Here is a 55337-nt window from a genome sequence, read left to right as displayed (position 1 = left end):
GAATGGTGCCACGATGGTCCGTAGGGAAGGCCCGGGGATCACCAGTTTCCTGCCTATCGCGGTGGGGCTTGCGGTATTCCTCGCGCCGGTGGTTGCGTTTCTTTTCGTACTGAGCGGGCAGCCGGTATTGGCCGGCGTCGCCGCCCTCGCCTTCTTCCTCTGCGCCTACTTGGGCTGCGCCTTCGTGGTGTTCCTGGGGTACGCGTTGGTGTATTCGCGGATGCGTTTCAGCCCCAACCCGGCAGCCGTGATCGTCCTCGGTTCCGGCTTGATCAATGGCAAGGTCCCGCCGTTGCTCGCCGCCCGCTTGAACAAGGCTTTGGAAATTTACGACGGCGGCACCCCGGCCAGGCCGGTCTTGGTGCCTTCCGGAGGCCAAGGGCCGGACGAACCCCGGCCCGAGTCCGCCGCCATGAAGGAGTACTTGGTGGCAAAGGGTGCGGTGGCCGCGGATGTGTTGGAAGAGAACCAGGCCACCACCACCCGCGAAAACCTGCGGTACTCCGTTGCCCTGCTGGCAGATAAGGGCATTCAGGGGCCGGTGCTGGTATGCACCAACAATTACCACGTGCTCCGCGCCGCGCTCCTGTCCCGGCGCCAGAAGATCAACGCCGAGGTTGTGGGTGCTCCCACGGCCAGATACTTTGTGCCCAGCGCCTTCCTTCGGGAGTTCGTGGCCGTGATGAGGGACAACCGCCGGACCAACATCATTCTTTGCCTGCCGATGTTCGGGATTGCCCTGCTCATCACGGTCGCACTGATGAACTCGACTGTGGTGTAACTTCCTAGGGCTTGGGGAGCCCAGTGGTGAAGGTGTGCGTCCACTGGGTGACAGAACCGTCGGTAAAGACGTACCCGGGCCGCCGTTCCGCTGTGACGGTCACAGTGCCGGAAGGCTTCCTGTAACTTCCGGCTGCCACTTCCTTGCCGTCAATCAGGTACGCCACACCCGGGACAGAGGGGATGGTGTAGCCGTCCTGCCCGTGACCCGGGCGGTCCGTGAAGGTGACAGGGGCCGGCGTCGCAGTTTGGTAACTCAGCCCGAAGCCCAACGGCAGGAGGACACCGCTGGCGTCGGCCTTGGGAACGTTGACCGGCAGCTTGCCGCTGGGGTTGACGGCACCAGAGATGGCGCGGACAGCACCGTGGAAGTTGACCTCCTTGACTCCATAACTGTTGAGCACGGCGTCGGCGCCGGGGAAGACGTTGATGTCATAGGGATTGCGGGTTGCCACAACGATCACCGGTGTGCCGGTGGCCGCGAGTTCTGCAACCATCTGTTTCTGTGCAGCATTGCCGGTTGCGTTGTAGGAAGCGAAGACCACGGCATCGACGTTGCCAGCGGCAGCCACCGCACGTGCACGGTAAGCCGCGGAGGGCGAGCCCCCATCCTCGTAGTCTTCAGTGACCGTGAATCCCTGATCCTTGAGCATCGGTCCCGCGAGCTCGGGCCACGCCGAACCGGCACCCACCATGAGCACCGAGCTGCCCGAAGCGAGCGGTAACACCCCGTTCTCATTGCGCACCAAGGTGACGGCGCGGTCCGAGATCAGCTTGGCCGTGGCCAGGTTCTCCGCGCTCCCCACGACGGTGTCCACCGCGGCGGGGTCTGCCATAGGCTGCTCGAAGACCCCACGCTTGGCCTTCCATTCGAGGATCCGTCGGACGGACTCATCCAGGCGGGTCTCGGTGATCTCGCCGGATTCGACGGCGGCGCGAACCCCGGCGAACGACGCGTCCACGTCCGGGGAGTTGAGGAGGATGTCAGAACCGGCCTGGATCGCCTTGACAGCGATTTCTTCCTGCGGCCACTCGGCGGCCATTGCGGCCATATCCAAGGCATCAGTTGTCACCAACCCCTTGAAGCCCATCTCATCGCGAAGCAAACCGGTGAGTACCTTGTGGGACAGGGTGCCGGGCATTTCCGCGTCGATGGCCTCAACAATGATGTGGGCCGTCATGACCATGTCCACGCCACCGTCGATTGCGGCCTTGAAGGGTTTCAGGTGCTCATTGAGTGTTGCGCGATCATAAGTGACGGTAGGCAGTCCGTAGTGGGAATCCACTGAGGTGTCGCCGTGGCCGGGGAAGTGCTTGGCGGCCGCGCCTACGTTGTGTGCTTGAATGCCTTCGATCTGGGCAACACCGAGGGCACTGACCAGCGCCGGGTCCTCGCCCATGGAGCGGATTCCGATGACCGGGTTGTCCGGGTTGGAGTTCAGGTCCAGGACCGGTGCGAAGTCAACGTTGATACCCATGGCACGCATTTCGGAGCCAAGGATTTCTCCTTGTGCCTTGGCAAGATTCGCATCAGCCGTGGCGCCGAGGGCCATGTTGCCCGGGAGCACCGTGGCGGGCGGTCCGATGCGGGCAACCAAACCGCCTTCCTGGTCGATGGTGACGGCTAGTGGAACGCCGGTCCCGTCCTCCCGCAAGGCCGTTTGCTGCAAGCCATTGGAGAGACCCGCAACCTGCTGGGGGTTGTTGGTGTTGCCGGACCACGCGAAGTAGAGGACGCCGCCCAAGTTGTACTTAGCCACTACCTCGGCCGGCGTATTGACGCCGTACCTCTCTTGGTTCTTCGCCGCCATGGAGGTGTCGTCCGCCGACGATCCGTAAACGTGAGTCCAGGTCATCTGGCCGATCTTTTCGTCCAGCGTCATGCCGGCAATCATCGCCTCGATGTCCGGCGAGGCGGAGGCCGTCGTCGTACTTCCAGTGGTGGTGGGCGGGGCTGCGACCGCCGTGCCCACGCCGGTCAACACCCCCGCTCCCGTCATCAACAGCGCAGTGGCGGCCGCCGTCATGAGTGAAGTTCGTTTTCTTTGCATGTGAATCCCAATCCCATCGTCCTTGTTGTGGTTGAGGTTTGCGTGTGCCATTAGCGCTTGCCGTTGTAGAGGAGGTACCCGCGGGTGTCGCGCACGAACTGGTCCAGTTCGGACCGCCAGCTGTCCATGATGGTCCTGGCGTCAGCACCGGCGTCGAGCTGTTGGGCAAAGCGGGCCGAGCCGCTCAGCAAGCCCATCCAGCGTCCGCCGTCGCCTCGCCAACCGAAGCCGGGGTACAGGCGCTTGGCTTCGACCAACATATGGGTGCCCACTTCCAGGGCTTCGACGCGGGTGGCGTCGGTGATGTGAACCTGTACGCCACCACAGATGACGCCCTGGTTTTTGGAAAGGGTTGGCTGGAAATACGCCTCACGGAACGTAACGCCCGCAAGGCCCTTGCTGTTCAGTGCCTCGGCCCAGCGGTAGTCCACGTAGGGCGCGCCGATGAGTTCGAAGGGCCTGGTTGTGCCGCGCCCCTCTGACATGTTGGTGGCCTCGAACAGTGCAGTGCCGGGGTACAGGGTGGCGGTTTCTGGTGTGGGCATGTTGGGGCTTGGCAGGATCCACGCTGCCCGGTTGTCCGGCCCGGTCATGTCGCGCCGCCATCCCTGGACCTCCACCACCTGAAGGTCTTGGATGGGTGTGAGGCCCGCGGCGGGAAGATGAACCGCGTTGAAGTATTTTGCGAGCTCGCCCACGGTCATCCCATGCTGGAGCGCAATGCCCAGCTGGCCAACGCCGGACTCGAACCCCTTCTGCAGCACCGGTCCGCGGGCCTGGCCGCCGATGGGGTTGGGGCGGTCCAGGACAACAAACGCGGCTCCGGTTTGGGACGCCGCCTGCATGGCACCCCACATGGTCCAGATGTAGGTGTAAAAGCGGGCGCCGACGTCTTGAATGTCGAAGCATATGGTGTCCACGCCGGAGGCTTTGAAGAAGCCCACATAAGCGGCAACGTTGGCGCCGTAGGAGTCGTAGACCGTGATGCCGGTCCGCGGGTCCACGGATGTTCCTTCGCTGGCGCCGTCCTGCGCGGTCCCCCGGAAGCCATGCTCGGGCCCGAAAACTGCCCTGACGTCCACGCCTTTGGCCGCCATGTCATCCACGATCGAGCGGAAGTTTGCCAAGACGCCGGTGGGATTGGTGATGATGCCTACCTTGCGCCCCGCGAAGATGCTCCAGTTATCGGCGGCGGCTACATCGGCACCGTTGACAAGTACTCCCGGTTTTCCCGGCCGGTTCTGTGCGTTGGGGTTGTTGGCGGCCGCACCAGGAGCAAAAGGTGCGACGACGGCGGCAGCTGCCGCCAGCCCCGATGCATGAAGCAGTTTTCTACGATCCAGTGCCATGAAAGAGCCTTTCGAGGGGAGCGAGTAGCATGACAAGTTTTGTGATTTTCCTTACACCGACCGTATTCGCTTGACCGCACTGCGTCAATGACTTACCTTCCTGGCGATGCTTGTGTAACTTAATGACAAGGCCCTGACGGACTTGGATTGGGTTTGAGGCGTCGAAAGGAAACCATGGTGGAAGCGCCGGGGACCGCGCAGTTGTCCCGCACCGTTTTGGTGCGAATACGTTCTGTCCTGCCGGCGTTGCGCCCCTCGGAACGGGCCGTGGCCGAGCTGGTTCTCTCGGACCCATCGCGGGCTGCCACCATGTCCATCGGGGATCTGGCCGAGGAATGCGGGACGTCCACTACGTCCGTGGTGCGTTTCTACAAAAAGGTGGGCTACGGCGGCTACTCCGATCTTCGCTTGGACCTTGCCCGTGAAACTGCTCGCGAGAGTGTGGCCCACGGCGTGCCTGCGGAGGTCTATGAGGACATCAACACCGCAGACTCTTTGCAGGACATCGTCTCCAAAATTGCGTTCAACGAAACAATGTCCATCGCCGATACCGCGCAAGTGTTGGACGTGGACCAGCTGGCCAAGGCGGTGAGTGCAGTGTCCGGTTCCCGAAAGGTAGACATCTTCGGCGTGGGGGCAGGCGGTTTGGTGGGCCAGGACATGCAGCAGAAATTGCACCGGATAGGACTCACCTCCTTCAGCTGGGGGGATCCGCATGCCGCCTTGGCTTCCGCAGCCCTCCTGGATGCCGACGGTGTTGCTGTAGCCATCTCCCACTCGGGAGCCACGCTGGACACCATTGATTTCCTGAAGGCAGGCAAAGCAGCGGGGGCCGTCACCATAGCCATCACCAACCATGCTGATTCGCCACTGGGCAGGGCGGCCGACGTTGTGCTGAGCACGGCCGCCCGCGAGACTCCTTTCCGCCCGGGGGCCATGGGTAGCCGGGTGGCGCAGATGATGATCGTTGACTGCCTCTTCGTGGGGGTCGCCCAGCACTCCTACGACGCATCAATTGCTGCACTCCAGAAGACGCACGCAGCTGTGCGGGGCAGGAAGCTGCCGCGAGTGAACCCTTCGGCCTAGCAGCCCGATGTGACAACCCGGGATAGTGCGCCTGGGATAGGGTCGGTCCATGTTTACCCTGGTCGCCCCTGATACGTCCTTTTACCACTCGTTCCTCGAGTCCCACCAAGAGTGGGCCGGGGCCCATCAGGACGGTGCCGCCGTCTTCATGGCGGACGATGTCACCACCCCCGGAGGATTTGAGGAATGGGTTGCCAGGCTGCTGGATGCTGAAAACACCCCGGAGAAGGACGGCATGGTTCCATGCACCTATCTCTGGATCACGGAGGACTCGCGCTACGTAGGCTCCATCGCGTTCCGTCATCACCTCACCCCGGCCCTCCTGAACTCCGGTGGGCACATTGGCTACGGAGTCCGGCCGTCCGATCGTGGACGGGGAGCGGCTTCCTGGGCTCTGCGTGAGATGTGCAGCCTTGTGGCTGCGCGGGGGGAGTTGGATCGCGTTCTCCTAACGTGCGATGACAACAACGCGGCCTCAGCCAAGACGATCGAGCGTTGCGGTGGGCTGCTCGAGGATGTGCGGATGGACGATGACGAGACCGCTTTCCGTCGCTACTGGATTGACGTCCGGACAGCCGCCCTCCGGGCAGCCCCGACAGATTAGTTTTGTCACCCTAGGGTTGACACTTCGGCCTGGTGCGGCGCACCATGGGATGCATGAGCAGTCAACCCCGGGGTGACACGCCCGTTGCGCGGGATTCACCATGGCACAAGATCCTTACTCACCGACCCCCTGGTGATGGCTCCAGGGAGGCGGCGGCCAAACGATTCACAGAACGCGGCATTACCCCGGAACAAGTCAGCGCGGTCATCGCTGATGGCGGGGATGCCCTCTATTCGGCTGCAGCCGAGGGCAAACCGGGCTGGGCAGAGCCGTTCGGCGGGCCTCTCGCCGTCGCTCTCCTCGCAGCCGAAGTCAGCATTTTCGCAGCGCATTTGAACTCCAGGGCGTCCGGAGTCAGATCGGCAGCAGTCGCCGAACTCCTGGACGAATACAGCGCGGTAACCGTAGCCGGTGAGCTCGGTGTGGCGCGCCAGAAGGTCTACGAAATCGCCAGAGCGGGTCTTCGCCCGCCATACATCTAGCAGGTCCCGTGGAGGGCGTCATGAATCCCATCGAAGAAAAGGTCCAACTACCGGACCCGAAAACGCAGTACCTTGTCCATCCCCTGGACCTCCCCGAAGCCCGCAATGAATATCTGACGGGCTGGTGGCTGGGAATTGTTGCCACTCCGCAGGTCTACACGGCACTTCTGGCCTTCTTTTGGGCGGTCAGCAACAACTACGTCACGCCCATCCTGGTCCCGCTGGTCCTGGTGGTGATCGCGGGGTGGATTAGTTCCAAGCTGACCCGTGGCGCTTGGGACTACATTCCCCGGAAACGCCATGACAAGGACCGGCGGATGACGGTGATGACCACCGCTGCCTCGCTCATCACTTCACTTGCACTTTTCGCAGGTCTGCTGACCTTCATGGTGTGGGCCGCATCCCAGGACTTCGTGCCGGGCTTCAGCGCCTACCCGTTGGGAATGGGTGTGGCAATCGTGGTGATCATGGCCGGAGGGCTGGCGGTCAAACTGATACGGCGCCGGTCAATTGACGTGGCTTCGGATGCCATCAGCTTGGTGGTTGTGGCGGGCGCTGTAGGGCTCGGGTTCGGTATTCTCCCCGCCGGGCGCGAAATCGCACCATTGGACTTGCTGCCCGGCGCGGCGATCCTTCTGGGCGTCTGGCTAAGCTGGCTGCTCTTCACGCAGGTGGAGGCCCGCCGCAACCACGGCTGACCGCTGCATAGCCTGTTCATGTTCCCGTCACCAAGCCTTGCTACGCTGCCGCTCAACCCGCAGGCCGGGCAGGCTTACAGACCAGGAGGACCGCATGACGGAGGCAACCCCACCATCCACATCGCTGGACGATTGGTGGGTCAGGGACAACCTGCGGGAAACCATCGACCATTTGGTGGAGTTGGGCTACACCATCAGCGGAGGGCAAGGGGAGGACCCGGACCTGATCGATCCCGGCGGATCGGCGGTGGAGACGTGGAACGAGGATTATCCCTATGAGCGGCGGATGACCCGCGATGAGTACGAGATTGAGAAGTATCGGCTGCAGATCGAGCTGTTGAAGTTCCAATACTGGGGTCAGGACCTCGGGCTCAAGCACGTGATTGTTTTCGAGGGACGCGACGCTGCCGGTAAAGGCGGCACCATCAAACGCTTCACCGAGCACTTGGACCCACGGTCCGCCCGCACCGTGGCGCTCGCCAAGCCCTCCGACCGCGAGCAAGGCCAGTGGTACTTCCAGCGCTACATCCAACACCTTCCCACCGCAGGCGAGATCGTCATGTTCGACCGCTCCTGGTACAACCGCGCCAACGTGGAACGCGTCATGGGCTTCTGCACCGACGACGAATACGACACCTTCATGGGCCAGGCCCCGGTGTTCGAAAAGATGCTGGTGGACGCCGGCATCCACGTCACCAAGTTCTGGTTCTCCGTGACCCGGCAGGAGCAGCGAACCCGCTTCGCCATCCGCCAGATCGACCCCGTCCGCCGTTGGAAGCTCTCGCCCATGGACCTGGCATCGCTGGATCGCTGGGACGAGTACACGGACGCCAAGGAGCGTACATTCCTGTACACGGACTCCGATCACGCGCCGTGGATCACCATCAAATCCAACGACAAGAAACGCGCCCGCATCAACGCCATGCGCTACTTCCTCAATCAGTTCGACTACGCGGACAAGGACACCTCGGTTGTCTACGACGCCGATCCGCTCATCCTTCGCCGCGGTCGCGACGCCGTGGGCGACTAACCCGCAGCGTTCAACCCTCAAGCCCGACGTCGGCACTCACCGCGAGTGCCGACGGCGGGCTTTCCGTGTCGTTCCTGAAAGTTGGGTTACATTTTCCTGACTGCCGGACATTAACTGGATATGAGGGTGCAAACGGAGCAGGGGGATCGCGTGGAGTCTGCCGGGCAGAAGCATTTTCTGGCGACGCATGCGGCGTGCCACGACAAGGTGTACCGGTACTTCCGGCGTCGAACGGAGGGGACGCCCGCAGCCGAAGACCTTACCGCCGACGTCTTCCGCATCGTGTGGGAAAAATGCCGTCAGGGCCAAGAATTGTCTGAGTTAGTGGTGTTCGGGATCGCCCGGAATGTCCTCCGCAACCATCACCGTTCGGCCGTTCGCTCCATCAATCTCACACAACAACTGGAACGTCAGAGAACGCGCGGGCTGGGCTCCGACGACGGCATGGTGGCCGACGCACTGGATCGGCTCAAGCCGGAGGAACGCGAGGTTCTCCTCCTGACGTACTGGGACGGGTTCACCTCCGCCGAGGTGTCAGGTCTGCTGGACATTTCCGCCACGGCCGTCAGAATGCGGCTGCACAGAGCACGGAAGCAACTCAGCAATCTGATTCGGGAGGATCAAGCCACAGAGGATGTGCAGCGATGAGTAGCAAGGAAAAATCCACCGTGGATCGCCTGACCGCAGCTGATCCAGCTTCCGCGGTTACCGAAGAAGAGTTGGCCCGGAGCCGTGAGAAGAGCCTGGCTGCCATGGACACTGACGCCGAGCACATCACCGTGGGTGGGTCTGTTACAGATTTCCATCAACAGCCTGCCGGACGCCGGGCGCGGTTGGCAGCAGGATTCGGGTTGGTGGCGGCGGCTGCAGCAGTTGTTGCCGGGGTAGTGGTGACGTCCTCCATGACGGCTCCACACACGGAGCAAGCTGCGCCGGCTGCTACCCAGCTGGATCCTGCGCCGGAAACAGGCTCCTCCAGTGGGCTGCCGCTACCCGAAATCACAGGCTCGCCGACGCCCACGGTGGAGGCCGACATCGTGGCGGGCGGTGCGGGTAAGCTGGCCGCTTCAACGACCGAAATTGACGGTGTCATTTCCGGGGGTATTTACATGCGCCCTGATGTTCTCCGGATACTGAAACTTGAAGCGGATAACAACGGTTGCATCGGCAACGGCTTCTTGTTCCCCACTGGCACGAAAGTCACAGACGGCGGGTTGGTGATGCCCGACGGAACAGTCTTCAGCACCGGAGATGTCATCTCCTTTGGGGGCCTGGAAGTGAATTCCAAGGACGTGGGAGCGTGCGCCGACGGCCGCCCGCTCGTCTATATGGAAGAGGTACGTGCTTACCCCGGAAAGGTTCCCAACGCAGGCGGATAACACCAAACCGCGACGTCGGCACTCACCGTAAGTGCCGACGTCGTGCGTTCTATTCGGTAGCCTCATCCTCTACTACCGGGTCCTTCAGCAGCAGTGCCGTGCCCTGGAAGGCGGGCAACTCGAGGAAGAAGCTGCACAGATCATCCACCTGGGCCACTTCTTCTTCACCGGAGAACAAATCATGGACTGTAGCTCCCGGAACAAGGTGCGGGGACTGGATGCTGCCGGCGATGTCCTGGTCAGAGAAGTTCAGCACCGTCACCTGCAATGCCCCGTCCGCGAGCTGATTGACCAACACCAGCAAGCCGCGGTTGGAAACGTCGGGCACATCAAGGAGCGTGCTGGTGGCGATCCCCGACTCTTCCCGCACCGTAAGGATCTGCTGGAGGCGCCGCGCATAGGAGTTCGGGTCCTTCAGCTGCTCAGGGAGGGAACCGTACAGGCTCCGGGCACGCGCCATACCGGCAAGGGAGGTCTTGGCGTCCGGGCTGGTCCCCATGAGGTCGTGCGCGCCACGGTTGATCCACCGGGTGTCACCCTGCGAGGTGAGTTCCTTGACGGTTTCGCGGTCCAGCGCTGTGATTCCCGTGAGGTCCCAACCGGAGAGCGCGAACACACCCGGCTGCAACGCGTTGTACATGGACAAGAGCACGTGGGCATCCAGGACCTGCGCTTCCTGCTCCTTGGTGATGGCATCCGGGTCCTTGATCCCGAGGGCGGCCATGATGAAGCTGACGGTGGTGCAGGCGATGCCGTTGGTGGTGAAGACCGCGTTGTAGGGCCCGTTCTCACCCGTGAGCCGTTCACGCATGGTGGTCTGGACCTTCTCGGCCACCTCGGCACCGGTGAGCTCCTCGCCGGCAAGTTCAAAGACTTCATCCCTGTGCCCGGCAGCGAAGTGGAGCAACTCATAGGTCAGTTCATCGTGGTTCTGGAGGGCGTGAACCAGCGATGCCTGGTCCACGCCGATCTCCATGGACAGCCGCAAGGTGAGGCGCAGGAACTCGGTATCTCCGATGACCAGGGCGTAGTGGTAGGCGGGCCTGGTGATGAAGTCGTAAGACAGGTCCGGGCCGGACTCGGACTGCGACTTGATGTCATCGATAGTGAGGTTGAGCTCTTGGAAGGAGAACCCGCCCACCTTGCGGATCATGGAACCAATCAACTGGTTGGCTGCCTCGGACAACGGGTGACCCTCGGACCAGCCCGGTTCTTCCTCGGCGCTCTTCTCCACACCCAGGAAACCGTTGGCATCCAGCCGGAGCGCTCCGGTCCCGAGGTCCAGCAAGGAGTGCAGGGCGTCGCCAACCACCAGGCGCATGCCGGCGAAGGTGGGGTCCAGCCAGTTAATGGAAGGCTGACCGGCCTTGAAGTAGTGGAGATAAACCCAGCGGCGTTTCTTGCCCGTGGTGTCGATGATGGGCTTGGTGGCGCTCCAGTTGGTTTCCTTGACGCCGGGCTCGTAGAAGATAACCCGCTGCAGTCGCCCGATGATGTAGCCGGCCTTTTGCAGCGCTTCCTCAGCCGCGGGGCTGATGTTCACCGAATCTTCGCCCTCGGGGACGTCCGGCAGCAAGTGCCAGTCCTCCTCCGGGATGTCCACCATGTGATAGATGCCGGGGTAATCCCGGAAGTTCATTTCGGCGAGGCGGAAGTCCGCTCCCTTGCCGGTGTGCCCCGGGACGATGTCGTCAATGACGGTGCCGCCGTGCTGGTTGGCTACCTCGCACATCTGCCGGAACTCTTCCTCCGTGCCGAAGGCGGGATCGATCGCCATGCTGATCCGGTCGAAGTGGCCGTCCACGCTGGGTGTTTGCGACCATCCGCGGATGCCGCCGGCCAGCTTCACCGGTCCCGTGTGCAGGCCCCTGATGCCGATCTGGCTGAACGCGTCCCAAAGCGCTGGGTCACCCAGCGCAGAAAGGAAGGACTGGCCGTCCTTGGTTATGAAAGACAGGGGATAGGCAGTGAACCACACAGGTGCACGCTCAACAGCTGCGCGTGGGTTGGGCCTGGCATACGAGTTCTGCCACATGCTGGCCTGCCCGGACAACTGCCGGGCCATGGTGTTGGCGTCACCCAGCATGGACTGGTTCCGGAGCCAATCCACGTACGTGGAGTTCAAGCCGTCGAATTCCAAGGAGGGCCGGGCGGCAAAGAACTGCCGACGCCGGGCAATGGGGCGCAGCGCTTTGGGACGGGCAGGGTAGAACTGCTCGTCAAACGTGATTTCCGCCGGTTCGCTTGCGGTTTCATCGGGCGTTTCCTGTGGCGTCTCCTCCGCATTTTCTTCCGGAGTTTCGCTGATTTCTGACACGCTCTCGCTGACTGCAGGCTCCCGCACAGTTGTCTCCTTTACGTGGTCGCCGCGTCAACGCCGACCTTCCGAGGGGGTCGTTCAAGAGGTCACGTACCCGGGCTTGCCCGGACTATTCATGCTAGTCGCGGGAGCCTGCCGTTTGTCTAACCAAGGAACAAGTAAGTCTCGTTATTATGTGCCGAGTTGACCTTGGGCGCGCGGGCCTATCGGTTACCCCCGCAAGCCAGTAGCGTGACTCGTGGAGATCGGAGCACCCATGAAAATCGTCGTGATCGGCGGCAGCGGCCATATCGGGTCCTTCCTGGTGCCCAGGCTTGTGCGTGCCGGGTACGAGGTCATCAACATCAGCCGCGGAAGCCGACCACCCCATGCCGACGTCCCCGAATGGCAGCAGGTCCGCCAGGTTACAGCGGACCGCGAGCACGAGGAACTTGAGGGCGTCTTTGGTGACCGGATAGCGGGACTGGGTGCCGACGTCGTGGTTGACCTCATTTGCTTCACGCTGGAGTCAGCCACTGCGCTGGTGAACCGGCTGCGCGGCGAGACAGCGCATCTGCTGCACTGCGGGTCGATCTGGCGCCACGGTGTCAGCTTGAAATTGCCCATCACCGAAGGATCGGATTCGACTGGCGAACCCTCGGCCGCAGAACCAACTGACGATTACGGAATCCGGAAACGCGACATCGCCCGAATGCTCAAAGAGGAGACCGCTTCAGGGGGTCTGGCCACAACATCCATCCACCCCGGCCACATCGTGGGACCCGGCTGGTTCCCGATCGGGCCACTGGGCAACCTGGATCCAGGCGTGTGGCCCGTGATTGCTTCCGGGCAGACACTCAAGGTCCCCGGAAGCGGTACCGAGCTGATGCATCACGTGCACGCCGACGACGTGGCGCAGGCCTTTGAGAAAGCCATCCTCAACCGCGACGCTGCAGCCGGGGAAGACTTCACCATTGTTGCTCCCGCAGCCCTGACGGTTCGTGGCTACGTGCGCATCGCCGCGTCCTGGTTCGGGCAGGATCCGCACATGGAGACCGTGAGCTGGGAAGAATTCCGACGAATCACCACTCCCGAATTTGCCGATTCCAGCTGGGCCCACCTTTCCCGCAACCACTGCATGAGTATCCACAAAGCCGCCTCCCTCATCGGGTACGCGCCCGGATACGAGCCCGAGCAGGCCATTCGCGAGTCCCTGCAATGGCTCATCAGCAACGGACAACTCCACGTGCCGAAGTTGCTCACGTAAGCCTGTACAAGCTGCATTCGAAGCCCGAAGCTTAAGGGGCCACAAGGGGGAGCTATATGTAAAAGGCAGCGGCCAAGGATGTGACCGATTCCCGGCTGGACCACGCCTTCTTCATCCTTGGTGGCGCCGCTGCGGTGTGGTTGGCGTTCCTGCTGGTGGGGGAGAGCTTCCATTTGGGGTGGGGCCAGGTGTGGTTCTACTTCTTCTTTTGGGCGTTCCTCGCGTATCTCCTCCTCCCTCGCCTGCACCGCATCCTCACCACCATCTACGTTCCCGGCTACTTCATCGGCCGCGCCCGGACCAGCGACGGATTACTGGGAGATCCCGTAAACGTCGCGTTGCTGGGCGACGAGCCGCAACTCCACGCCATCATGCGCGCGGCCGGCTGGACTCAAGCGGACCAAGTGACGCTCAAAAGCAGCCGCCGCATCATCAGCTCCACCATCTTCCGCCGGAGTTACTCCGAAGCCCCGGTCAGCCCGCTCTACCTCTTCGACCGGCAGCAGGACTTCGCCTATCAGCAGGAAGTGGACAACAACCCAGGCAAACGCCACCACGTCCGTTTCTGGCGATGCCCCGAAGGCTGGCTGCTGCCCGGCGGGCACAAAGTGGACTGGCTGGCTGCCGGCACCTACGACCGCAGCGTCGGGTTCTCACTCTTCACCCTGCAAATTACGCACAAGATCGAGCAGAACACCGACGTTGAGCGGGACCACATCATTTCCAGCGTTACCGCCGCTGATCCACGCGTCACGGTGCAGGTGATTGAGGACTTCTCCACCGGCTACCACTCCAGGAACGGAGGCGGGGATTCGATTTCCACCGACGGCGACCTCCCCATCGTGGACGCGCGACGCGTGCAGGTCCCGGCCCACCAGCCATCCCGCCCCACGGACAGCCGCGACAGACGGCCGGCGCCCACCATGGTGGGCGCCGCGTTGGTGGTGGCCAGGTCCATCGCGGCCTTTATCCTGGCGCTGACACTGGTGACCTCTTCCGATGTTTTCTCGGACATCACCACCGACGGCGACCCCCTTGACCCGCAAACCACGACGACGGTTGTCACCTTTGTTGCCGTGGTAGTGCTGATCTTCGGGCTGGGGGAAGTTTTCCTTGCCTGGCGGATTTTCCTGGGCAGCAACGGGGCAAGGGTGATCGCGATGGGCCTCAGTTCTGTCTCCGTGGTGGTCCAAGCCGTTGACTACTTCACCGGAAGCACCAACATCACCCTCGAAGCCGGACTTTTCGGTGTGGCCACTGACATCCTGGTGCTCCTGGCGTTGTCCAGCCAACGGGCCCGGGTATATGCCAAGAGGCAGCGCGTCCCGGCCGTCCCGGCTTCGGTGGTCACCCGTCGCGTGCCTTCCTGACCCTTTTTGGTGGCTTCTCGCCGGCGACTCGCCGTCGCTACGGGCGTGTCGCGGGGGTTTCGGATTCAAAGTGGGTAGTGGCGGTACGCGGCGCCGCCTAAAGATGGGGCCGCTTAAGATGGCGCCGCTTAAACAAAAGAGCTCCGGAGTGCGTTATTGGGGGATACGCACTCCGGAGCGGTCTTTGAGCAGGGGCTTTCGCCGTCCTGCAGTAATTACTCTACGTGCCGCGCGACGCCTTTGCCACCACCTCGAATAAGTACTTTCGCTTTAGTTTTTATGAGCAGCTTCGTGCCTCCTCTTTTGGGGCACAATCAGCACCGGACGCCGCTGGTGATGGCTCAGCCAAGCAGCCACCGAGCCATTCAAAGCCTCGGAAATACGGTGTCCCAAGCCAGGCTCAGGAGAGCCAACAATGATCATTGAGGCATCTATGTCAGAGGCCAGGCGTCCCAGCGCCCGGGCAGGATCGCCGGCAAGCAAGCGCAACGTCCAATCTGCCGTGCCGCCGTCCATGGCTTCCGCGATGGCCTTACCCAGATCATCCCGGATAACCGCCACGTCCTCGTCATCCTTTTCGGGGTGAAGGGACATCCGGTGAGTCTCACGCGAAGGATCCCACTCCACGAGGTAGCTGGCCTCATCCACATAAGCGCAAACCAGCGGCACGCCCAGTTGCTCGGCCAAGGTCCTGGCAGTTTGTAGTACTTCCACATGCTGGTCCGGCAGTACGCCCACAACTAAGGGAATCCGTCCGCTGAAACCTTCCGCAGCCATACCCCTATTGTTGCTCCGCGGCGTGTGCTTGAACAGCGTGTTTGGCGGATCCGGCTGCGATAAAGACGTCAGCCCTGAGCCCTTGTAGAGACATCCGCCCCGGCCTACGGTTAATCCGAAGAAAGGCGGTCCGTGATGGAAATCTTCATGTGGTGGCTCGATCTGCACCTGGACAGTAAAGAGTGGCTGCGCGAAAACCTGCGGGCCGATGAACTTCCGCTCCAGGTGCTGCAGCACATTGCAGAAGCCGGAGGGCCCCATCCGGACAAGGTCAGTGGTGTCCTGACCAGTGCGGATTGGGACTTCATCGAGACACAGTCGGAGTTTGTGGACTAACTGGCCCTGGTCAACCCGCTACTCCTGGTGAACCCGCTAGGCGCAGCTGGCTGCCGGGCGAGCAGCCGTGACAATGACCTGAGCGGCAGTGTCCGGGGCAAGTGGGTGACTTTCCTGAGCGTCGGAGGTGACCGAGGCCCGGTGCTGGGCCTTCATGCGCAGCAGTGCAATAGCTGAAATCAGGAACCACGCCACGTTGGTCACCACTGAGGGCCATGCTCCGTGAAGTGTGCCGTTGATGATGAAGGCGCAGGAACCAAAGAGATTTACGGTTTGGAAAGTGCTGCCCGCCTGCAGCCATCCCATGGAGACCGCCATGTAGCCGCCGAGCATTGCCACAGCGCCGGCCCAACCGGCAATTTCGAACAGCAGTTCCATGGGAGTCCTTTCAGATTTGGGCATCCGGAGAGAGCCGGCAGGCGGCGTAAGGTCCGGGATGGGGGCTTGATTCGGGGGTCGATGCTGCGTGACTGAATCGTGCTTGTGAGTCAATATTGAGGGACTTACCCCTTTAGTTCAATTGCATTATTCTGAATCCCATGTTTAGGAGTGCTTAACATGGAAATGGACCCCCGCAGGCTGCTGGTACTTCTCGCAGTTGCCCGCACCGGAGGCGTTCTTGCTGCCGCCGATGAACTGCGGATCACACCGTCCGCAGTGTCGCAGCAGCTCAGCAAACTCGAACACGAGGCGGGTCAGGCCTTACTCCTGCGGACCCCCAAAGGTTCAGTGCTCACCCCCGCGGGACTGGCCATGGCGGAGGCAGGGGAAGAGATAGAACGGGCCCTCAACGTTGCCCGCGCCCGCATGCAAAGCGAAGTCAACATTGCGGGAGTGGTGCGCGTGGGCGGCTTCACCAGCTTCATGCGCACAGTGGTGATCCCGCGACTTCCGGAATGGCGCAACCAGTACCCCCAGCTACAGATCCAGATTGTTGAAGACAGTTTCCCCGCGCTGATGCGGCTGCTACGTCAACGGCAGCTCGACGCCGTAGTGATTGAACAGGATTCGACGGCGGCAGAGCAGCGTCCGATGGCCGCCGGGATGGTCGAAGATCCCCTGCTGGACGAGCCCTGGAAGCTCGTGGTGCCGGCAGGAAGCCTGCTTGGCACGGACAACATAGACCTCAGTCGCCTGCCCTTGCCGTGGCTGGGAGTGGAACCGTCGGCAGCAAACACAGCAGTGCTCGGACGCCTCCGCCACTCAACGGGCAGCCGGATTGACACTGTTCACCAGTACCACGACACACTCACCGCACTGGCACTTGTAGCGGCCGGTGAGGGGGTGGCCATTGTGCCTACCCTGGCTCTGACGGGCGTGGTCCACGATCACGTGGACATCCTGGATGTTCCTGGCTTAGGGACCCGGCACATCGCACTGCGCCGTTTCGACCGGCGAAAGGCAGCGAGCCTGCCGGTGGACACAGTGGCCCGCCTGCTCCGGGAATCGGCGGCTGCGTTCGATACCCGCTCGGGCAGCTGACCGGTCCCGCCTTCTCTGACGGGACCGGCAGGATCAGCTAGTTCAGCGCCGGGGTGTCAGTAGGGACCACGCCCGAGCCGTACAGATCAGAGGCAAGATCCCGGAGGGCACGCAGGGCCACCCGCTGGGTGAACGGACCATAGGACACGCGGGCCACACCAAGCGCCTGGAGCTCAGTTGCCGGAAGGGCGCCAGGTGCACCGATGACGGAGAGCTTCCCGTGCCCGAGGCCCTCAACCAGCGGCTCGATGACCTCACGGGTCATGGCTCCGGGCACGAAAACCAGCGATGCGCCGGCGTCGAGGAACGCCCGTCCCCTGACGATGGCGTCCTCGATGCTGTCCTTAATGGGCCGGTCGCCGCCACGGGCAATGGCATCGGTGCGGGCGTTCAGCTGGAACGCAATGCCTTCGTCCTCGGCGGCCGAAATGATCGCGTGAACACGGGCCACGGCCTCGTCGAAGGGCCGCAAACGGTCTTCTACATTCGCGCCAACCACGCCGATCGCGATAGCCCTGCGAATGGTCTCGGCAGGGTTCTCGTAGCCATCGTCCAGGTCAGCAGTGACCGGGTGATCCACGGCGTCGACAATTCGCTTGACCCCTTCCAGCGCGACGTCCAACGGCATGGTTCCATCGGCGTAACCAAAGGCCGCAGCAATGGAATGCCCGGCGGTTGCGATTGCCTTGGTTTCAGGCAGGTCTGCCACAGTGCGGGCACTGATGGCATCCCACACATTGACCACGCTCAGGATTTCCGGTGCCTCATGCAGGGCCTTGAGCTGTAGTGCACGTGCAGCGGTATTTGCTTCAGTCATCGTTGTTCTCCGTCATCGTTGTCCGTCATTCACGGGTGGAACTACCACCCACAGCCTAGGCATAACGTCACACAGGTTCCGGGTAAGGCCTGACGCCATGTCCTCGTATGTCCGTGTACTACGGCCTTTGCTGAATCGTGGGTAGCGGCTCCACCGATTCCGCACCCACCACCTGGTCGCGGCCCTGGGCTTTGGCGCTGTATAACGCCGCGTCTGCCACACTGATCATGAAATTCAGGTCTGCGGCTTTGGCGCCTGTGGATGTCACCCCATAGCTGACCGTGGGGTAGGGCAAACCAGCTGGATCTGCCATGGCGGACAGGCGCTGGCTGATTTCCGAGGCGATGGCCTCTGCCCGTTGTTGCGTCGCGCCCGGCAAGAGAAGAATGAACTCCTCCCCGCCGTATCGCCCCACAAGATCCGTTGACCTTACTGACGCGGTGCAGGCCTCGGCAAAGGCACGCAAAGCAGCATCTCCTGCGGCATGTCCGTGTTCATCATTGACGGCCTTGAAATAGTCCAGGTCCGCCAGGATCAGTGCAGCGTTCTGGTGGGCAGCCGGGCCTGCCAGTTCCTTTTCGGCCAGGCCCAGGAAGGCGCCCCTGTTAAGCAGCCCGGTCAGATGGTCCCGTTCGGCACGTTCCCGGAGCCTCTTGATCAGGTGGCTGTTGCCGAGCGAGTTGATGGTGAAAGATAGCGAGACCAGCAGAATCAGGTGCATCAGCGCCGCCGGTGCATAGCCGAAAAGTGTCCGGAAGGAACTCCCGTCCGGCCCTTCCAGTACAAACGTGACGCCCCGGCCCAAGTAGTACAGGGACGTAAGTCCGGCGATGAGGGCCAGAAACTTCGTCATCCGGGACTGGGCGGACTTCGCCAACCACAACTCTCCTGCGGCCATGCCAAGGCCTGCTGCCGTCATTCCCAGATACATCAAGCCTCCGGACCACAGGCTGGATTCGACACCGTCCATCGCTGATGCAAGGAAGGTGATCAGCGGTGCCGGCGATATCTGCCACGCGCTGACTTTTCGCTCGCGAAGAGCTCGAGCGCCGGCCCAAATGCTGAACGCACCGGCCACGATCAGCGCTTTGCCCGGCGGATTGGCCCAGGCCAGAAAGGAGGTTCCGTTCAGCAGGAAAGCGAAATTTCCGGCGAAGAAGAGAAGGAGGGCAACCCGCCACCACGTGGTGGAGGTGGACCGGATTCGCCGTGAGGAGGCGGCGGACAGCACTATCAGGGTCAACGTGACTATCCCCAGGACCATCCTTACGGAGAACGGGTCCAGGACTATCGCTCCTTCATGCAAAGAGGCTGCAATCATGGCTCGGTCCTGCTACCGGCCAACCACCGCGAACATCCTGTTTGTTGACCTCATGGCTCTTTGACCTCGCAAAACATCTGATCCCCCAGTACGTTGTGGCGGCCGATTGGCCGCAAAACCACAGTCAAGCACGTTTTCCCGCTGCAGCATCCAACGGTCACCACAAGCGGCGAAAAAGTTTTCTGATTTTCGCGTCACGATCAGGGGTTTGGGTGCACTGTAACCGTAAGGGTCCCTCTTGCCCGAAGTTCGGACTATCCACATACGCCCAAAAAACCGTTGCTACCCGCACGCCCTGATGGTTCGATGGGGTTCATGGCTACCGCAGAGAGTTACGTCATCGCGATCGGAACCAAGAAAGGCCTGTGGCTCGCAAGCAGCCCGGACCGCAAAGTATGGTCCCTCTCCGGCCCGCACTTCCTGATGAGCGAAATACCCAGCATCGGGATAGATACACGGGACGGCAAAACACGAATCATGGTGGGTGTGCGGTCCGAGCATTGGGGTCCCACCGTTGCCCACTCGGACAACCTCGGCGCTACATGGACCGAGCCCGAGCACGGCGCCATCAAGTTCCCGGAGGGCACCGACGCCGCGTTGGAGCGCATCTGGCAGATATACCCCGACGCCGCATCACGCCCGGGAGTTGTCTGGGCCGGGTGCGAGCCGATTTCCGTTTGGAAATCAACCGACGGCGGCGAGCACTTCGAGCTGAACCGCGGACTCTGGGACCACCCCCACCGTAGTGAGTGGGGTGCCGGCTACGGCGGGGCGGCGGCGCACTCCATAGTGGTTGATCCTTCCGGGGAGAAGGTTCACATCGCCATGAGTACGGGCGGCGTTTACAGATCGCTCGACGGCGGCGCCTCCTGGGAGCCGCGCAACAAGGGAATCTCGGCCTACTTCATGCCCGATCCCAACCCGGAGTTCGGCCAGTGCGTTCACAAGATCGCGGCGGATGCCGCCGTCGAGGACCGTTTGTACGCGCAGAACCATCACGGCGTGTATCGCACGGACGATGGAGGCGAGAACTGGGACTCAATCGCGGACGGACTTCCGGCGGACTTCGGGTTCGTGATGCTGACTCATCCTCGGCGCGAGGGCACGGCGTGGGTGGTTCCGTTGAAAGCTGATGGCGAACGCATCCCGCCGGACAGCAAGCTCAGCGTCCATCGCACAGACGACGCCGGCCGGACGTGGAAAGAGCTGCATACCGGTCTCCCGGACCACGAATACAACGCCGTGCTACGGGATGCAGCGTCCGTGGACACCGCCGAACCCACCGGCGTGTACTTCGGAACCCGCGGAGGCGCCGTGTATGCCAGCGCAGACGAGGGCGAGACGTTTACCGAAGTGGCATCGCACTTGCCGGACGTGTTGTGCGTGCGTGCCGCCGTCGTGGTGGGAAACCCGGCAGGGGCAGAAATCCCGCTGGCAGCCGCGGAAGCCACGTTGGTGGAAGAAACTGAACAATTCGTGGAGGCAGCAGCGCAGACGCGGGATCCTGGTACCGAAAACCAAGCCCCGGTGCCTGGTTAGGCCCATCATGGCTGACTATACGGTCGTGTTGCCTGGTGTCCTGCAGCCACTCGTCGGCGGACAGTCCTATCTGACTGCGTCCGCCGACGGGGCTGTGACCGTTGGACAGTTGCTGGACTCGGTGACCGGAGATTATCCGGTGCTGGCCAGGCGTTTGCGTGATGAAACCGGGGCTCTCCGCCGTTTCGTGAATATTTACGTTAACGGTGACGAGATCCGGCGTGTGAAAGGTCTTGATACTGAAGTTGCGGCCGGCCAGGAGGTTTTGATCATCCAATCCGTGGCTGGCGGCTGAGAGGGGTTTGGGGTCGAGCCGGATCAGGCGACACGCCAAACACTGCATTCGTCGGTGTTGATGGCTTTCCGCATTCCTGAGGCGTGGTCCATGATCCACACCACGCCGATGCCCGGCGCAGTTTCCTGGACGCGTCCGCGGCGGATAACCACGTCATCATAGGCGGGTCCCACGGACAGGCGGGCTTCGATCTCGTCTCCCCGATGGAGCTGGCTGATCGCGCGTATACGTGTTGTGTGTGTTGTGACTTCCTTCAACATGGTGGCCTCCTGGGCTGGAGCTTGTGCCTGCACTTGCCGGCTCTTCCAGTGTGGCGCGGCAATGTTGCCACGGTATTTCGGCCCGGTTAGGGTCCCGTTAGCATTCCGGGATGGTTGGGTTTCCAGGTGAACAGCCCCGCCTGCCGGGCTCGGTGACTACCCGGTTGTAGCCTGATCTCGGTTGCTGAGACTCACAGGAACCACAGGCTCCGGCTCAGGGAGATCGAATGGGTGCGCTACGGCGATCAATCGCGTTATCTACAGGCTTGGTGGTGTTTGCTACCGGCCTGTTTTTCGTACAGACCCCCGCGACGGCGGTGCCGTTGCCCGGGCCGGACAATCCGAACGTCCAGTTCGTGGAGGGTACGCCGCACTCGGAGCATGAGTTCGAGAATCCCCCCGAGCGTGCCACGCCGTTCAATACCGGCCCTGACTCGGGCGCAGGTCCAGACTCCGGCGCGGCGGCTGCCGGGCCCAGCGGCGACATCCGGGTACGGCTGGTCACGGCCAAATTGGCGGACAACGGCAACACGGTCTCCATGACCAGTGCCGAGCAAGCTGTCACTGCGTCCAGCAATTACTGGAAAGCCATGACGGCCAACAAACTGTCCATGACGGTGAATACCAAGGTTGCCGGTCACCAGTCCAAGGCGAAGTCCACCGATAGCTACAGCACCATCATGTCCACCATCACCAGCGAGCTGGGTTGGTCGGCCAGCCCGTACACGGCACTGGTGATTTTCATTCCCACGTCCACTTTGTCCGGAAACGCCCTGGGCGCCGGATACAGCAGCGGAAGCTACAGCGGCCGGGTCCTCCTGCCGCAAATCAGCGGGTTCACGAACAACGTGATGAGCCATGAGTTCGGGCATGTCATCGGCCTGATGCATGCGGACGCGTTGCAGTGCGGCAGTGGTGCGTCCGACGTCGGCGTTGACGGTTACGGTCGGTTCACGGATCCTTCGTGTTACATCCGGGAGTACGGTGACACGACGGACATCATGGGTGCCGCCCAATTCGAATCGCCCGTGGTGAGCAGCTCGCTCTGGGACTACGCGGGGCTGGGTCGTGGCGACGAAATCCGGGACGTGGGGATTGCCACCGGCGCTAAGACCTACACGCTCAAACCATGGGGTGGAACGGATGCCCAGCGTGCCATCAAGTTCACGGATCCCATCAGCAAAGAGGTCTACTACCTTGAGCTGCGGCAGGCCGCCGGATATGACAGCTACCTGGACGACTCCGGCAAGCCAGCAGGAAACAGGGGCGTCAAGATCGTCCAACGCGGCGGAGCCACGGTCGCTTCGTCCCTGATCCTCATGCCGTCCACCAAGCCATTCCCGGAACCTTGGTACGCCACCAACCACGCATGGCAGGCCGGCAGCACTTTCACCACCTATACCGGCACTCAGGTGACCATCAATTCGGTGTCCACCACAACGGCGTCGGTCACTATTTTTGCCGACCCCAAGCTCACGGCGAAGATTCGGTTCTCGGCCGGCGACTTCGACGGCGATAAGCTCGCCGACGTCCTCTCCCGTGAGGCGGACGGCTCCCTGATGCTGTACACAGGACTGCCCGGTAACAGGCTCAACAATCCCCGTGAGATTGGCTCGGGATGGAACATCTTTGATGCCATCACCGGTATCTCGGACTTTGACGGCGACGGCCGCGGGGACATTTTGGCACGCACCAGCGACGGTGCCTTGTGGCTGTATCCGGGCGATGGTCGCGGCGGTTTCCTGGCCAAGCGGCAGATCGGATCAGGTTGGCAGGGCTTCTCAAACCTCATTGGCGTGGGGGATTTCGACGGCGATGCCCGCCCCGATCTCATGGCCACCAAGCCCGATGGCAGTCTGTGGCTCTACCCAAGCGACGGCCAAGGTGGATTCCGGGCATGGTCGCAGATCGGCTCCGGCTGGAACGGCTTCACCAGCATCACTTCCGACGGCTCCTTTAGCGGTGCCGGTGCCGGACTGCTGGCGCGGACAAGCGACGGCACTCTCTACCTGTACCCCGGAAACGGCTGGGGTGGCTTCGTGCCCCGCATCAACCTCGGGGGTGGTTGGAATTCGGTGGGCGACATCGTGAGTGGGCAGGACTTCACGGGTGATGCGAAGTCGGACGTGCTGACCGCGACCTCGTCAGGAACCATGCGCCTCTACCCGGGCAGCGGTTCGGGATTTGCCGATCGGCTGGCCATTGGGGCCGGGTGGAACCAGTTCAGCCAGGTGTGGGAGGCAGGAGATTTCGACGGCGATGGTGTCGCGGACATCCTTGCCCGCGGCACCAATGGTGTGTTGTGGCTCTACCCCGGCAACGGTTCCGGCGGATTCCTGCCAAGGGTCCAAGTGGGTTCTGGGTGGGCCGCGTTCACCTCCGTTCTCAGTGCGGGAGATTTCGACGGCGATGGCCACCCGGACCTTGTGGCTCGGACCTCTGACGGTGTGTTGTGGCTGTATCCAACGGATGGGCGCGGCCAGTTCCTGGCCCGCAAACAGATTGGCACAGGGTGGCAAGGCTTCACGCAGATGCTGGCACCGGGCGACTTTTCGGGCGACGGCAAAGCCGATCTCGTGGCGCGGGCCGCCGACGGAAATCTTTGGCTCTACCCGGGCAACGGAGCCGGTGGTTTCCAGTCATGGCGGCAGATCGGAACCGGCTGGAACATTTTCGATTCAGTCATGCAGGGCGGTGACTTCAACGGCGATGGCCGGGAAGACATCATGGCCCGCGGAAGCGATGGCTCACTGTGGCTCTACCCGGGCAACGGCAACGGGGGCTTCCTGACACGGGCTTCCCTGGGGGCAGGCTGGAACATGTTCTCTACCTTCGCCGCTTTGGGGAATGGCTTTACGGGATTGGGGAATCCTTCAGTTGTTGGAATCGCCGGTGATGGAACATTGTTCCTTTACGTCGGCACCGGCCAGGGGGCCTTCCAGAAGGTGGTGGTGGACCCGCGGTAGGGGATTAGCGCCTCGCTCCTGCCCAGTTGCGCCCCTCCCGTTGTGCGCGCCTGCCCAGTTGCGCTCCCGCCCAGTGCCAGACCCGGCCCGCGAGCAGCAAAATGCCCGGCACGTCACAGGACGTGCCGGGCATTTCCGTTGCTCCAGGCCGAGTAACCGGGCAGGAGCGTCGGGGTTAGACGTGCTGGTGTCGCTTGTGGACGCCGAGTTCCGCAGTGGGCGTCTTGGCTGATTCGCGGGCTGTCATGGCCGAGACAGCTGCGATGACGCAGATGACCGCGGTAAAGATGGAGATCTGGACCCAACCGCCGGGTTTGGTGCCACCCAGGGCGGTGACGATTGCGGGAGCGAAGCCTGCCATCAGGAAGCCGAGCTGCGTACCGATGGCCAAGCCGGAGAAGCGGACCTTGGTGCTGAACATTTCACCGTAGAAGGATGGCCAAACGGCGTTGGCTGCGGCGTATCCGAAGGAGAAGTAGACAACGGAGACCAGGAACATCAGCGGCACGTTGCCGGCCTCCAGGGTCAGCAGGAACACCGGCGTCATGATGGCGCTGGACAAAGCTCCGTAGATGAATACGGGTTTGCGGCCGATCTTGTCAGAGAGCATGCCGAACAGTGGCTGGGTTCCCAGGGCAACAACGTTTGCCGCGACCACCAGCCAGAGCGTGATGGTGCTGTTGACGCCGGCAACGTCCTGGGCGTATTTGATGGCGAGCGTGCCAAAGACAGTGCTGACGGCGGCGATGAAGGCGCAGCAGACCACGCGGAGGACGTCGCGCCAGTGCAGGCGCAGGAGGTCGGCAACGGGGAGCTTGGAGATCTGGTTGTTCTTCTTGGCTTCGGCGAATGCGGGCGGTTCGTGCAGGGTGCGGCGGATGAAGAAGGCCACCAGTACTACCACCGCGCTGAGCCAGAACGGGATGCGCCAACCGATGCCGTACTTGATGTCATCCGGCAGGGCCACCACGGGAATGAAGACGAGGGCTGCAAGGATTTGGCCACCCTGTGTACCGGTGAGGGTCCAGGAGGTGAAGAAGGAGCGGCGGTTGTCCGGGGCGTGCTCAAGGGTCATGGAGGAAGCGCCGGCCTGCTCGCCTGCAGCGGAGAGGCCCTGGCAGAGCCGGGCGAGGACCAGCAGGGCCGGAGCCCACCAGCCAATGGTCTTGAAGTCGGGGAGGCAGCCGATAACAAATGTGGCTGCCCCCATGAGGACCAGCGTGAACATCAGGACCTTCTGCCTGCCAATGCGGTCACCGAAGTGGCCCAGGATCACCGCACCCACGGGGCGGGCAACGTAGGCGAAGCCGAAAGTTGCGAAGGACATGATGGCCGCGTTCGCGTCGGCGGAGGGAAAGAAGACGTGGGGGAAGATCAGGGCCGCGGCAGAGCCGAAGATGAAGAAGTCGTAATACTCGACGGCGCTGCCCAGGAAGCTGGCAAGCGCGGCTTTCTTGGGGGTTCCGGAAGTGGTTTCAGTGCCTGGCGTCGCTGACGGCATTGTTTGGCTCATGGGGTGTTCCTTCTGTGACGACGATGTCGCGGATCTGGCTTCTGTGGGGAGACCCAAGCATGGTGCGGCCGGTCGATCCCTGCATAAGTAACCACATGGTGAGAGCTACTTGTGCAATACAGCAATAGTGGCTGTGAGTGGGGTCACTTGTCAAGAGATGTCACCACCATCTAGAAATAGCTCTCACTATGTGAGAGCATCAAAACATGAGTGTGAAAGAGGACACAAAGACCGACATGGTCGGCAAGGCCTTGAGCCTGTTGGTTCTATTGGGAAATGAACCGCGCGGGGCGAGTGCGGCGGATCTGGCAAGGAGTGCGAATCTCCCGTTCAGCACCACGTACAGACTGCTGGGTTCACTGACCCGCGATGGATTTGTTGACTACGAGCCCGATGGGCGTCGGTACCACTTGGGACTACGCGTCTTTCAGCTCGGCCAGCGCGTTTCCAATCACCACGGCTTCGCGGCAACGGCGCTGCCCGTCCTTCAGCGTGTCACTGAAACTACGCACGAGGCCACCATCTTGTCCGTGCGCGACGGCAATCATCACCTCACTGTAAACAAGGTGGACGGACCCAAGACCTTTCGGGTCACCAGCGACCCCGGTCACCTGGGCGCCTTGCACACTACCTCCGTTGGTAAGGCGATCGTGGCGTTTGAGGATGAGATCGAGCGGAAGAGGCTGCTGGAGGAGCTCCCCCTGGATCCGCTCACCGAGCACTCCATTACCGACCGCGACAAGTTCCGCGAGGAGATCGAGCAGGTGCGCCGTCAGGGTTACGCGGTGATGGATGAAGAAAACGAGATTGGCATGCGCGCCGTCGCTGTTCCGGTTCTCAACTCACAGGGCCATGCGTTCGCCTCCCTCGCCACGGCCGTCCCGGTGTTCCGCATGAGCATGGAGGAATTGATTGCCCATGTCCCTACCCTGCAGGAGGCCGCGGCTGAACTCGCGGCCCGCCTGCCCCAGCGGTGACCCTCACCCAACCAGGTCGCAATAGTGCGCGTTCAGACGGCCCTAAACGCGCTTAACTGCTACTTAGTTGGGTGCGCACTGTGGAAATGTTCGCGATAAGAACAAGCGTGCGGAATATGAACACATGTAGTAATCTAAATAACACCCCGGCTGGCAGCGCCCCAGAATGCGCCAAAAGCCCGGCGGTGCTGAAGTCAAAGGAGCTTTAGGATGAGCAACCGAGCCGAGTCCGTTCTGGTGGGCCTCGTAGGCGAAGGCGTCATGCCCTCGCTCACGCCGCCCATGCACGAACGCGAAGCCGATGTGCAGGACCTTCGCTTGCTGTACCGCCCCATCGACTTGCTGGAACTCGCATTGCCGGCCACCGCCGTCGGGGATCTCCTGACGGCAGCGCAGCGCATGGGCTTCAACGGGCTGAACATCACGCACCCGTGCAAGCAGTTGGTGCTGGGGCACCTTGATGAAATTTCCGACGACGCCGCGCGCCTGGGCGCCGTTAATACAGTCCTGATCCAGGACGGTCGGTTCATCGGCCACAACACGGACTTCTCCGGCTTCGGCTCGGCGCTCGCCGACGGCCTCCCCGAGGCGCGACTGGATCGCGTGGTTCAGTTGGGTGCAGGCGGTGCCGGTTCCGCCGTCGCCTACGCACTCCTCAAAGCCGGCGTCGGCACCCTGGACCTGGTGGACATGGATCCCGCCCGTGCCGAGGAACGCGTTGCCGAGCTCGGCGGGCTGTTCCCCGAAGCCACAGTGACACCGCGGAGCATCAACGAGCTGCCCGAGATCATGCCCCTCGCTGACGGCTTGGTGCACTGCACTCCCATCGGCATGGCGGCCCACCCCGGGCTCCCCTTGGACATGGGCCTGGTGGAGCCGCGGCATTGGGTGGCGGACATCGTCTACCGCCCCATCGAAACGCAACTGGTCCGCGAGGCGCGGGCCAAGGGATGCGACGTCCTCGACGGCGGTCGCATGGCAGTCGGTCAGGCAGCCGACGCCTTCCAGCTCATCACTGGACGCGAGGCGGACCGCGATCGCATGCGGGCGCACTTCCTGGAGCTGATCGCCGCCGAAGAAGAGGCGCTCTTGGCAAAGGCGGCCAACTGATGCGCACCGGAATCGCCACGGTTTGCCTGTCCGGCACGCTGAAGGAGAAGATGCAGGCCTGCGCGATTGCGGGCTTCGATGGCATCGAGATCTTCGAACAGGACCTCGTCACGTCCCCCCACAGCCCGGAAGAGGTCCGGACAATGGCCGCCGACCTCGGCTTGGGCCTGGATCTCTACCAGCCGTTCCGGGATTTCGACGGCGTCACTCCGGACCTGCTGAAGGCCAACCTCAAGCGGGCCGAGGCCAAGTTCAAGCTCATGTCACGTTTGGGCATGGACACCATCCTGGTCTGCTCCAACGTGGCCACGGCAACCATTGACGACGACGATCTCAGAGCCGAGCAGCTCGCGGAATTGGCAGAGTTGGCCGGGGCGCACGGCGTCAAGGTTGCCTACGAAGCCCTGGCGTGGGGCAAATACGTCAACGACTACGAGCACGCCTACCGCCTGGTTGAGATGGTGGACCACCCCAACCTCGGCACCTGCCTTGACTCCTTCCACATTCTTTCCCGTGACTGGGACACCGCGCCGATCGAGCAGATCAACGCGGAGAAAATCTTCTTCGTTCAGGTTGCCGACGCCCCCAAGCTCTCCATGGACGTGCTGTCCTGGAGCCGCCATTACCGGGTTTTCCCGGGTGAGGGCCAGTTCGAGCTTGCCAAGTTCATGGGCCACGTTGTCCGTGCCGGATACACGGGCCCGGTCTCCCTCGAGGTCTTCAATGATGTCTTCCGCCAGTCGGACACCGAGCGCACCGCCGTGGATGCCATGCGCTCCCTCATCTGGCTGGAGGAACAGAGCGCCAAGTGGCTCGCAAGCACCTCCGTGGCAGATGCACCGGAAGACAAAGCCGCGTCCCGCCGTCGTTATCCCATGGAACTGGCCACGCTGCCCAAGGTGAGCGAACCCGCCGGCTTCAACTTTGCCGAGGTCAAGGCTGACGACACCGCTCAGCTTGAGAAGCTCCTGGGCCAGCTCGGCTTCGGGTTCGAAGGCCGCCACCGCACCAAGGATGTCCAGCTCTGGACCATGGGCCAGGCGCGCGTCATCATCAACGAGCAAGCGGCCTCGCACACCGAACCGGCTATCGCCGCGTTGGGGTTCGACGTCGACTCTCCAGTGATTGCCTCCGCTCGCGCCCAGCAGCTCAAGGCGCCCGTGGTGGCCCGCAAGGTCCAGGCCGACGAGGAAGTCTTCCAAGGCATTTCTGCCCCTGACTCCACCGAGATCTTCCTGTGCCAGGGCAGCCCGGACGGGACGGCGGCGTGGACGCACGAGTTCGGCGAGGGTCTAGAACACGCCTCCAGCGCACAGAACGCCGTCATTGACCACGTCAACCTCGCCCAGCCGTGGCAGCACTTCGACGAAGCCGTCCTCTTCTACACCAGCGCCCTCGCCTTGGAACCGCAACCCTTCGCGGAGGTCCCCAGCCCCAGCGGACTGGTGCGCTCGCAGGTGATGCAGACCAGCAACGGCGCCGTCAGGCTGGTGCTCAACCTGGCTCCGGCCCAGCAGGCACAAGAAAAAGCCCGCAAAACGTACCAGGAACACATCGCGTTCGCCGTGGAAGACCTCGTGGCTACGGCCCGGTCCGCCCGCGATCGTGGCCTTGAGTTCCTCCAGATTCCGGCCAACTACTACGAGGACCTGGACGCCCGGTTCGATCTTGAACCCGGATTCCTGGCCACCCTCAAGGAGCTCAACCTCCTCTATGACCGGGACGCCAACGGCGAGTTCCTCCACTTCTACACGGCCACTGTGGGCAGTGTGTTCTTCGAAATGGTGGAGCGCCGCGGCAACTACGACGGCTACGGGGCGCCCAACGCCCCGGTGCGCCACGCCGTCCAATACGACTCGCTCCACCGGGCTTAGACCCGAAACCAAAGAGAATCCATCAACCGAAAGGAGCCGGCCGTGCCGCAAGAACAGACAGCACCAGCGCTCGAATCCGAGGAGCTCGTGCCCGCCGCTGAGCCACACGCTGCGCACGATTCCAAGAAAGTGGAAACCCAGGCCGATCTCAGTGCTGAGATCAAGGGCATCGGGGACCGCTACGCCGAGGCCCTGAAGAATGGCAAAGGCCCGGAAACCATGCCGCGCCTGGACTACGCTCCTTACCGCAGCAGTATCCTCCGCCACCCCACCAAGAGCCTGCACCACGCGGACCCGGAGACAATCGAGCTCTACTCGCCCGCGTTCGGACACCAGGATGTCCACGCCTTGGAATCGGACCTGACCATCCAGCACAACGGCGAGCCCCAGGGCGAACGCATCATCGTGGCCGGCCGCGTCCTTGATGGCGATGGGCGTCCTGTAGCGGGACAGCTCGTGGAGATCTGGCAGGCCAATGCCTCCGGCCGCTACATCCACAAGCGCGACCAGCACCCCGCACCGCTGGACCCGAACTTCACCGGCGTCGGGCGTTGCATCACCGGCGACGACGGCTCGTACAGCTTCACCACCATCAAGCCCGGCGCGTACCCGTGGAAGAACCACCTGAACGCCTGGCGTCCGGCCCACATCCACTTCTCCATGTTCGGCTCGGAGTTCACCCAGCGGATCGTCACCCAGATGTACTTCCCGGGCGACCAGCTCTTCCCGCTGGACCCCATCTACCAGTCGATCGTGGACCAGGATGCCCGCGACCGCCTGGTGGCACAGTACGACCACGAGCTGACCAGTCCGGAATGGGCCCTCGGCTACAAATGGGACATCATCCTGACAGGTTCCAAGCGGACCTGGACCGAAAACGAAGCATACGGCGACGCCGGGGACGAGGAGTAAAGCGCATGAGCAAGCTGGCACCCACACCGGGTCAGACCGTAGGCCCTTTCTACGGCTACGCCCTCCCCTTCAACAAGGACAACGAACTCCTGGCGCCGGGCAGCCCCGGCAGCATCCGCCTCCAGGGCACCGTGTATGACGGCGCGGGCAATGCCATTCCGGACGCCATCCTGGAAATCTGGCAGCCGGACTCCGAGGGCAAGATCGTCCAGCGCACCGGCTCCCTGGTCCGCGACGGCTACACGTTCACCGGCTGGGGCCGCGGCTCCGTGGGCAACTCGGGCGTGTACACGTTCACCACGGTCAACCCCGGCCCCACGGCTCCCGGCGCTGCAGCGTTCATCTCCGTGGCTGTGTTTGCCCGCGGCCTCATGAACCGCCTCTTCACCCGCGTGTACCTGCCGGAAAACGAGGAAGCACTGGCCAACGATCCTTTGCTGAGCTCCCTGGATCCCGAACGCCGCAAGACCCTGATCGCACGCCGCGATCCCGACGGTGGCCTCACCTGGGACATCCGCCTGCAGGGCGGCGACGAGACCGTGTTCCTGGATTTCCAGCAGGACGGATCGCTGGATCTGGCTTCCGAGGATCAGGCAACCCGATGACCGACGGCGACTTCGGCCTCCTGAGCCCCGTGTCGGCGTCGCCCGCTGTGGCGGCGCTGACGGGCGACCGTGCCGTGATCACCGCAATTCTCGACGTCGAAGCTGCGTGGGCAGCTGTGCTCGAGGAGGCGGGGCTGGTCCCCGGCGGATCCGCCGCTGTGGTGGCCGAAGCCGCCGATTCCGGTTCCTATGATGTCCTTTCGGTAGCCGAACGCGCCCAGGGTGGCGGCAACCCGGTCATTCCCTTGCTAGGGGACCTGCGCGCCCGGGTCCGGGAGTTGGACTCCGGAATCGGTGCCGGCAAAGCCGTCCACACCTCGCTGACCAGCCAGGACGTCCTGGACTCAGCCCTCATGCTCCTCGCCAGCCGCACCGTTTCCGCGCTGCTGGCTGACGTCAAAGGCACGACGACGGCGCTCGCCGCCTTGGCGGAACAGCATGCGGACACGCTGTGCGTGGGCAGGAGCCTGACGCAGCACGCGCTTCCGTATACGTTCGGGCTCAAGGCTGCGCAGTGGTTCCAGGGCGTGGCCGCTGCCGCTGCCCGCTTTGAATCCCTGGAATTTCCGGTTCAGTTCGGCGGGGCCGGCGGGACGTTGGCCTCCGGGACCAAGCTGACTACGGGTACTTCCTCCACACCATTTACGCTCGCGGATGGGTTGGCTGCACGCCTTGGGCTGGCCGCAGTCCCGGCTCCGTGGCACACCAACCGCCTGGCCGTCACAGCCCTGGGCGACGGCCTCGTTGCACTCATCGACTCCTTCGGCAAGATCGCCGCGGATCTGCTGTTCCTGAGCCGACCGGAGGTCGCCGAACTTGGCGAACCGCTGGCCGCCGGACGCGGTGTTTCCTCGGCCATGCCGCAGAAGCAGAACCCCGTGCTGTCAGTCCTGATCCGCAGCGCAGCGTTGCAGGCTCCTGGTCTTGCCGCGCAACTGCACCTCGCGGCGGCTACCTTCAACGACGAGCGGCCCGATGGCGCCTGGCACAGTGAATGGCCGGCTCTGCGCCAGCTGCTCGCGTTGGCCTTGGGCGCAGCCGGACACCTTCGCGAACTCACCGAAGGCCTCCGGGTCTTCCCGGACGCCATGCGCCGGAACCTCGAGCTCTCGGGACCACGGCTGCTCAGCGAAGGTGTGTCGGCCGCCGTCGCGCCTCTCCTGGGCGAGGACGGAAAACAGAAGCTGCAGGCCGTCGTCGACGAGACCCTGAAGGCGCCCGCCGCCGAGCAGTCCCGGATGTACACCAAGCTGCTGCGCGAAACCGTGCCTGCGGACAAGCTCTCGGACGCCGAACTTGAAGCTCTCCTGGACCCCGCAAGTTACCTCGGCGAGGCAGCGGAGATCAGCCGCCGGGTCCTTGCCGCCTACCCGGATTACGCAGGAACCTCGAAAGGAGCCACTCGTGGCTAAGCCAACCATCAAGGCCGTGCTGCTGTCCCCGCAGCGTGAACTGGGATCCAAGCCGCTCTTGGTAGTGGGCCCGTCACTGGGCACGTCCACCATTCTCTGGACTGAGACTGCCGCGCTCCTGGGCGACGAGTACGACGTCATCGGCTGGGACCTCCCCGGCCACGGTATCTCGCCGACCACCACGGAAGGTTTCGATGTTGCGGAACTGGCTGACGCCGTCGTCGATCTTGTTGATTCGGTTGCCCCCGGCGTGAGGTTCCACCACGCCGGTGTTTCGCTGGGCGGGGCCACCGGCCTGCAGCTCGGCATCAAGCACGGCGACCGCCTCCGCAGCCTGTCCGTCCAGTGCAGCGGCGCTAAGCTCGGTACCCCCGAAGGCTGGCTGGAACGCGCGGAGACCGTCCGCAAACTCGGCACGCCTGTGATGATCCAAGGCTCCGCTGAACGCTGGTTCGGCCCCGGTTTCATGGACCGTCAGCCGGACATCAGCAGCCGCCTCCTGCACGCCCTCCGCGACGCCGATCGCTTTGGCTACTCGTTCTGCTGCGAAGCCCTCGCCGCGTTTGACGTCCGTGAACAGCTTGGCAGCATCACCGTTCCCACGCAGGTGATTGCCGGCGTCGAGGATTCCGTGGCGCCGCCGTCGATGGCCGAGTCTGTTGCGGACGGGATCCGGGCCGGCGGCGGAACGGCAGTGGTGGAAACGCTCGACGGCGTCGCTCACCTGGCGCCCGCAGAAGCGCCGGCCGCTGTGGCCGGCTTGATGCGCACTTTCATGAAGGAGAACGGACGATGAGTACTGTTTCCGGCGATGCTGAACGCAACGGCGCCGTGCAGCCCGATGCCACCGCACAGGACATTTACGACGCCGGCATGGTGGTTCGCCGCGAAGTGCTGGGCGATGCGCACGTGGACCGGGCCAACGCAGGCAAAGACTCCTTCACGGAGGATTACCAGGACATGATCACCAGGATCGCCTGGGGTGGCATCTGGACGCGGCCCGGCCTGAGCCGGCAGATGCGTTCCGCTGTCACCCTCACGGCACTGGTAGCGCACGGTCACTGGGATGAGCTGGCCATGCATATCCGGGCGGCCCTCAACAATGGCCTGAGCAGGGACGAGATCAAGGAAATCCTGCTGCAGACCGCCATTTATTGCAGTGTGCCGTCGGCCAATTCCGCGTTCAAGACGGCCCAGAAGGTCTTCGCCGAGATCGACGCCAACGAACTCAACTAGTCCCGACCCAGTCGGGTAGGTAGAAATGAAGGAAATCCCATGAACCAGGCTTTCGTGTACGACGCCGTGCGCACGCCCTTCGGCAAGTTCGGCTCCGGTCTTGCCGCTGTCCGTCCCGACGACCTTGCCGCCCATGTGGTCCGCGAGTCCGTTAAGCGTGCCCCGGGGCTTGATGTTGAGCGAATCGACGAAGTGGTGTTCGGCAACGCCAACGGTGCCGGCGAGGAAAACCGCAACGTGGCCCGCATGGCCACCCTGTTGGCTGGCCTGCCCGTCTCCATTCCGGGCACCACGGTCAACCGCCTCTGCGGCTCGTCCCTGGACGCCGCCATCATCGCCTCGCGCCAGATCAACGCAGGCGACGCCGAGCTGATGCTGGTGGGCGGCGCCGAATCCATGAGCCGCGCCCCGTGGGTGCTGCCGAAGACCTCCAAGCCCTACCCGGCCGGCGACATGACCTTGGCGTCCACTACGTTGGGTTGGCGCCTGGTGAACCCGGCCATGAACAAGGACTGGACCATCTCGCTGGGCGAGGCCACCGAACGGCTCCGCGAGAAGTACGGGATCACCCGGGAGCGGCAGGATGCTTTTGCGGCTGATTCGCACAACCTGGCCGACGCCGCGTGGAACGAAGGCTTCTACGATTCTTTGGTGTCGCAGGTTCCGGGCACTGATCTTGTGCGGGACGAAGGCATCCGTGCCGGTTCTTCGGCGGAGAAGCTTGCCGGGTTGAAGACGGTGTTCCGGGCTGAGTCTGACGGGCCCGACGGCGGCACGGTCACCGCCGGGAATGCCTCGCCTTTGTCTGATGGTGCTTCGGCGGCGTGGATCGGATCCGAAGCTGCGTCTTCCATTCTTGGCTTGGACCCGTTGGCGCGCATCGCCGGGCGTGGTGCCCACGGCAACGATCCCCAGTTCTTCGGTTTCGCCCCGGTGGAAGCCGCGAACAAGGCCCTCGCGAAGGCGGGCATCGGCTGGGACCAGGTGGGCGCCGTCGAACTTAATGAGGCGTTTGCCGCGCAATCGCTGGCGTGCGTGGATGCGTGGGGGATTGATCCCGCGATTGTGAACCGTCACGGTGGCGCCATCGCGATGGGCCACCCGCTCGGTGCCTCCGGTACCCGCATCCTGGGTACGCTCGCCCGCTCTTTGCAGGCTTCCGGGCAGCGCTGGGGAGTTGCGGCGATCTGCATCGGCGTGGGCCAGGGCCTGGCCGTGGTGCTGGAAAACGTTTCTGCCGGAGTTTCAGAAGGAGTCTAGGGCGATGCTGAATTTCATTGACACTGTTGGCGAGGCCGTGGCCGGCATCAAGGACGGTTCCACGGTGATGATCGGCGGGTTCGGCAACGCCGGGCAGCCGTTCGAACTGATCGACGCCCTCATGGATTGCGGCGCCAAGGACCTGACCGTGGTGAACAACAACGCCGGCCAGGGCGACCAGGGCCTGGCGTTGCTGATCAAGGAAGGCCGGGTCCGCAAGATGATCTGTTCCTTCCCCAGGCAGTCCGACTCCTGGCACTTCGACGCCAAGTTCCACGCGGGCGAGATCGAGTTGGAACTGGTCCCGCAGGGCAATCTGGCCGAGCGTATCCGGGCTGCTGGTGCCGGTATCGGTGGGTTCTTCACGCCCACCGGGTACGGCACCACGTTGGCTGAGGGCAAGGAAACCCGGTTGCTGGACGGGAAGTGGCAGGTCTTCGAAACGCCCATCCACGCCGACGTCGCACTCATCAAGGCACTCAAGGCTGACGGCAAGGGCAACCTCGTGTACCGCAAGACCGCCCGGAATTTCGGACCCATCATGGCCGCCGCTGCGAAGCACACCATCGTGCAGGTCTCGGAGATCGTGCCTACCGGTTCCCTGGATCCGGAGAACGTGGTGACCCCGGGGATTTACGTCAATAGTGTGGTCCGCGTCGATTCTGCCGGCAGTGGAGTCGGCACCAGCGCAGAGAAGGTGGCCTGAGCATGAGCACCCAAACCAGCATCCAGACCTCGGAGAAGCCGTTGGGCCGCGACGAGCTCGCCCAGTTGGTGGCCCGCGACATCGCCCCGGGTTCGTTCGTGAACCTGGGCATCGGCCAGCCCACGCTCGTGTCCAACTACCTCACCGAGGAACAGAACATCACGCTCCACACGGAGAACGGGATGCTCGGCATGGGCCCGGCCGCTGAGGGCGACGAGATCGACGGCGACCTGATTAATGCCGGCAAGATCCCCGTCACCGAACTGCCCGGGGCCTCGTACTTCCACCACGCCGACTCGTTCGCCATCATGCGCGGCGGGCATTTGGACATCTGCGTGCTCGGCGCCTTCCAGGTCTCCGCCACCGGCGACCTCGCCAACTGGCACACGGGAGCCCCCGACGCGATCCCGGCCGTGGGCGGTGCGATGGACCTGGCCACCGGCGCCAAGGATGTCTTCGTGATGATGACACTCTTGACGCGCGAGGGCGTATCCAAGCTGGTGGAGCAGTGCACGTACCCGCTCACCGGCGTCGGCTGCGTGACCCGCGTCTACACGGACAAGGCTGTGTTCCTCACCGGGCCCGATGGCGTCACCGTCCGCGAGACCTTCGGCTGCACCTTCGAAGAAATCCAGGAACTCGTGCCGCTGCCCCTGAAGAAGCCGGCCTAAGGGAGGCAGAGTAGGCCTCGCAAGTTCCGGCCCCCGCGTTGTGAGGCCCGCTCTGCAGGGTTTTCGGGGCGTGAGTCCTGCAGAGTAGGCCTCGCAACGCGATTTAGGATTGGTAACCATGACCGACTCCGCAATTACCCCCCAGGCAAGCGATCAGTATGTGCAGTCGCTGGCCCGGGGACTTGCCGTGATCCGGGCGTTCGACGCGAACAACCCCGTGATGACGCTCAGCGAAGTCGCGGCCCGCACCGATCTGACCCGTGCCACGGCCCGGAGGTTCCTGCACACCTTGGTTGAGCTGGGCTATGTCCGCACCGATGGCAAGACGTTCGCGCTCACGGCCAAGGTGCTGCAGCTCGGATACTCGTATCTGTCGGCGCTGTCTATTCCGCAGCTCGCCCAGCCGCACTTGGAACAACTGAGCCTAAAGCTGGGGGAGTCCACCTCCGCCGCGGTGCTGGACGGACCGGATATTTTCTATGTGGCCCGTGTCGCCACCCGCAGGATCATGAACGTCGGGATCACTGTGGGCACCCGCTTCCCCGCGTACGCCACGTCCATGGGTCGAGTGCTGCTCGCCGGATTGCCGCAGACCAAGCTGGAGGCTTACCTCGCGACGGCGGAACTCACCCCGCTCACGCCGCGGACCGTCGCCAGCGCCTCCGACTTGAGGGCCGCCGTCGAACATGTCCGCAGGCAGGGGTGGTGCCTCCTGGACCAGGAGCTGGAACTTGGGCTGATGTCCATCGCAGCACCGGTGTGGAACCACAACAACGGCGACAACGTGGCTGCGATCAACGTGTCCCTGCAGGCCCAGGCCGTTGCTGCCCAGCCGGACCCGGAGAAGTATCTGGAGGGCGTGCGCCAGGAAGTGGTGGCCACCGCGCAGGCAATCTCCCAAGACGTCTCCGCGAAGCACTAGCCGGTTCGAGCACTGACTACTTCCGGATCGCAGCCAATCGGGTCTCAAGGATCCGGCGGACCATCGAGTCCGGCACGGGGTTGTCCGCCGAGAACCGCAGCGTCCCCGGCGACCATGAGTAGCCCCCCAGCTCTTCGGACATTTCCGGCAGGATCTGCCCACTAAACGGGTACAGGGCAAGGTGCTTCTTGGTTTCGAGCACGCTCACAAAGCCCTTGCCATCAACCAGCAAAGCGGGCATCCCGTAGCTGACGCCTTCTTCGGCGTCGGGGGCCAACTCGCGGGCGATCGCCACAATTCGCTCCAGAATTGGGCGGTTGCCCTCGCTGACGCCCGCAAGATATTCGCTAACGGTTCCCATGGCCCAATCCTGCGCCATCGACGGGAGTTTTTGTACAGCTAATGACCTCTAGAAGCGGTTTTAGGGGCGGTATCTGTACAAAAACTCCAGAGCTTTAGCGCTCCGGGATCACCGCGATGCCCTGAATTTCGATCAGGGCTTCCTTCTGCCACAGGCGCGTGACACCGATGCCTGCCATGGCGGGGTACTGCGATCCCGCCATTTCGCGCCAGATGCGTCCGATTTCGCGGCCGTTGGCCATGTAGTCGTCAACGTCCGTGAGGTAGATGGTCACGTTGACAAGGTCTTCGGGCTGTCCGCCGGCCTCGCGCAGGGTGGTGATCACGTTGGAGAACGCCTGCGTGAACTGTTCCACGATGCCGCCGGGAACGATCTTCATGTTCTTGTCCAAAGCCGTCTGCCCGCCCAGGAAGACGGTGTTGCCAGCCAGGATGCCGTGCGCAAAACCCGATGGTTTGGGCAGCGATTCCGGGTTGATCGTTGTGTGGCTCATGCTGTTCCTCCTCGTTGTGGCAACTGCAAAAACTTTTGGAAAGCCTCTGTGCAGATCATTTCTGCCGTGCTACGTTGAGCATATGTGACGATCGTAAAAAAGTCGACACATCACAAAATCTCGAAGGGAACCCGCAATGAAACTCGCCACCCTGCGCACGGCCAACGGAGGAACGACGGCGGCACTCGCCACGGGCGCCGACTCTTACCTCACCCTGCCCGCCGATGACGTGGGCGCGCTCCTGGCTCGGCCGGACTGGCGAAACGTTGTTGAAGAGGCTGCGGCGTCAAAGGAGCAGACCATAGTTGCAGCCGCCGACGCTGACCTCGCCCCGCTCCTTCCCCGGGCCGGCAAAGTCATCTGCTGCGGCTTGAACTATGGGGACCACATCCAGGAAATGGGCCGCGAACTGCCCGAATACCCCACACTGTTCGCCAAGTACGCGGACACCTTGGTGGGGGCTGAAGACGCCGTAGAAGTCCACGGCAGCGGCCGTGTGGACTGGGAAGCCGAGCTCGCCGTCGTCGTGGGTTCTGAACTGTTCCGTGCGGACGAGGACCAAGCCCGCGAGGCGATCGCCGGGTACACGGTGGCCAACGATGTTTCCATGCGCGACTGGCAAAACCGGACGCTGCAGTGGTTCCAAGGCAAGGCATGGGACGGTACTACCCCGGTGGGGCCGGTCATGCTCACCGCGGACGAGGCGGACCAACACTTCAACGTCCGCGGATACGTCAACGGCGAGCTTGTGCAGCAGGGAAACACCAGCACCCTGGTATTCGGCCCGGCACAGCTGCTGTCCTACATCTCGCAATTCACCGCTCTGCGTCCCGGCGACCTCGTCCTTACCGGAACACCTGGGGGAGTGGGCATGGGAATGACCCCGCCTCGCTTCCTTAAGGACGGCGACGTCCTCACTACGGAAATCGACGGGATCGGCCGGTTGGAGAACCAGTTCCGAATCCACGCACCCGTCGCAGTCCCCGCCTGACAACAATCGTCCAGAACCACCAGATAAAAGGAGAAAACCCATGAGCCAGACCACTACCGAGTACCAACTCGAAGGCGATAACTCCATCTACGCGCAGGCTGACGGCAAGGTTGTCCCGGTTGTCACCCGCGCCGGAGCTGAGGACACCAACACTGCGCAGTCCGGCGACTGCATCCGCGTGTCCGGCGTCAGCATCCAGCACACCCCGGCAACCAAGATCTGGTTCGGCCAAGTGTCCAACACCCCCGGGTACCGCTCACTTCCGCACCACCACGGCGAGGCTGAGACCGGCGGCTATGTGTTACGTGGCCACGGCCGCATCTACTTCGGCGAGAACTACTCGGAGTTCATCGACATGAAGGCCGGCGACTGGGTTTTCGTGCCGCCGTTCATGCCCCACGTTGAAGCCAACATGTCCATCACGGAAGAACTCGTCTGGCTCACAGCGCGCACGCCGGAGAACCTCGTGGTGAACCTCGAAGACGTGGCTGACGAAACCCTCGCTGACTACCGCCGGGCCTAAGCCATGATCACTGGAACCCTGACGTCCGAGACCTTCCTTAAGGCAGTTGAACTAACGCCCACAACGGCCGAGGTGTTCGACGAAGCCTATGAAGCAACCACCCAGTACGTGCCGTGGCCAAAAGCCTATGGTGGAGACATGGTGGCACAGGCGGCGGCCGCGATGATGCGGTCCGTTGATGCTGACAGGACTCTGCACTCGATGCACAGCTACTTCATGCGTCCCGTGGATATCGGTTCCAGTGTCCGGTACGAAGTGGAGCGCCTGCGGGATGGCCGAGGGTATTCCACCCGCACGGTCCGGGGTTTCCAGAACGGCAAGGCCGTGTACGCGGCCATGGGTTCGTTCCAGGTCCCTGAGAGCGGCCCGGACTTCCAGCCCGAGGCTCCTGCCGCCGTCGAGCCTGAATCGCTGCGGACTGCGGCCGAAGCGCTGGACGGCGTGGACGGCCAAGCCGCGGAGTACTGGTCGACGGGCCGTAGCTTCGATATGCGCCATATTCCAGGGCCGGTATATATCGATCTCGAGGGCGGTTCCGTGCCGCAGCAGGCCATTTGGGTCAAGGCTTTTGACGCCCTGCCCGACGACGCCGACCTTCACCGCACAGCGCTGGCTTACGTCTGCGATTACACAATTTTGGAGCCGCTGCTCCGGGTGAATGGACTCAACTGGTCCAGCCCGGGACTCGCGACCGCCAGCTTGGACCACTCCATGTGGTTCCACCGCGATGGTCGCGCCGACGACTGGGTGCTCTACGCCCAGGACGCCATTTCCGGTCAAAGCAACAGGGGCCTCGCCATGGGCCGCTTCTTCGATCGTCACGGAAGGCTGCTTGCCACGGTCGCCCAAGAGGGCATGATTCGCGCCGGCGCCTCAACAGTTTTGCCCCAACTTTCATCCGCTTCAACGACGCACCACTGAAAGGACCGGCCATGAGCATGATGCCATCGGCCCACGTGGACACGTTCACCCGCGACCACCTGCCGCCCGCCGATACTTGGCCTGCGCTTGAATTCACCCTTCCCGAACTCCACTACCCGGAGCGGCTCAACGCTGCGGCGGTACTGATCGACGACGCTGTTGAGCAGTACGGCCCAGACCGTCCCGCCCTGTGGACCCCTGACGGCTCGGTATGGACCTACGGTCAGCTCCAGCAGCGTTCCAATCAGGTGGCACAGGTCCTCACCGAAGACCTCGGTGTCGTTCCGGGCAACCGCGTGATGTTGCGCGGGCCCAACAACCCTTGGATCGTGGCTGCCTGGCTGGGTGTCCTGAAAGCCGGCGCCGTAGTAGTCACCACCATGCCCATGCTGCGCTCCACCGAGGTCTCCACTTTGATCGGCTTGACCAAACCGGTGGTCGCGATCTCGGACCACCGCTTCGTGGACGAGCTCGCGGTCGCGGCCGGGGATGACGTCACCGTCCTGACGTACGGGGCCGGTAACGGATTCGACGACGACGGCGACCTCGCCTCGCGCTGCGAGCACAAGAGCGGCAAATTCACGGCAGTGGACACTGCCGCGGACGACGTCGCCCTGTTAGGACCGACGTCGGGCACCACCGGCGTGCCCAAGGTGACTATGCATTTCCACCGGGACATCCTGGCCAACGCGGACACTTTCGCCCGTTACATCCTGGAACCAACTGCAGATGACGTGTTCGCGGGTTCCCCGCCCCTGGCGTTCACGTTCGGACTTGGCGGTTTGGTGGTCTTCCCGCTCAGGTTCGGCGCGTCGTCGCTCCTCACGGAGAAGGCCGGGCCGGTGGAGCTTGCTGAAGCCGCAGCCGCGGCAGGAGCCAGCATCCTCTTCACCGCACCCACGGCTTACCGGGCCATCCTGAAAGAGAAGCGCGGAGACCTCCTCAGGGGCCTGCGTATGGCCGTCTCCGCCGGAGAGCATCTCTCCAAGGAAACCTGGGAAGCGGTGCATGAGGCTACTGGTTTGCGGCTGATCAACGGGATTGGCGCCACGGAAATGCTGCACGTCTTCATTTCCGCGGCAGGGGACGATATCCGCCCTGGGACCACCGGCCGCGCGGTGCCGGGCTTCAGGGCCACCATCCTGGACGACGACGGCAACGAACTCGGCCCGGGCAACATCGGCCGCCTGGCAGTGATCGGCCCCACCGGATGCCGCTACCTCGACGACGCACGGCAGGCCAACTACGTGGTCCGTGGCTGGAACGTCACCGGTGACACGTTCGCCATGGATGCCGACGGGTACTTCACCTACCAGGCACGATCAGACAACATGATCGTCTCCTCCGGCTACAACATCGGTGCGCCCGAGGTTGAGACGGCCATCGACCAGCACCCGGATGTTGTGGAAAACGCGGTCATCGGGGTTCCGGATGAAGAGCGCGGCAGCATCGTCTGCGCATTCGTCGTCCTGCGTGAAGGCGTCACAGGCGATGCCGGCAAGCGCAAAGAGATCCAGGACTTCGTGAAGCAGACCATCGCCCCCTACAAGTACCCCAGGGACGTCCGCTTCGTTACTGAACTTCCACGCAACCCCAGCGGCAAACTCCAGCATTTCAAGCTCCGCGACAGGGTCCTCTCGCAGGACAACACCGGGAACGCGAGCAAGACCGAACAACTTACCCCCGCCGGCCAGAGCCAGGCTTGAGAAGGAGCAACACCATGAAAATCGCAATCGTTGGAGGCGGGCCTGGCGGTCTGTACTTCGCAGCACTGATGAAGCAGCTGGACCCGTCGCATGACATCACCCTCTGGGAACGTAACGCTGCCAGCGACACCTTTGGCTTCGGCGTCGTGTTTTCCGATGAGACCCTGGGCGGCATCGGCAACGCTGATCCCGTAGTGGCCGAGTACATGAGCCGTCGCTTCGCACGCTGGTCCGATATCGACATCCACTTCCGCGAGCAAATGATCACGGTGGGCGGCCAGGGCTTCGCTGCCATGAGCCGCAAGGAACTGCTGGAGCTGCTCCAGCGCCGCTGCATCGAACTGAACGTGGACGTGCGTTTCAGTACCCTGGCTCCTGCCGTGGAGGAGCTTGAAGCCAACTACGATCTTGTTCTCGCAGCGGATGGCATCAACTCCCAGATCCGGGCCAAGTACGCCGACTCCTTCAAGCCGAACCTGGACCCGCGGACCAACAAGTTCATGTGGCTTGGTACGGACCAGGTTTTCGAGGCCTTCAAGTTCTTCGTGAAGGAAACCGAGTGGGGCGTCATGCAGATCCACGGTTACCCCTACTCGGACGAGGGCTCCACCTTCATCGTGGAAATGCACCAGGACGTGTGGCACGCCGCGGGCTTCGACGAAACCGCCAACGAGGTCTTCCCTCCCGGTGTCTCCGATGAGAAGGCCATCGCCAAGATCCGCGAGATCTTCGCCGAGGAACTGAACGGCTACGAGGTCCTCACCAACAACTCCAAGTGGATCAACTTCACCACGGTCCGCAACGAGAGCTGGCGCCACAACAACGTAGTGCTGCTGGGCGACGCCGCCCACACCGCCCACTTCTCCATCGGTTCGGGCACCAAGCTGGCCATGGAGGACTCGCTGGCATTGGCTGCTTGCCTCCACGAGCACCCGGATGTGGAGTCCGCCTTGGTTGCTTATGAGGCCGAGCGTCGGCCCGTGGTTGCCTCCACCCAGCGTGCAGCCCAGGCATCCCTTGAATGGTTCGAGCGCATCGGTCAGTACAAAGACCAGGACCCCACGCAGTTCGCGTTCAACCTGCTCACCCGCAGCCGCCGCATCACCCAGGAAAACCTGCGCCTCCGCGATCCTGAGTTCGCCGATGCCGTGGACCGCGGCTTCGCTGAATCCCAGGGCCTCAGCGAGGTGGCACCGGCCATGTTCCAGCCCTTCCGCATTGGTGGGCTGGAGCTGAAGAACCGCATTGTGGTCTCCCCAATGGATATGTATTCAGCTACGGACGGTGTTCCGGGTGACTTCCACAAAGTCCACCTCGGCTCGAAGGCCCTCGGCGGTGCCGGCTTGGTGATGACCGAAATGGTCTGCGTTTCCGAAGCCGGACGCATTACTCCTGGCTGCAGTGGCCTGTACTCGGACGATCAGAGGGACAGCTGGAAGGAAATCGTGGACTTTGTTCACGCCCGTTCCACCGCCAAGATCGGCGCCCAGCTGGGCCACTCTGGGCGCAAGGGCTCCACCAAGCTCATGTGGGAAGGCATTGACCAGCCGCTCGAGTCCGGTAACTGGACCGCCGTGGGTCCCTCTGCCTTGCCGTACAGCCCGGAGAACCAAACTCCCGTGGAGCTGGATCGCGCTGGAATGGATGCCATCAAGGCCGAGTTCGTCGCCTCCACGGTCCGTGCGGACGAGGCCGGTTTCGATCTCCTGGAAATCCATGCTGCCCACGGTTACCTGCTGTCCTCCTTCCTTTCGCCGGTGTCCAACAAGCGGACCGACGAATACGGTGGCAGCTTGGAGAACCGGCTGCGGTTCCCGCTGGAAGTGTTCGACGCCGTTCGTGCAGCTTGGCCTGCCAGCAAGCCGGTGACGGTGCGCATCTCCGCCACCGACTGGATCGAAGGTGGCAACACTTCGGATGATTCCGTGGCCATCGCCAAGGCGTTCGTTGAGCACGGCGCCGCCGGCTTGGACGTTTCCACCGGGCAGGTCGCCAAGGAAGAGAAGCCCGCCTTCGGCCGTAGCTACCAGACGCCGTTCGCGGACCGCATCCGTCAGGAAGTTGCCGCACCTGCAGGCGTGGCGGTGATCGCCGTCGGCGCCATCTCCACCTACGATGACGTGAACTCCATCCTCCTGGCCGGCCGTGCGGATTTGATCGCCTTGGGACGCACGCACCTTTACGACCCCCAATGGACGCTGCACGCAGCGGCCGAGCAGGAATATCAGGGGCCCGGCGCCGACTGGATCCCACAATTCCGTGCTGGTCGCCGCAAGCCTCCGAGCTCACGCACTGACGCCGTTCGTCCCCGACTGTCCCTGCTTAAGGAAGCCGACATGGAAGAAGTCAACACACACCTCCGCTGGACTCCCGAGTCCGCCGCAGCATCGGTTTTGGTGAAGTAGCCATGGCCACCGCACCAGTCAACGACTGGAACGTGCCCAAGAAGACCACCGGTTTGGTGTTGTTCTGCTGCTGGCTCGCGATCCTCGCCGAAGGTTACGACGTCGGCGTCCTGGGCGCCATCCTGCCGGCACTTGCCGAGTACAAAGAGTGGAACCTCAGCCCGCTGGCCTTGGGCGGACTGGGATCATATGCCCTGATTGGCATGCTTATTGGCGCCCTCTTCATCGGCACGCTCAGCGACCTCGTCGGCCGCAAGAAAATGCTCCTGGCTTCAATGGCAATCTTCACGCTCACCCAGGCAGGCGCTGCCTGGGCGCCGACGCCGGAGCTGTTCGGCTTGTTCCGCCTCATTGGCGGGCTGGGCATGGGCGGTGTCATTCCGGTGGCAGCGGCCCTGACCATTGAATACTCGGCGCCGAACAAGCGCTCCTACAACTACGGCCTCATGTACTCCGGCTACTCGCTGGGCATCGTTGCCGCCGCTTTGGCCGCGTTGTTCGTCCTGCCCATGGGTGGTTGGCGTGCTGTGATCGCGATCGGTGCCGCACCTGTGGTGCTGATTCCGATCATCTGGAAGTTCCTGCCTGAATCCCTGGAATTCCTGGAGTCGAAGGGCCGGAAGTCCGAGGCCAAGGCCTTGGCCGCCAAGCTGAACATCTCCAACTACAAGCCCGTTGTTGCTGTGGCTCCGGCAGTTCCTGCTGCCCAAGGCGGCCTGGTGGATCCGTGGTGGAAGACCATCACCACCATGTTCTCCCGGAAGTACCTGCGCTCCACCGTTTTCTTCTGGATCTCGCTGTTCTGTGGCTTGGTCCTGGTGTACGGCTTGAACACCTGGTTGCCGAGCATCATGAAGAAGGCCGGCTACGACCTCGGCTCGTCACTGACCTTCCTGCTGGTCTTCAGCCTCGCCTCCGCAATCGGGGGCCTGCTCCTTGGCCGCGCCGCAGACAAGTACGGCAAGAAGCTCATCCTGGTGGTGTTCTACATCCTGGGCGGCTTGGGCATCATGCTGCTGGTCTTCCCCAACACCATGGTGGTCAACCTGCTGTTCGTGGCCTTCGCAGGCGTTGGTTCCATCTCCACATCGCTGGTGCTGACCGGCTATATTGCCGACTACTACCCGGCCAAGGTCCGTGGCACGGCGACGGGATGGGCCCTGAGCTTCGCCCGCCTGGGTGCCATTTCCGGACCGTTGATCGGTGGCTGGATCGCAGGCTCCAAGCTGCCCTTCGAGGCCAACTTCGCAATCTTCGCCGGCATCGCGGTTCTGGCCGCGGGTGCTGTGGCGATGATTCCGAAGCCGCAGCCTGAGGTGGCAGTCGCCGCCGTCGACGTTGATCCTAACGACGCCGCCGTTAGCGCCCGCTAGGAGAATCGTGGATAGGTTTCCGGAGGCGTCCGTCCAGCGAACGGTGGAATGGGTGGACACCGACGCCTCCGGGCACCAGCACAACTCGGCCATTCTGCGCTGGGTTGAGGCTGCGGAGGCCGAGCTCTTCCGTTCGCTGGAGTTGCCGGACTATTTCCCCAGCGCTCCGCGTGTTCAGCAAGTCATCAACTACAAGGCCAAGCTGTGGTTCGGCCAGCGCATCACCGCCACGGTGACGGTAAGCGCACTGGGCCGGACCTCGCTGACCCTGGCTTTTGAGGTAGCGTCCGACGCCGGTGAGGTCGCCGCCTACGGGACGGTCACCACCGTGTACGTCCCCCATGGAACCGCAGCTGCACAGCCATGGCCGGAACACTTCGTCAAAGCTTTGAAAGGAGCCTGACCCCCTACGCCGAGACGGCGGTTGATGACAATGGTGAGCAATGGGATTGTCATTCACTGCCGTCTCGGCCAGTGGTGGTTGGGGACGCGGGGTGGGTGGCTAGCGCAAGCCCTTGATGATGTTCTTCGGCCGCTGCATCTCGCCGTGCTTTGCGCCGAGGATGATCACCCAAGCCGCGAACGCCGGAATGGCCCACTGCAGTGCTTTGAGCTGGGTCTGAGCGGACTTCAACTCATCGGATGCGCCGGCCCGAGGTTCTGTTGCACCCTTGGCGCCTTCGTCGGAGAGCTCATCCACCTTCTTGCCCACAACACCTGCGTACAACGTGACGGCGGCTCCAGCCAAAGTCACTACAGTCTTGTAGACAGTGTTTGCGGCGACATTGTCCTGCTTGGCAATCCGGCCCTTGTTCTCCCATGCGATGGCAAGGTCAGAGGCCAGGTGTCCGGCGAAGGCTGCTGTCTGGATGGGGGCCCACTTTCCCCAACCCTTGCTGGAGAGGCGGGTGCGCTCGGTGGGGTCTTTCGCTTCTGCAGCGGCACCATTAAGTCCGATGGCGCCCATCAGTGAGCCGCCAAACCATGCCGCGGCGGTGAGGTCGTGAATGGAGCGGGCTACGAGATTTCCTGCCATGATGTGTTTCCTATCGTTGATACGGAAAGGACCTTTCGGGGCGGTGTGAGCCTCGAATCAGCGTGGCTCCATAGTAAGCATGCTTACTATGACACGGCTAGCCGGACAGTCTCCAGAAGAAGAACGAGCGCCTCAGGCATTCCACATGATCCGTTGATCGGGGCCGAATATGGGCATTGAAGCAATCTGACCGGAAGCATTACCGCGCCTATGATGAACTGGACTGGCGCCGGAACTGCGGCGCGGAAATGAGGATCCTTCGATGTTCGCCGTCCCGGCACCCCCGGTGCGCCACCAGCAGCTGCTCGTCACCATTTTTGGCCTCTACGGACGAAATGCAGGCGACGCATTGCCGGTATCTGCGCTGATCTCCATGTTGGGATCACTGGGCTACGACGCTCCCGGCGTGAGGTCGTCAGTTTCCAGGCTCAAAGCCAAGGGTGTTCTTAAAAGCGTCCGCGAGGGCGGGATTGCCAAGTACAAAATTTCGGAGTCCGTCAGTGATGTGTTCCGGGAAGGTGACCGCAGGATCTTCGCCCCGGAGCAGCCCGCGCCGGTGGATACCTGGGTGCTGGCGGTCTTCTCCGTGCCCGAATCCATGCGGAACCGCCGGCACCAGCTGCGATCAGCCCTGCTGTCCTTGGGCTTTGGTTCAGTCGCCAACGGTGTGTGGATTGCTCCCGCGCATAAATTGGAGCAAGCCCGGGAGCGGCTCACGGCTGGCGGGTTGATCGAGTTCGTGGATCTCTTTCGGAGCGACTACGTTTTTGATGGCCCTATGCGGCCCAAGATTTCGGAGTGGTGGGACCTCAAGGAATTGGACCAGCAGTTCACGGAATTCCTTGAACTCTACGACGGTGCGGAGCAGCGCTGGACCGGACTCGTGGGCAGCGATCCGGACATCGCACTGGCTGAATCCACCGAGGACATGCGTCGCGATGCCTTCCGCTACTACATCCCGATGCTCACCATGTGGCGCAAGTTTCCGTACCGGGATCCAAACCTCCCCACTGACTACTTGCCGCCCGATTGGCACGGTCCTGCCGTGCGCAGGACGTTCCAGGCGGTCCACCGCTTGGCCGCTCCGCTTGCCGCGGCCCATGCGCATGAGGTCATAGCCGAGGCACTCAATCCGGCTGCTGCCTGAGCGCGGGCCGGGTGTTTACTCGCCGATTCGGGGTGCGTCGATGATGCCAAACACCTCACCTTGTGGCGCTTGGATGATGGCCATGCGTCCCAGCGGGCTTTCGGTGACAGGCATCAGCAGGCTGGAGCCGAGCTCTACGGCCCGATTCGCAGTGCCCTCAACGTAGTCGCTGGCGAACCAGGTCAGCCAGTGGTTGGGGGTGCCGGAGGGAACGTCAACGTCATGCTGAATCCCGCCCACTTCCCGGCCATCCAGCGGCCTGCGAATGGTGGAGTACACCAAGCCGTCTTCGGTGACGTCCTGGTAGCTGACGTCGAAGACCTCGGAGTAGAAGGACCGCGCCGATGCGAAGTCCCGGGTGTGGAGCTCATTCCAGCACAGTGCGCCGTGCTCATTGACGCGTTCCGCGCCGATATGGGTGCCTGCCTGCCACACGCCGAAGGTTGCGCCCACGCTGTCAGTCGCCAGCGTCATTCGCCCGGATTCCATGACGTCGAAGGGAGGGGCAAGCAGCTCTCCGCCGGCCGCGCTGATCTTCTTGGCGGTGACATTGACGTCATCCGATGCCAGGAACGTTGTCCATACGGTGGGCGCATCCGGATCCTGCTTGGGCCCTACGCCCGCCACCGCCCGCCCGGCGACGTGTGCAAGCGAGTATTCCCCGCCGTCCTGACCGCCAGCAACAAAATCCCATCCGAAGAGGTCTGCATAAAAGGCCTTCGCCGCTTGGAGATCGTCAACGCCCAGGTCAACCCACATGGGCGTCGCTGCGGGCCAGTTCGAGATTTTGGTGGACATGGAACTCCTCGGGGTGGGACGCTTCGGGGGCAGCTGCCTCCCCGAACGCCTGATGCGCCAGGCATTTAGAGAGGCAGCCACCCATAAAGTGCGCCGTGGTCCCGATTCGTGACACGATTTCGACCCAAAATTCACGGCACCCGCAAAATTCACGGCGCCCGCAAAGGTGGGGCGGCAAGCGTAAGCCCCTTGCCGCCGTCGTGCGTTCCGGGTTAGACCGTGCGCGTTGCCTTGGCGAGGTTCCCGCGCAGTTCCTCCGCGTTCTGGCGGATGACGTAGGCGGGGCGGTCACGCTCTACGCGCCAGCTGTCCTCCAGCGGGCCGATGTTGACGGTGTCGAAGCCGAATTCGTCGTAGAGCTTGGTCACAAGCTCGGCGGCTTCGGGGAAGTCGCTGGAGGTGGCCAGGGCGCGACGGTTGGGCGTGCCGGCAGCGGTGCCGTCCGTGGTGATGTCCTTGGCGAAAATGTGGTTGAAGCCCTTGGCTACCTTGGAGGTGGGCAGGTGCTTCTGAAGCAGGCCGGAAGTGGTGGCTTCTCCGTTGTCCAGCTCAGCGATCCGGCCGTCGCGCTCCCAGTAGTAGTTGTTGGTGTCGATCACGATCTTGCCCTCAAGCGGCTCGGTGGGGATGTCCTTATAGTTCTTTAAAGGGACGGTCACGACGGCGAAATCTCCTGCTGCTGCTGCCTCACCTGCCGTTGCGGCCCGGGCGCGCGGCCCGAGTTCGGTCACCAGCTCACGGAGGGTTTCCGGCCCTCGGGAGTTGCTGATGACCACGTCATAGCCGAGTTCTACCGCTTTGCGGGCGACTTGGCTGCCAATGTGTCCTGCACCGATGATTCCGATTGTTGTCATGCCTGTGACAACAACAAGTTGCACACGCCTAATTCCCGCGTGACGCAATATTACTGAGAGGTTTATACTAAGTAGTCTTACTATGCTGTTTGGCATCGAAGACGAGGAGGTTCGGATGGCCGGGCATTTGGAACTGGCTGAAACGCCTGATGGGGAATTTCGGATTCTGATGGTGGACGGCGACGACGTGTTGATGGGTCTGTCCAAGCAGTTTTCCACCATGGACGAGGCTGTTGAGGGAGTCGCAGCCATCCGTGAAGTTGCAGGAACGGGGCTGCTAAGACCAGCTTCGGCTGAGCGGTATGCGGTACTCATGCTTGAGGAACCAGTGATCGACTCCGCGCTGGCCGCCCAAGGTGCGCAAGCGCAGACACACGCAGGGGTGGTCAGCTGTGGCAACTGATGAAGCGACAAAAAAGAAACGCGGCGTTCTTTTCGATGTGGATGGAACCCTGATCGATTCCAGCTACTTCCATGCCATGGCGTGGTGGCAAGCGTTCCGACGCGAAGGCCTGGATGTCGAAATGTCCGCCATTCACCGAAGGGTTGGCATGGGAGGTGACCGGCTCATCCAGAGTCTGATCCCGGACTGTCCCGAGGACATGCAGGAAGATCTCAAGTCCGCGCACGGTGCGGTCTTTTCAACGTTTTGGCCGGCTCTGCGCACCTTCGCTTCGGTCCGTGACCTTCTGGCTGCATGCTCGGACGCGGGACTGGCTGTGGGCTTGGCCTCGTCAGCGCAGGAACGCGACCTTGAAGTAAGCAAGCACCTTCTCGATGCCGGATCCTCCATTGATGCGTGGACCAGCTCAAACGACGCAAAGCAGAGCAAGCCCGCACCGGACATCCTCGAGGCCTGCCTGGAAAAGCTGGGGCTCGGTCCGGAGGATGTGGTGTTCGTAGGCGACGCCGTGTGGGATGTAAAGGCCGGAGCTGCGATCGGCGTTCCCGTCATCGCCCTGACCTGCGGCGGAATCAGCGAAGCCGAACTGCGCGACGCCGGTGCCGCGGAAGTCTATGACAATCCGCGGCACCTGTTGGAGCACTTGGAGACCAGCATCATCGGCCAGCTGATGGCGGGTTCGCGGGACACCTAAGCGCCTGTCCAGCCGCCTGCGGGCATGCCGCCCGGCACCCGGAGCGGTGTTACCGCGTGAGCTTTGCCGAATCCGGTTCCTGATCACCGATGTGGCCGGGCGCGTTGGCGGCGAGGACGCGCTGAACGAACGCGCTGTATTCCTCCATATAGTGGCGCAGAAGCCCTGCTGTCGCTTCGTCCTTAACTGAACCGTCGTCGTCGTACGCATCTGCGACGAAGCGGATGTAAGCCTCAGGTGCGTTCAACTGTGGCGCATCCAGGAAACTCAAAACACTGCGCATGGACGACTGCATCACGGCGGTTCCAATACCGCCCGGCGATGCGCCGATGATTCCGGTGGGCTTGCGAGCGAATGAATTGGTGCCCCACGGGCGTGAACCCCAATCTATGGCATTCTTCAAGGCGCCGGGAATAGAGCGGTTGTACTCGGGCGAGATAAACAAGATGCCGTCCGATGCGGCGATGGCATCCTTCAAGTCCCGGCCCGCCGCCGGGAAATCAGCATCGTAATCCGAGCTGTACAACGGAAGATCTTTGATGGCGATCTCATGGAACTCGAGTTCCGGCGGCGCCACGCTGATGAGGGCCTTGGAGAGGACCCGGTTGATGGAATTGCTTGCCAGGCTTCCGACGAAGTAACCGATTTTGAAGGTGTCCATAGTGGCGTTCCTTTCCGACGGCACGGCCGGAACCGGCTCGTCGACGGTGTGGTGCTGGTTGCTCCCAGCTTCCACCGACCTTAGTGGACTTATGCACATAGCGCAGCCCCTACTCCCGCCGGGCCCCTTGCAGTCATAGACTCATGCCAACTGAGTTCTGGAGGGTTCCGGAAAAGGGGTGGCGGGTGAAGGCAGGCATAGCGCGCGAGACACTTGACGGTGAGCGACGTGTTGCTGCAACGCCGGAAACGGTGAAGCAACTGATGGGGTTGGGCCTTGACGTTGAACTGGAGTCCGGTGCCGGCATGGCCTCCGGCCATAGCGACGATGACTACCGCACAGCAGGGGCCACGGTAGTGCAGTCCCTGAACCTCGGGACACTAGATGTCTACTGCCATGTGCGCCCCATGGAACCGTCGACGGCGGCAGCTCTCCGCCGGGGTTCGGTCACCGTGGGCCTGGGGTCGCCGTCCTCGGAGCTGCCCACTGTGCGGGCGCTCGCCGCCGGGGGCATCACCTCCTTTGCGCTGGAACTGGTTCCTCGAATATCGCGTGCCCAGTCCATGGATGCGCTCACCTCGCAGGCCCTGGTGGCCGGCTATCGCTGTGTGCTTGAGGCCGCCATGCGATTACCGAGGTTCTTTCCGCTGTACATGACGGCAGCGGGAACCATTCCGCCCGCCCGCGTGCTGGTGCTCGGCGCCGGGGTTGCCGGCCTTCAGGCCATCGGAACCGCCAAAAGACTAGGTGCTCGCGTGTCCGCCAATGACATCCGACCCGCCTCGGCGGACGAAGTGGCATCCATGGGAGGAACCTTCATCAAGCTGGACCTTGAAACCGCAGAGGCTTCGGGCGGCTACGCCAGGGAGCTCAGCGCGGACCGGGGTGCCCTCCAAAGAGCCCTCTTGGCGCCGCACGTGGCTCAGGCCGACGTCCTCATCACCACTGCTGCCGTGCCTGGAAGGCGCGCCCCACTCCTTGTGACCCGCGAAATGGTCCAAGGGATGCGCCCGGGGTCCGTGGTGGTGGACCTAGCTGCGGAATCCGGCGGAAACGTGGAGGGGAGCATCCCTGGGCAGGACATCCCCATCCCCACCGGCGATGGTCAGGGCACCGTGACACTCGTGGGAATCAAGGACGCGGCATCGGCAATGCCTGCGGATGCCTCACGACTGTTCGCCAAGAACGTCGCCAACCTCCTGGCACTCATGACTCGGGACGGCGTGGTGGTTCCGGACTTTGAGGATGAAGTCATTGCAGGCACGTGCCTCACCCACAACGGCCAAGTCCTCCACGCACCAACTGCGGAGGCACTTGCGGCGCTCGCAGGAGAGGCTGCGCCCCTTGTAGGCGGGAATGCCGGCGCCTCCGGAGCCAGCGGTTCACCATCCGGCGGTTCTCGCACTGGCAGTGAACCCGGTAGCGAACCCGGCAGCGAACCCGGTAGTGAAGGAGTGCGCTAATGGATGGCATGAGCCTGCTAACGATTACTGTGCTGGCGGTATTCGTGGGTTTTGAGGTTGTTTCCAAGGTCTCCAGTACCCTGCATACGCCCCTCATGTCAGGCGCCAATGCCATCCACGGCATCATCCTGGTGGGCGCCATCATTGTGGCGGGACAGGCCGCTGACCCGTGGGTGTTGGCAGTTGCGCTGCTGGCCGTAGTCCTTGCCACGGCTAACCTCGTGGGTGGTTTTGTGGTGACCGACCGGATGCTGGAGATGTTCCGCGGACGGCAGCGACCGCCGTCGAACGCTGCCGTTCCTGAAGGCCGCGGAGCCGCGGAGCCGGCCGCCACCGTGGAGCCGGAGAAGAAGGAGCGCCGGCCATGACGCTTCTGAACCCCACGTGGACCTCGCTGCTGTACCTCGCCGCGGCGGCCTGCTTCATCCTCGCCCTTAAGGGCCTAAGTTCACCACGGACTGCCCGGCGCGGGAACCTGATCGGAGCATTTGGCGCTCTGCTGGCTGTGGTGACGGTGTTTGTCTCTGTGAAACTGGACAATATCCCGTGGATTCTGGGGGCCATCGTTGTGGGCTCGGGTGTGGCTGCGCCGGTGGCCCGCCGGGTGCACATGACGCAGATGCCGCAGCTCGTGGCACTCTTCAACGGTGTGGGTGGTGGTGCTGCGGCGCTGGTGGCGTTGCTGGAACTCTCCCATTCGGGCGATCCGTGGGTTCGCCTGGCCATTGTCTTCACGTTGCTGGTGGGTGCGGTGTCCTTTGCTGGCTCCGGTGTCACTTTCGCCAAACTTCAAGGGCTCATGACCACCCGGCCGGTGACATTTCCCGGGTTACCAGCCTTGATGGCCGTGGTGCTGCTTGCCGCAATGGGTGCTGGAATTGTGGTGATCCTGAACGGCTGGTTGGTGGTGGCGCTGCTCCTGCTGCTCTTGGGTCTTGGTGCCGGAATCCTGCTGGTGCTGCCGGTGGGAGGCGCGGATGTGCCGATTGTCATTTCACTCCTGAACGCCTTCACTGGCCTGGCTGTCGCGGCGTCCGGACTGGTGCTAGGCAATGTCCTCCTGGTGGTGGCCGGGACGCTGGTGGGGGCTTCCGGCGCCATCCTCACCCGCGCCATGGCTGCCGCGATGGGTCGCAGTGTTGCAGGCATCATGTTTGGGGCTTTCAAGGGCGGATCTACCGCAGGTTCAACCACCGTCAGTGAGCGGCCCGTAAGATCCTCCAGCGCGGAGGACGTGGCAGTATTGCTCGGCTATGCACAGCGGGTGATCATCGTCCCGGGATACGGCCTTGCAGTGGCCCAAGGCCAGCACACTGCCGCGGAGCTGGCCTCGGCCTTGGAGTCACGCGGAATTGAGGTGGACTTCGCCATCCACCCGGTGGCCGGGCGCATGCCGGGCCACATGAACGTACTCCTTGCCGAGGCTAACGTGCCCTACGAGTCCTTGAAGGAGATGAGCGACATCAACTCGGAGTTCAAGACCACCGATGTCGCGTTGGTGGTTGGGGCCAACGATGTTGTGAACCCTGCCGCAAAAACCACCTCGGGGTCTCCGATCTACGGCATGCCCATTCTGGAGGTCGCCGACGCCCGGCAGGTGGTTTTCCTCAAACGTTCCATGCGCCCCGGATTTGCCGGTATTGAGAACGAGCTCCTGTATGAGCCCCAGACCACCCTGCTGTTTGGCGACGCGAAGGACTCCTTGACCAAGGTGCTGGGGGCGGTCAAAGCGCTGTAATTGACGCAGGTCACACAACTGGGCCTGGTATTCGCGTCATGTGAGCATCGGCGACGGCACACTTCCTGTACAGAAAGTTTGTCCAGGACGCTAGGAGCCACCCATTGCAGCACCGTAAGAAGGATTCGTTATTTGGAGCACCCTTCGTACAAGCAAGGGGAAAGAGTGTGACCAACTGGAGGTCGCTGGTTGGTCTGAAAGTTCAGATCTGGCGCGGCGACGAGATCGTGGACCAGGGCGTAGTGGAGGCCGTGACATCTGACGGCAGCGTTGTATGGCTCACCCAAACGGGAGCAGTGGAACGTCGGATGGTGGTGAAGGAACGCGGCGCAGGCATCCGGATCCAGCTCATCAACTGAGCTGGATCCAGATCGGAAGAGCACA

At 62.9% G+C, this 55337-nt stretch carries 56 protein-coding genes (1 of these 56 running past the window's edge); 41 read left to right on the top strand and 15 right to left on the bottom strand.

Annotated elements, in window-relative coordinates; all coding sequences use genetic code 11:
* Positions 1-781, top strand: partial view of a YdcF family protein gene (locus tag MOD31_RS13085; RefSeq protein WP_142937404.1) — the 3' portion only. The gene continues 230 nt to the left of window position 1, outside the view; the window shows 781 of its 1011 coding nt (coding positions 231-1011); its start codon lies beyond the left edge, outside the window; the stop codon is at positions 779-781.
* Between the two features lie 4 nt (positions 782-785).
* Here MOD31_RS13085 and MOD31_RS13080 read toward each other — a convergent pair whose 3' ends face one another.
* Entirely contained in the window at positions 786-2831 is a 2046-nt protein-coding gene (locus tag MOD31_RS13080; RefSeq protein WP_250820862.1) for a glycoside hydrolase family 3 protein, read from the bottom strand.
* A gap of 50 nt (positions 2832-2881) precedes the next feature.
* A complete protein-coding gene (locus tag MOD31_RS13075) occupies positions 2882-4180 on the bottom strand; it encodes an exo-beta-N-acetylmuramidase NamZ domain-containing protein (RefSeq protein WP_250820861.1) in 1299 nt (432 codons plus the stop codon).
* A gap of 174 nt (positions 4181-4354) precedes the next feature.
* On the opposite strand from MOD31_RS13075, the gene MOD31_RS13070 reads away from it, so the two are divergent.
* From MOD31_RS13070 to MOD31_RS13040, 7 genes are all read left to right on the top strand, one after another.
* The gene (locus MOD31_RS13070) at positions 4355-5266 is read left to right on the top strand and encodes a MurR/RpiR family transcriptional regulator (RefSeq protein WP_250820860.1); all 912 of its coding nucleotides are present in this window, start codon (positions 4355-4357) and stop codon (positions 5264-5266) included.
* A gap of 49 nt (positions 5267-5315) precedes the next feature.
* Positions 5316-5870, top strand: coding sequence for a GNAT family N-acetyltransferase (locus MOD31_RS13065; RefSeq protein WP_250820859.1), 555 nt, complete (start codon positions 5316-5318; stop codon positions 5868-5870).
* Positions 5871-5923: 53 nt separating this feature from the next.
* Positions 5924-6352: a hypothetical protein gene (locus tag MOD31_RS13060; RefSeq protein WP_250820858.1), complete on the top strand. Its 429-nt coding sequence runs from the start codon at positions 5924-5926 to the stop codon at positions 6350-6352.
* A 20-nt stretch (positions 6353-6372) separates the two neighbouring features.
* Positions 6373-7050: a hypothetical protein gene (locus MOD31_RS13055; protein ID WP_250820857.1), complete on the top strand. Its 678-nt coding sequence runs from the start codon at positions 6373-6375 to the stop codon at positions 7048-7050.
* A 94-nt stretch (positions 7051-7144) separates the two neighbouring features.
* Entirely contained in the window at positions 7145-8080 is a 936-nt protein-coding gene (ppk2, locus tag MOD31_RS13050) for a polyphosphate kinase 2 (protein ID WP_250820856.1), read from the top strand.
* Positions 8081-8200: 120 nt separating this feature from the next.
* Positions 8201-8728 (top strand): RNA polymerase sigma factor, encoded by a 528-nt coding sequence (locus MOD31_RS13045; protein WP_223941256.1) that lies wholly within the window; start codon positions 8201-8203, stop codon positions 8726-8728.
* Positions 8725-9459 (top strand): hypothetical protein, encoded by a 735-nt coding sequence (locus MOD31_RS13040; protein ID WP_250820855.1) that lies wholly within the window; start codon positions 8725-8727, stop codon positions 9457-9459. Before MOD31_RS13045 ends, MOD31_RS13040 begins: the two co-directional genes overlap by 4 nt.
* A 49-nt stretch (positions 9460-9508) precedes the next feature.
* Here the strand turns inward: MOD31_RS13040 and treS are convergent, their stop codons facing one another.
* Positions 9509-11803: a maltose alpha-D-glucosyltransferase gene (gene treS, locus MOD31_RS13035; protein ID WP_142937413.1), complete on the bottom strand. Its 2295-nt coding sequence runs from the start codon at positions 11801-11803 to the stop codon at positions 9509-9511.
* Between the two features lie 232 nt (positions 11804-12035).
* On the opposite strand from treS, the gene MOD31_RS13030 reads away from it, so the two are divergent.
* The gene (locus MOD31_RS13030; protein ID WP_250820911.1) at positions 12036-13025 is read left to right on the top strand and encodes an NAD(P)-dependent oxidoreductase; all 990 of its coding nucleotides are present in this window, start codon (positions 12036-12038) and stop codon (positions 13023-13025) included.
* A gap of 80 nt (positions 13026-13105) precedes the next feature.
* Positions 13106-14395, top strand: coding sequence for an LssY C-terminal domain-containing protein (locus MOD31_RS13025; protein WP_250820854.1), 1290 nt, complete (start codon positions 13106-13108; stop codon positions 14393-14395).
* Between the two features lie 270 nt (positions 14396-14665).
* Here MOD31_RS13025 and MOD31_RS13020 read toward each other — a convergent pair whose 3' ends face one another.
* Positions 14666-15172, bottom strand: a complete 507-nt coding sequence (locus tag MOD31_RS13020; RefSeq protein ID WP_142937415.1) for a universal stress protein — start codon at positions 15170-15172, stop codon at positions 14666-14668.
* 135 nt (positions 15173-15307) lie between these two features.
* Here MOD31_RS13020 and MOD31_RS13015 point away from each other — a divergent pair, with 135 nt between their 5' ends.
* The gene (locus MOD31_RS13015) at positions 15308-15508 is read left to right on the top strand and encodes a hypothetical protein (protein ID WP_250820910.1); all 201 of its coding nucleotides are present in this window, start codon (positions 15308-15310) and stop codon (positions 15506-15508) included.
* Positions 15509-15544: 36 nt separating this feature from the next.
* Here the strand turns inward: MOD31_RS13015 and MOD31_RS13010 are convergent, their stop codons facing one another.
* The gene (locus MOD31_RS13010) at positions 15545-15886 is read right to left on the bottom strand and encodes a hypothetical protein (RefSeq protein WP_223941252.1); all 342 of its coding nucleotides are present in this window, start codon (positions 15884-15886) and stop codon (positions 15545-15547) included.
* Between the two features lie 180 nt (positions 15887-16066).
* Here MOD31_RS13010 and MOD31_RS13005 point away from each other — a divergent pair, with 180 nt between their 5' ends.
* Positions 16067-16990, top strand: a complete 924-nt coding sequence (locus tag MOD31_RS13005; RefSeq protein WP_142937417.1) for a LysR family transcriptional regulator — start codon at positions 16067-16069, stop codon at positions 16988-16990.
* A gap of 37 nt (positions 16991-17027) precedes the next feature.
* Here the strand turns inward: MOD31_RS13005 and MOD31_RS13000 are convergent, their stop codons facing one another.
* Together MOD31_RS13000 and MOD31_RS12995 are read right to left on the bottom strand one after the other, a co-directional pair.
* On the bottom strand, positions 17028-17807 hold the full coding sequence (locus MOD31_RS13000; RefSeq protein ID WP_250820853.1) for an isocitrate lyase/phosphoenolpyruvate mutase family protein: 780 nt from the start codon (positions 17805-17807) through the stop codon (positions 17028-17030).
* Between the two features lie 118 nt (positions 17808-17925).
* Positions 17926-19128: a GGDEF domain-containing protein gene (locus MOD31_RS12995; protein WP_250820852.1), complete on the bottom strand. Its 1203-nt coding sequence runs from the start codon at positions 19126-19128 to the stop codon at positions 17926-17928.
* Positions 19129-19434: 306 nt separating this feature from the next.
* On the opposite strand from MOD31_RS12995, the gene MOD31_RS12990 reads away from it, so the two are divergent.
* A complete protein-coding gene (locus tag MOD31_RS12990) occupies positions 19435-20667 on the top strand; it encodes an exo-alpha-sialidase (protein WP_250820851.1) in 1233 nt (410 codons plus the stop codon).
* Between the two features lie 7 nt (positions 20668-20674).
* Entirely contained in the window at positions 20675-20962 is a 288-nt protein-coding gene (locus tag MOD31_RS12985) for a MoaD/ThiS family protein (protein WP_166841915.1), read from the top strand.
* 23 nt (positions 20963-20985) lie between these two features.
* Here the strand turns inward: MOD31_RS12985 and MOD31_RS12980 are convergent, their stop codons facing one another.
* The gene (locus MOD31_RS12980; RefSeq protein ID WP_024818712.1) at positions 20986-21222 is read right to left on the bottom strand and encodes a hypothetical protein; all 237 of its coding nucleotides are present in this window, start codon (positions 21220-21222) and stop codon (positions 20986-20988) included.
* Between the two features lie 227 nt (positions 21223-21449).
* On the opposite strand from MOD31_RS12980, the gene MOD31_RS12975 reads away from it, so the two are divergent.
* Positions 21450-24188 (top strand): VCBS repeat-containing protein, encoded by a 2739-nt coding sequence (locus MOD31_RS12975; RefSeq protein WP_223941248.1) that lies wholly within the window; start codon positions 21450-21452, stop codon positions 24186-24188.
* Positions 24189-24363: 175 nt separating this feature from the next.
* Here MOD31_RS12975 and MOD31_RS12970 read toward each other — a convergent pair whose 3' ends face one another.
* Positions 24364-25701 (bottom strand): MFS transporter, encoded by a 1338-nt coding sequence (locus tag MOD31_RS12970; protein ID WP_250820850.1) that lies wholly within the window; start codon positions 25699-25701, stop codon positions 24364-24366.
* 206 nt (positions 25702-25907) lie between these two features.
* Between MOD31_RS12970 and MOD31_RS12965 the strand changes: the two genes are divergently transcribed.
* The 12 genes from MOD31_RS12965 to MOD31_RS12910 all read left to right on the top strand — a co-directional run bounded on the left by MOD31_RS12965 (position 25908) and on the right by MOD31_RS12910 (position 37386).
* Entirely contained in the window at positions 25908-26678 is a 771-nt protein-coding gene (locus tag MOD31_RS12965) for an IclR family transcriptional regulator (RefSeq protein WP_250820849.1), read from the top strand.
* A gap of 210 nt (positions 26679-26888) precedes the next feature.
* A complete protein-coding gene (locus MOD31_RS12960; protein WP_250820848.1) occupies positions 26889-27788 on the top strand; it encodes a shikimate dehydrogenase in 900 nt (299 codons plus the stop codon).
* Positions 27788-29662 carry a bifunctional sugar phosphate isomerase/epimerase/4-hydroxyphenylpyruvate dioxygenase family protein gene (locus MOD31_RS12955; RefSeq protein ID WP_142937425.1) on the top strand — a complete coding sequence of 625 codons (1875 nt, stop codon included), beginning with the start codon at positions 27788-27790 and terminating at the stop codon, positions 29660-29662. The genes MOD31_RS12960 and MOD31_RS12955 overlap by 1 nt, the downstream gene beginning before the upstream one ends.
* Before the next feature lie 42 nt (positions 29663-29704).
* Entirely contained in the window at positions 29705-30574 is an 870-nt protein-coding gene (gene pcaH / locus MOD31_RS12950; RefSeq protein WP_142937426.1) for a protocatechuate 3,4-dioxygenase subunit beta, read from the top strand.
* A 5-nt stretch (positions 30575-30579) separates the two neighbouring features.
* On the top strand, positions 30580-31179 hold the full coding sequence (gene pcaG / locus MOD31_RS12945; RefSeq protein WP_142937427.1) for a protocatechuate 3,4-dioxygenase subunit alpha: 600 nt from the start codon (positions 30580-30582) through the stop codon (positions 31177-31179).
* A complete protein-coding gene (locus MOD31_RS12940) occupies positions 31176-32591 on the top strand; it encodes an adenylosuccinate lyase family protein (RefSeq protein WP_250820847.1) in 1416 nt (471 codons plus the stop codon). Before pcaG ends, MOD31_RS12940 begins: the two co-directional genes overlap by 4 nt.
* A complete protein-coding gene (locus tag MOD31_RS12935) occupies positions 32584-33387 on the top strand; it encodes an alpha/beta fold hydrolase (protein WP_250820846.1) in 804 nt (267 codons plus the stop codon). Before MOD31_RS12940 ends, MOD31_RS12935 begins: the two co-directional genes overlap by 8 nt.
* Entirely contained in the window at positions 33384-33827 is a 444-nt protein-coding gene (pcaC, locus tag MOD31_RS12930; RefSeq protein ID WP_250820845.1) for a 4-carboxymuconolactone decarboxylase, read from the top strand. Before MOD31_RS12935 ends, pcaC begins: the two co-directional genes overlap by 4 nt.
* Before the next feature lie 39 nt (positions 33828-33866).
* Positions 33867-35087, top strand: a complete 1221-nt coding sequence (locus MOD31_RS12925; RefSeq protein WP_250820844.1) for a thiolase family protein — start codon at positions 33867-33869, stop codon at positions 35085-35087.
* A 4-nt stretch (positions 35088-35091) separates the two neighbouring features.
* Positions 35092-35793, top strand: coding sequence for a 3-oxoacid CoA-transferase subunit A (locus MOD31_RS12920; protein ID WP_142937432.1), 702 nt, complete (start codon positions 35092-35094; stop codon positions 35791-35793).
* Positions 35794-35795: 2 nt separating this feature from the next.
* Complete coding sequence (locus MOD31_RS12915) at positions 35796-36464, top strand: 3-oxoacid CoA-transferase subunit B (protein WP_142937433.1); 669 nt, start codon at positions 35796-35798, stop codon at positions 36462-36464.
* A gap of 118 nt (positions 36465-36582) precedes the next feature.
* Positions 36583-37386, top strand: a complete 804-nt coding sequence (locus MOD31_RS12910; RefSeq protein ID WP_142937434.1) for an IclR family transcriptional regulator C-terminal domain-containing protein — start codon at positions 36583-36585, stop codon at positions 37384-37386.
* 16 nt (positions 37387-37402) lie between these two features.
* On the opposite strand, the gene MOD31_RS12905 is transcribed toward MOD31_RS12910, so the two are convergent.
* The gene (locus MOD31_RS12905) at positions 37403-37765 is read right to left on the bottom strand and encodes an iron chaperone (RefSeq protein WP_250820843.1); all 363 of its coding nucleotides are present in this window, start codon (positions 37763-37765) and stop codon (positions 37403-37405) included.
* A gap of 76 nt (positions 37766-37841) precedes the next feature.
* Positions 37842-38240 (bottom strand): RidA family protein, encoded by a 399-nt coding sequence (locus MOD31_RS12900; protein ID WP_159732123.1) that lies wholly within the window; start codon positions 38238-38240, stop codon positions 37842-37844.
* A gap of 136 nt (positions 38241-38376) precedes the next feature.
* On the opposite strand from MOD31_RS12900, the gene MOD31_RS12895 reads away from it, so the two are divergent.
* The 7 genes from MOD31_RS12895 to MOD31_RS12865 are packed head-to-tail and all read left to right on the top strand — an operon-like array spanning position 38377 to position 46562.
* Positions 38377-39231: a fumarylacetoacetate hydrolase family protein gene (locus MOD31_RS12895; protein WP_250820842.1), complete on the top strand. Its 855-nt coding sequence runs from the start codon at positions 38377-38379 to the stop codon at positions 39229-39231.
* 40 nt (positions 39232-39271) lie between these two features.
* Positions 39272-39754 carry a cupin domain-containing protein gene (locus tag MOD31_RS12890; protein ID WP_142937438.1) on the top strand — a complete coding sequence of 161 codons (483 nt, stop codon included), beginning with the start codon at positions 39272-39274 and terminating at the stop codon, positions 39752-39754.
* Between the two features lie 3 nt (positions 39755-39757).
* On the top strand, positions 39758-40675 hold the full coding sequence (locus tag MOD31_RS12885) for an acyl-CoA thioesterase II (protein WP_250820841.1): 918 nt from the start codon (positions 39758-39760) through the stop codon (positions 40673-40675).
* A gap of 11 nt (positions 40676-40686) precedes the next feature.
* Positions 40687-42381, top strand: a complete 1695-nt coding sequence (locus tag MOD31_RS12880) for an AMP-binding protein (protein ID WP_250820840.1) — start codon at positions 40687-40689, stop codon at positions 42379-42381.
* A 14-nt stretch (positions 42382-42395) separates the two neighbouring features.
* Entirely contained in the window at positions 42396-44786 is a 2391-nt protein-coding gene (locus tag MOD31_RS12875; RefSeq protein ID WP_250820839.1) for a bifunctional salicylyl-CoA 5-hydroxylase/oxidoreductase, read from the top strand.
* A gap of 2 nt (positions 44787-44788) precedes the next feature.
* Complete coding sequence (locus MOD31_RS12870) at positions 44789-46159, top strand: aromatic acid/H+ symport family MFS transporter (RefSeq protein WP_166841898.1); 1371 nt, start codon at positions 44789-44791, stop codon at positions 46157-46159.
* 7 nt (positions 46160-46166) lie between these two features.
* On the top strand, positions 46167-46562 hold the full coding sequence (locus tag MOD31_RS12865; RefSeq protein WP_142937443.1) for a thioesterase family protein: 396 nt from the start codon (positions 46167-46169) through the stop codon (positions 46560-46562).
* 99 nt (positions 46563-46661) lie between these two features.
* Here MOD31_RS12865 and MOD31_RS12860 read toward each other — a convergent pair whose 3' ends face one another.
* A complete protein-coding gene (locus tag MOD31_RS12860) occupies positions 46662-47195 on the bottom strand; it encodes a hypothetical protein (RefSeq protein ID WP_142937444.1) in 534 nt (177 codons plus the stop codon).
* A 262-nt stretch (positions 47196-47457) separates the two neighbouring features.
* Between MOD31_RS12860 and MOD31_RS12855 the strand changes: the two genes are divergently transcribed.
* Complete coding sequence (locus tag MOD31_RS12855) at positions 47458-48342, top strand: PaaX family transcriptional regulator C-terminal domain-containing protein (protein ID WP_166841897.1); 885 nt, start codon at positions 47458-47460, stop codon at positions 48340-48342.
* Positions 48343-48357: 15 nt separating this feature from the next.
* Here the strand turns inward: MOD31_RS12855 and MOD31_RS12850 are convergent, their stop codons facing one another.
* Positions 48358-49140 (bottom strand): VOC family protein, encoded by a 783-nt coding sequence (locus MOD31_RS12850; protein WP_250820838.1) that lies wholly within the window; start codon positions 49138-49140, stop codon positions 48358-48360.
* Positions 49141-49352: 212 nt separating this feature from the next.
* Entirely contained in the window at positions 49353-49994 is a 642-nt protein-coding gene (locus MOD31_RS12845; RefSeq protein WP_142937446.1) for an NADPH-dependent F420 reductase, read from the bottom strand.
* 82 nt (positions 49995-50076) lie between these two features.
* Here MOD31_RS12845 and MOD31_RS12840 point away from each other — a divergent pair, with 82 nt between their 5' ends.
* Positions 50077-50397 carry a hypothetical protein gene (locus MOD31_RS12840; RefSeq protein ID WP_223941232.1) on the top strand — a complete coding sequence of 107 codons (321 nt, stop codon included), beginning with the start codon at positions 50077-50079 and terminating at the stop codon, positions 50395-50397.
* Positions 50387-51091, top strand: a complete 705-nt coding sequence (locus MOD31_RS12835) for an HAD family hydrolase (RefSeq protein ID WP_250820837.1) — start codon at positions 50387-50389, stop codon at positions 51089-51091. Before MOD31_RS12840 ends, MOD31_RS12835 begins: the two co-directional genes overlap by 11 nt.
* A gap of 49 nt (positions 51092-51140) precedes the next feature.
* On the opposite strand, the gene MOD31_RS12830 is transcribed toward MOD31_RS12835, so the two are convergent.
* A complete protein-coding gene (locus MOD31_RS12830; RefSeq protein ID WP_142937448.1) occupies positions 51141-51752 on the bottom strand; it encodes an NADPH-dependent FMN reductase in 612 nt (203 codons plus the stop codon).
* A gap of 185 nt (positions 51753-51937) precedes the next feature.
* Here MOD31_RS12830 and MOD31_RS12825 point away from each other — a divergent pair, with 185 nt between their 5' ends.
* From MOD31_RS12825 to MOD31_RS12810, 4 genes are all read left to right on the top strand, one after another.
* Positions 51938-53215, top strand: coding sequence for a Re/Si-specific NAD(P)(+) transhydrogenase subunit alpha (locus MOD31_RS12825; RefSeq protein ID WP_250820909.1), 1278 nt, complete (start codon positions 51938-51940; stop codon positions 53213-53215).
* Positions 53215-53583 (top strand): NAD(P) transhydrogenase subunit alpha, encoded by a 369-nt coding sequence (locus tag MOD31_RS12820; protein WP_250820836.1) that lies wholly within the window; start codon positions 53215-53217, stop codon positions 53581-53583. The genes MOD31_RS12825 and MOD31_RS12820 overlap by 1 nt, the downstream gene beginning before the upstream one ends.
* Entirely contained in the window at positions 53580-54953 is a 1374-nt protein-coding gene (locus MOD31_RS12815; protein WP_250820835.1) for an NAD(P)(+) transhydrogenase (Re/Si-specific) subunit beta, read from the top strand. Before MOD31_RS12820 ends, MOD31_RS12815 begins: the two co-directional genes overlap by 4 nt.
* A 167-nt stretch (positions 54954-55120) precedes the next feature.
* Positions 55121-55312 carry a hypothetical protein gene (locus tag MOD31_RS12810; protein ID WP_223941228.1) on the top strand — a complete coding sequence of 64 codons (192 nt, stop codon included), beginning with the start codon at positions 55121-55123 and terminating at the stop codon, positions 55310-55312.
* Positions 55313-55337 lie beyond the last annotated feature (25 nt).

This window comes from Paenarthrobacter sp. TYUT067 (assembly GCF_023656375.1).
Classification (GTDB): domain Bacteria; phylum Actinomycetota; class Actinomycetes; order Actinomycetales; family Micrococcaceae; genus Arthrobacter.
Note: the sequence above shows the minus strand (reverse complement) of the source record. Positions and strands in the feature narration are given on the sequence as shown.

What these genes read in the sequence shown, in the direction of transcription:
- MOD31_RS13080 (WP_250820862.1), bottom strand. Translation starts at nt 2,831, where the DNA reads ATGCAAAGAAAACGAACTTCACTCATGACGGCGGCCGCCACTGCGCTG.
- MOD31_RS13075 (WP_250820861.1), bottom strand. Translation starts at nt 4,180, where the DNA reads ATGGCACTGGATCGTAGAAAACTGCTTCATGCATCGGGGCTGGCGGCA.
- MOD31_RS13070 (WP_250820860.1), top strand. Translation starts at nt 4,355, where the DNA reads ATGGTGGAAGCGCCGGGGACCGCGCAGTTGTCCCGCACCGTTTTGGTG.
- MOD31_RS13065 (WP_250820859.1), top strand. Translation starts at nt 5,316, where the DNA reads ATGTTTACCCTGGTCGCCCCTGATACGTCCTTTTACCACTCGTTCCTC.
- MOD31_RS13060 (WP_250820858.1), top strand. Translation starts at nt 5,924, where the DNA reads ATGAGCAGTCAACCCCGGGGTGACACGCCCGTTGCGCGGGATTCACCA.
- MOD31_RS13055 (WP_250820857.1), top strand. Translation starts at nt 6,373, where the DNA reads ATGAATCCCATCGAAGAAAAGGTCCAACTACCGGACCCGAAAACGCAG.
- ppk2 (WP_250820856.1), top strand. Translation starts at nt 7,145, where the DNA reads ATGACGGAGGCAACCCCACCATCCACATCGCTGGACGATTGGTGGGTC.
- MOD31_RS13045 (WP_223941256.1), top strand. Translation starts at nt 8,201, where the DNA reads ATGAGGGTGCAAACGGAGCAGGGGGATCGCGTGGAGTCTGCCGGGCAG.
- MOD31_RS13040 (WP_250820855.1), top strand. Translation starts at nt 8,725, where the DNA reads ATGAGTAGCAAGGAAAAATCCACCGTGGATCGCCTGACCGCAGCTGAT.
- MOD31_RS13030 (WP_250820911.1), top strand. Translation starts at nt 12,036, where the DNA reads ATGAAAATCGTCGTGATCGGCGGCAGCGGCCATATCGGGTCCTTCCTG.
- MOD31_RS13020 (WP_142937415.1), bottom strand. Translation starts at nt 15,172, where the DNA reads ATGGCTGCGGAAGGTTTCAGCGGACGGATTCCCTTAGTTGTGGGCGTA.
- MOD31_RS13015 (WP_250820910.1), top strand. Translation starts at nt 15,308, where the DNA reads ATGGAAATCTTCATGTGGTGGCTCGATCTGCACCTGGACAGTAAAGAG.
- MOD31_RS13010 (WP_223941252.1), bottom strand. Translation starts at nt 15,886, where the DNA reads ATGGAACTGCTGTTCGAAATTGCCGGTTGGGCCGGCGCTGTGGCAATG.
- MOD31_RS13005 (WP_142937417.1), top strand. Translation starts at nt 16,067, where the DNA reads ATGGAAATGGACCCCCGCAGGCTGCTGGTACTTCTCGCAGTTGCCCGC.
- MOD31_RS13000 (WP_250820853.1), bottom strand. Translation starts at nt 17,807, where the DNA reads ATGACTGAAGCAAATACCGCTGCACGTGCACTACAGCTCAAGGCCCTG.
- MOD31_RS12995 (WP_250820852.1), bottom strand. Translation starts at nt 19,128, where the DNA reads ATGATTGCAGCCTCTTTGCATGAAGGAGCGATAGTCCTGGACCCGTTC.
- MOD31_RS12990 (WP_250820851.1), top strand. Translation starts at nt 19,435, where the DNA reads ATGGGGTTCATGGCTACCGCAGAGAGTTACGTCATCGCGATCGGAACC.
- MOD31_RS12985 (WP_166841915.1), top strand. Translation starts at nt 20,675, where the DNA reads ATGGCTGACTATACGGTCGTGTTGCCTGGTGTCCTGCAGCCACTCGTC.
- MOD31_RS12980 (WP_024818712.1), bottom strand. Translation starts at nt 21,222, where the DNA reads ATGTTGAAGGAAGTCACAACACACACAACACGTATACGCGCGATCAGC.
- MOD31_RS12975 (WP_223941248.1), top strand. Translation starts at nt 21,450, where the DNA reads ATGGGTGCGCTACGGCGATCAATCGCGTTATCTACAGGCTTGGTGGTG.
- MOD31_RS12970 (WP_250820850.1), bottom strand. Translation starts at nt 25,701, where the DNA reads ATGAGCCAAACAATGCCGTCAGCGACGCCAGGCACTGAAACCACTTCC.
- MOD31_RS12965 (WP_250820849.1), top strand. Translation starts at nt 25,908, where the DNA reads ATGAGTGTGAAAGAGGACACAAAGACCGACATGGTCGGCAAGGCCTTG.
- MOD31_RS12960 (WP_250820848.1), top strand. Translation starts at nt 26,889, where the DNA reads ATGAGCAACCGAGCCGAGTCCGTTCTGGTGGGCCTCGTAGGCGAAGGC.
- MOD31_RS12955 (WP_142937425.1), top strand. Translation starts at nt 27,788, where the DNA reads ATGCGCACCGGAATCGCCACGGTTTGCCTGTCCGGCACGCTGAAGGAG.
- pcaG (WP_142937427.1), top strand. Translation starts at nt 30,580, where the DNA reads ATGAGCAAGCTGGCACCCACACCGGGTCAGACCGTAGGCCCTTTCTAC.
- MOD31_RS12940 (WP_250820847.1), top strand. Translation starts at nt 31,176, where the DNA reads ATGACCGACGGCGACTTCGGCCTCCTGAGCCCCGTGTCGGCGTCGCCC.
- pcaC (WP_250820845.1), top strand. Translation starts at nt 33,384, where the DNA reads ATGAGTACTGTTTCCGGCGATGCTGAACGCAACGGCGCCGTGCAGCCC.
- MOD31_RS12925 (WP_250820844.1), top strand. Translation starts at nt 33,867, where the DNA reads ATGAACCAGGCTTTCGTGTACGACGCCGTGCGCACGCCCTTCGGCAAG.
- MOD31_RS12920 (WP_142937432.1), top strand. Translation starts at nt 35,092, where the DNA reads ATGCTGAATTTCATTGACACTGTTGGCGAGGCCGTGGCCGGCATCAAG.
- MOD31_RS12915 (WP_142937433.1), top strand. Translation starts at nt 35,796, where the DNA reads ATGAGCACCCAAACCAGCATCCAGACCTCGGAGAAGCCGTTGGGCCGC.
- MOD31_RS12910 (WP_142937434.1), top strand. Translation starts at nt 36,583, where the DNA reads ATGACCGACTCCGCAATTACCCCCCAGGCAAGCGATCAGTATGTGCAG.
- MOD31_RS12905 (WP_250820843.1), bottom strand. Translation starts at nt 37,765, where the DNA reads ATGGCGCAGGATTGGGCCATGGGAACCGTTAGCGAATATCTTGCGGGC.
- MOD31_RS12900 (WP_159732123.1), bottom strand. Translation starts at nt 38,240, where the DNA reads ATGAGCCACACAACGATCAACCCGGAATCGCTGCCCAAACCATCGGGT.
- MOD31_RS12895 (WP_250820842.1), top strand. Translation starts at nt 38,377, where the DNA reads ATGAAACTCGCCACCCTGCGCACGGCCAACGGAGGAACGACGGCGGCA.
- MOD31_RS12890 (WP_142937438.1), top strand. Translation starts at nt 39,272, where the DNA reads ATGAGCCAGACCACTACCGAGTACCAACTCGAAGGCGATAACTCCATC.
- MOD31_RS12885 (WP_250820841.1), top strand. Translation starts at nt 39,758, where the DNA reads ATGATCACTGGAACCCTGACGTCCGAGACCTTCCTTAAGGCAGTTGAA.
- MOD31_RS12880 (WP_250820840.1), top strand. Translation starts at nt 40,687, where the DNA reads ATGAGCATGATGCCATCGGCCCACGTGGACACGTTCACCCGCGACCAC.
- MOD31_RS12875 (WP_250820839.1), top strand. Translation starts at nt 42,396, where the DNA reads ATGAAAATCGCAATCGTTGGAGGCGGGCCTGGCGGTCTGTACTTCGCA.
- MOD31_RS12870 (WP_166841898.1), top strand. Translation starts at nt 44,789, where the DNA reads ATGGCCACCGCACCAGTCAACGACTGGAACGTGCCCAAGAAGACCACC.
- MOD31_RS12860 (WP_142937444.1), bottom strand. Translation starts at nt 47,195, where the DNA reads ATGGCAGGAAATCTCGTAGCCCGCTCCATTCACGACCTCACCGCCGCG.
- MOD31_RS12855 (WP_166841897.1), top strand. Translation starts at nt 47,458, where the DNA reads ATGTTCGCCGTCCCGGCACCCCCGGTGCGCCACCAGCAGCTGCTCGTC.
- MOD31_RS12850 (WP_250820838.1), bottom strand. Translation starts at nt 49,140, where the DNA reads ATGTCCACCAAAATCTCGAACTGGCCCGCAGCGACGCCCATGTGGGTT.
- MOD31_RS12845 (WP_142937446.1), bottom strand. Translation starts at nt 49,994, where the DNA reads ATGACAACAATCGGAATCATCGGTGCAGGACACATTGGCAGCCAAGTC.
- MOD31_RS12840 (WP_223941232.1), top strand. Translation starts at nt 50,077, where the DNA reads ATGCTGTTTGGCATCGAAGACGAGGAGGTTCGGATGGCCGGGCATTTG.
- MOD31_RS12830 (WP_142937448.1), bottom strand. Translation starts at nt 51,752, where the DNA reads ATGGACACCTTCAAAATCGGTTACTTCGTCGGAAGCCTGGCAAGCAAT.
- MOD31_RS12820 (WP_250820836.1), top strand. Translation starts at nt 53,215, where the DNA reads ATGGATGGCATGAGCCTGCTAACGATTACTGTGCTGGCGGTATTCGTG.
- MOD31_RS12815 (WP_250820835.1), top strand. Translation starts at nt 53,580, where the DNA reads ATGACGCTTCTGAACCCCACGTGGACCTCGCTGCTGTACCTCGCCGCG.